Source organism: Amycolatopsis viridis (assembly GCF_011758765.1).
In the GTDB taxonomy this organism is placed as follows: Bacteria; Actinomycetota; Actinomycetes; order Mycobacteriales; family Pseudonocardiaceae; genus Amycolatopsis_E; species Amycolatopsis_E viridis.
In genome coordinates, this window is the sequence record NZ_JAANOU010000001.1 from 3305081 (window position 1) to 3361060 (window position 55980).

General features: G+C 71.1%; 54 protein-coding genes and 3 pseudogenes (1 of these 57 running past the window's edge). 22 read left to right on the forward strand and 35 right to left on the reverse strand.

Translation table 11 applies throughout. From position 1 onward, the window contains the following. Positions 1-224 precede the first annotated feature (224 nt). Positions 225-742: pseudogene (locus FHX46_RS16435) on the forward strand (SDR family oxidoreductase); the annotation flags it as partial. 318 nt (positions 743-1060) lie between these two features. Here the strand turns inward: FHX46_RS16435 and FHX46_RS16440 are convergent. From FHX46_RS16440 to FHX46_RS16450, 3 genes are all read right to left on the reverse strand, one after another. Further along, a complete protein-coding gene (locus tag FHX46_RS16440; protein ID WP_167115499.1) occupies positions 1061-1636 on the reverse strand; it encodes a hypothetical protein in 576 nt (191 codons plus the stop codon). Between the two features lie 16 nt (positions 1637-1652). Further along, on the reverse strand, positions 1653-2789 hold the full coding sequence (locus FHX46_RS16445; protein ID WP_208400169.1) for a zinc-dependent alcohol dehydrogenase: 1137 nt from the start codon (positions 2787-2789) through the stop codon (positions 1653-1655). Between the two features lie 131 nt (positions 2790-2920). Then, the gene (locus tag FHX46_RS16450) at positions 2921-3775 is read right to left on the reverse strand and encodes a formate/nitrite transporter family protein (RefSeq protein WP_167115504.1); all 855 of its coding nucleotides are present in this window, start codon (positions 3773-3775) and stop codon (positions 2921-2923) included. Between the two features lie 223 nt (positions 3776-3998). Here FHX46_RS16450 and FHX46_RS16455 point away from each other — a divergent pair. Together FHX46_RS16455 and FHX46_RS28525 are read left to right on the forward strand one after the other, a co-directional pair. Then, positions 3999-4190: pseudogene (locus FHX46_RS16455) on the forward strand (ArsR/SmtB family transcription factor); the annotation flags it as partial. A 134-nt stretch (positions 4191-4324) separates the two neighbouring features. Beyond that, positions 4325-4629, forward strand: a pseudogene (locus tag FHX46_RS28525) (arsenic resistance protein); the annotation flags it as partial. Positions 4630-4916: 287 nt separating this feature from the next. Here FHX46_RS28525 and FHX46_RS16465 read toward each other — a convergent pair. Next, positions 4917-5903: a quinone oxidoreductase family protein gene (locus FHX46_RS16465; RefSeq protein ID WP_208400170.1), complete on the reverse strand. Its 987-nt coding sequence runs from the start codon at positions 5901-5903 to the stop codon at positions 4917-4919. Positions 5904-5977: 74 nt separating this feature from the next. Here FHX46_RS16465 and FHX46_RS16470 point away from each other — a divergent pair, with 74 nt between their 5' ends. Continuing rightward, the gene (locus tag FHX46_RS16470; protein ID WP_167115510.1) at positions 5978-6322 is read left to right on the forward strand and encodes an ArsR/SmtB family transcription factor; all 345 of its coding nucleotides are present in this window, start codon (positions 5978-5980) and stop codon (positions 6320-6322) included. Positions 6323-6905: 583 nt separating this feature from the next. On the opposite strand, the gene manD is transcribed toward FHX46_RS16470, so the two are convergent. The 3 genes from manD to uidA are packed head-to-tail and all read right to left on the reverse strand — an operon-like array spanning position 6906 to position 11274. Next, the gene (gene manD, locus FHX46_RS16475; protein ID WP_167115513.1) at positions 6906-8144 is read right to left on the reverse strand and encodes a D-mannonate dehydratase ManD; all 1239 of its coding nucleotides are present in this window, start codon (positions 8142-8144) and stop codon (positions 6906-6908) included. An 11-nt stretch (positions 8145-8155) separates the two neighbouring features. Beyond that, on the reverse strand, positions 8156-9484 hold the full coding sequence (locus tag FHX46_RS16480; RefSeq protein WP_167115516.1) for a glycoside-pentoside-hexuronide (GPH):cation symporter: 1329 nt from the start codon (positions 9482-9484) through the stop codon (positions 8156-8158). Positions 9485-9492: 8 nt separating this feature from the next. After that, positions 9493-11274, reverse strand: a complete 1782-nt coding sequence (gene uidA, locus FHX46_RS16485) for a beta-glucuronidase (protein ID WP_167115519.1) — start codon at positions 11272-11274, stop codon at positions 9493-9495. 105 nt (positions 11275-11379) lie between these two features. Between uidA and FHX46_RS16490 the strand changes: the two genes are divergently transcribed. Genes FHX46_RS16490 through FHX46_RS16500 form a run of 3 tightly spaced genes read left to right on the forward strand, consistent with a single transcriptional unit; the run spans position 11380 to position 15110 of the window. Continuing rightward, complete coding sequence (locus FHX46_RS16490) at positions 11380-12387, forward strand: LacI family DNA-binding transcriptional regulator (protein ID WP_167115522.1); 1008 nt, start codon at positions 11380-11382, stop codon at positions 12385-12387. A 36-nt stretch (positions 12388-12423) separates the two neighbouring features. Continuing rightward, positions 12424-13851: a glucuronate isomerase gene (gene uxaC / locus FHX46_RS16495; RefSeq protein WP_167115525.1), complete on the forward strand. Its 1428-nt coding sequence runs from the start codon at positions 12424-12426 to the stop codon at positions 13849-13851. 50 nt (positions 13852-13901) lie between these two features. Next, positions 13902-15110 carry a mannitol dehydrogenase family protein gene (locus FHX46_RS16500; RefSeq protein ID WP_208400172.1) on the forward strand — a complete coding sequence of 403 codons (1209 nt, stop codon included), beginning with the start codon at positions 13902-13904 and terminating at the stop codon, positions 15108-15110. Positions 15111-15597: 487 nt separating this feature from the next. Here FHX46_RS16500 and FHX46_RS16505 read toward each other — a convergent pair whose 3' ends face one another. From FHX46_RS16505 to FHX46_RS16520, 4 genes are all read right to left on the reverse strand, one after another. Beyond that, positions 15598-15999, reverse strand: coding sequence for a hypothetical protein (locus FHX46_RS16505; protein WP_167115532.1), 402 nt, complete (start codon positions 15997-15999; stop codon positions 15598-15600). A gap of 49 nt (positions 16000-16048) precedes the next feature. Next, complete coding sequence (locus tag FHX46_RS16510; RefSeq protein ID WP_167115535.1) at positions 16049-16516, reverse strand: hypothetical protein; 468 nt, start codon at positions 16514-16516, stop codon at positions 16049-16051. Between the two features lie 715 nt (positions 16517-17231). Next, on the reverse strand, positions 17232-18668 hold the full coding sequence (locus FHX46_RS16515; RefSeq protein ID WP_167115539.1) for an MFS transporter: 1437 nt from the start codon (positions 18666-18668) through the stop codon (positions 17232-17234). A gap of 93 nt (positions 18669-18761) precedes the next feature. Beyond that, on the reverse strand, positions 18762-19211 hold the full coding sequence (locus tag FHX46_RS16520) for an Rrf2 family transcriptional regulator (protein WP_167115542.1): 450 nt from the start codon (positions 19209-19211) through the stop codon (positions 18762-18764). 286 nt (positions 19212-19497) lie between these two features. Between FHX46_RS16520 and FHX46_RS16525 the strand changes: the two genes are divergently transcribed. Beyond that, a complete protein-coding gene (locus tag FHX46_RS16525) occupies positions 19498-20118 on the forward strand; it encodes a TetR/AcrR family transcriptional regulator (RefSeq protein WP_167115544.1) in 621 nt (206 codons plus the stop codon). Positions 20119-20176: 58 nt separating this feature from the next. Here FHX46_RS16525 and FHX46_RS16530 read toward each other — a convergent pair whose 3' ends face one another. From FHX46_RS16530 to FHX46_RS16560, 7 genes are all read right to left on the reverse strand, one after another. Next, positions 20177-21865 carry a 3-ketosteroid-delta-1-dehydrogenase gene (locus FHX46_RS16530; protein WP_167115547.1) on the reverse strand — a complete coding sequence of 563 codons (1689 nt, stop codon included), beginning with the start codon at positions 21863-21865 and terminating at the stop codon, positions 20177-20179. Positions 21866-21943: 78 nt separating this feature from the next. Continuing rightward, positions 21944-22810, reverse strand: coding sequence for an alpha/beta fold hydrolase (locus FHX46_RS16535; RefSeq protein WP_167115550.1), 867 nt, complete (start codon positions 22808-22810; stop codon positions 21944-21946). Positions 22811-22883: 73 nt separating this feature from the next. Beyond that, on the reverse strand, positions 22884-23423 hold the full coding sequence (locus FHX46_RS16540; protein ID WP_167115553.1) for a flavin reductase family protein: 540 nt from the start codon (positions 23421-23423) through the stop codon (positions 22884-22886). 16 nt (positions 23424-23439) lie between these two features. Continuing rightward, positions 23440-24912, reverse strand: a complete 1473-nt coding sequence (locus FHX46_RS16545; RefSeq protein WP_167115556.1) for an FAD-dependent oxidoreductase — start codon at positions 24910-24912, stop codon at positions 23440-23442. Between the two features lie 133 nt (positions 24913-25045). After that, the gene (locus tag FHX46_RS16550) at positions 25046-25999 is read right to left on the reverse strand and encodes a VOC family protein (protein WP_167115560.1); all 954 of its coding nucleotides are present in this window, start codon (positions 25997-25999) and stop codon (positions 25046-25048) included. 25 nt (positions 26000-26024) lie between these two features. Beyond that, positions 26025-27209 carry an acyl-CoA dehydrogenase family protein gene (locus FHX46_RS16555; RefSeq protein WP_167115562.1) on the reverse strand — a complete coding sequence of 395 codons (1185 nt, stop codon included), beginning with the start codon at positions 27207-27209 and terminating at the stop codon, positions 26025-26027. An 89-nt stretch (positions 27210-27298) separates the two neighbouring features. Next, positions 27299-28390 carry a ferredoxin--NADP reductase gene (locus FHX46_RS16560; RefSeq protein WP_167115565.1) on the reverse strand — a complete coding sequence of 364 codons (1092 nt, stop codon included), beginning with the start codon at positions 28388-28390 and terminating at the stop codon, positions 27299-27301. A 260-nt stretch (positions 28391-28650) separates the two neighbouring features. On the opposite strand from FHX46_RS16560, the gene FHX46_RS16565 reads away from it, so the two are divergent. The 4 genes from FHX46_RS16565 to FHX46_RS16580 all read left to right on the forward strand — a co-directional run bounded on the left by FHX46_RS16565 (position 28651) and on the right by FHX46_RS16580 (position 31632). After that, the gene (locus FHX46_RS16565) at positions 28651-29037 is read left to right on the forward strand and encodes a nuclear transport factor 2 family protein (protein WP_167115568.1); all 387 of its coding nucleotides are present in this window, start codon (positions 28651-28653) and stop codon (positions 29035-29037) included. A 160-nt stretch (positions 29038-29197) separates the two neighbouring features. Beyond that, positions 29198-30346, forward strand: a complete 1149-nt coding sequence (locus FHX46_RS16570; protein ID WP_167115571.1) for a Rieske 2Fe-2S domain-containing protein — start codon at positions 29198-29200, stop codon at positions 30344-30346. Further along, positions 30343-30612, forward strand: coding sequence for a ferredoxin (locus FHX46_RS16575; RefSeq protein WP_313886160.1), 270 nt, complete (start codon positions 30343-30345; stop codon positions 30610-30612). The genes FHX46_RS16570 and FHX46_RS16575 overlap by 4 nt, the downstream gene beginning before the upstream one ends. Before the next feature lie 165 nt (positions 30613-30777). Beyond that, complete coding sequence (locus FHX46_RS16580) at positions 30778-31632, forward strand: IclR family transcriptional regulator (protein WP_167115574.1); 855 nt, start codon at positions 30778-30780, stop codon at positions 31630-31632. A gap of 25 nt (positions 31633-31657) precedes the next feature. Here FHX46_RS16580 and FHX46_RS16585 read toward each other — a convergent pair whose 3' ends face one another. From FHX46_RS16585 to FHX46_RS16595, 3 genes are read right to left on the reverse strand one after another with little or no spacing between them, the layout of a single operon-like run. After that, entirely contained in the window at positions 31658-32716 is a 1059-nt protein-coding gene (locus tag FHX46_RS16585) for an acyl-CoA dehydrogenase family protein (protein WP_167115576.1), read from the reverse strand. Positions 32717-32730: 14 nt separating this feature from the next. Next, positions 32731-33888, reverse strand: a complete 1158-nt coding sequence (locus tag FHX46_RS16590) for an acyl-CoA dehydrogenase family protein (protein WP_167115579.1) — start codon at positions 33886-33888, stop codon at positions 32731-32733. 2 nt (positions 33889-33890) lie between these two features. Continuing rightward, positions 33891-34781: an SDR family oxidoreductase gene (locus FHX46_RS16595; RefSeq protein WP_167115582.1), complete on the reverse strand. Its 891-nt coding sequence runs from the start codon at positions 34779-34781 to the stop codon at positions 33891-33893. Positions 34782-34898: 117 nt separating this feature from the next. Between FHX46_RS16595 and FHX46_RS16600 the strand changes: the two genes are divergently transcribed. Beyond that, the gene (locus FHX46_RS16600) at positions 34899-35645 is read left to right on the forward strand and encodes an enoyl-CoA hydratase family protein (RefSeq protein WP_167115585.1); all 747 of its coding nucleotides are present in this window, start codon (positions 34899-34901) and stop codon (positions 35643-35645) included. A 46-nt stretch (positions 35646-35691) separates the two neighbouring features. Here FHX46_RS16600 and FHX46_RS16605 read toward each other — a convergent pair whose 3' ends face one another. Together FHX46_RS16605 and FHX46_RS16610 are read right to left on the reverse strand one after the other, a co-directional pair. Continuing rightward, positions 35692-36843, reverse strand: a complete 1152-nt coding sequence (locus FHX46_RS16605) for an acetyl-CoA C-acetyltransferase (protein WP_167115589.1) — start codon at positions 36841-36843, stop codon at positions 35692-35694. 27 nt (positions 36844-36870) lie between these two features. Next, on the reverse strand, positions 36871-37674 hold the full coding sequence (locus FHX46_RS16610; RefSeq protein WP_313886161.1) for an SDR family oxidoreductase: 804 nt from the start codon (positions 37672-37674) through the stop codon (positions 36871-36873). A gap of 115 nt (positions 37675-37789) precedes the next feature. On the opposite strand from FHX46_RS16610, the gene FHX46_RS16615 reads away from it, so the two are divergent. Genes FHX46_RS16615 through FHX46_RS16625 form a run of 3 tightly spaced genes read left to right on the forward strand, consistent with a single transcriptional unit; the run spans position 37790 to position 40775 of the window. Further along, positions 37790-38659, forward strand: a complete 870-nt coding sequence (locus tag FHX46_RS16615) for an enoyl-CoA hydratase (RefSeq protein WP_167115595.1) — start codon at positions 37790-37792, stop codon at positions 38657-38659. Continuing rightward, the gene (locus FHX46_RS16620) at positions 38656-39807 is read left to right on the forward strand and encodes an acyl-CoA dehydrogenase family protein (protein WP_167115598.1); all 1152 of its coding nucleotides are present in this window, start codon (positions 38656-38658) and stop codon (positions 39805-39807) included. The genes FHX46_RS16615 and FHX46_RS16620 overlap by 4 nt, the downstream gene beginning before the upstream one ends. Then, complete coding sequence (locus tag FHX46_RS16625; RefSeq protein WP_167115601.1) at positions 39804-40775, forward strand: acyl-CoA dehydrogenase family protein; 972 nt, start codon at positions 39804-39806, stop codon at positions 40773-40775. The genes FHX46_RS16620 and FHX46_RS16625 overlap by 4 nt, the downstream gene beginning before the upstream one ends. Positions 40776-40828: 53 nt before the next feature. Here the strand turns inward: FHX46_RS16625 and FHX46_RS29040 are convergent, their stop codons facing one another. The 9 genes from FHX46_RS29040 to FHX46_RS16670 all read right to left on the reverse strand — a co-directional run bounded on the left by FHX46_RS29040 (position 40829) and on the right by FHX46_RS16670 (position 48418). Next, a complete protein-coding gene (locus tag FHX46_RS29040) occupies positions 40829-41425 on the reverse strand; it encodes a TetR/AcrR family transcriptional regulator (protein ID WP_167115604.1) in 597 nt (198 codons plus the stop codon). Then, positions 41422-41826, reverse strand: coding sequence for a MaoC/PaaZ C-terminal domain-containing protein (locus FHX46_RS16635; protein ID WP_167115608.1), 405 nt, complete (start codon positions 41824-41826; stop codon positions 41422-41424). Before FHX46_RS16635 ends, FHX46_RS29040 begins: the two co-directional genes overlap by 4 nt. Beyond that, positions 41823-42272, reverse strand: coding sequence for an FAS1-like dehydratase domain-containing protein (locus tag FHX46_RS16640; protein WP_167096661.1), 450 nt, complete (start codon positions 42270-42272; stop codon positions 41823-41825). Before FHX46_RS16640 ends, FHX46_RS16635 begins: the two co-directional genes overlap by 4 nt. Positions 42273-42280: 8 nt before the next feature. Further along, positions 42281-43342 carry an NAD(P)H-dependent flavin oxidoreductase gene (locus FHX46_RS16645; protein ID WP_208401339.1) on the reverse strand — a complete coding sequence of 354 codons (1062 nt, stop codon included), beginning with the start codon at positions 43340-43342 and terminating at the stop codon, positions 42281-42283. Positions 43343-43350: 8 nt separating this feature from the next. Next, positions 43351-44109, reverse strand: coding sequence for a CoA-transferase subunit beta (locus tag FHX46_RS16650; RefSeq protein ID WP_167115614.1), 759 nt, complete (start codon positions 44107-44109; stop codon positions 43351-43353). Next, a complete protein-coding gene (locus FHX46_RS16655) occupies positions 44106-44957 on the reverse strand; it encodes a CoA transferase subunit A (protein WP_167115617.1) in 852 nt (283 codons plus the stop codon). The genes FHX46_RS16650 and FHX46_RS16655 overlap by 4 nt, the downstream gene beginning before the upstream one ends. 141 nt (positions 44958-45098) lie before the next feature. Beyond that, positions 45099-46712, reverse strand: coding sequence for a flavin-containing monooxygenase (locus FHX46_RS16660; protein ID WP_167115620.1), 1614 nt, complete (start codon positions 46710-46712; stop codon positions 45099-45101). Beyond that, the gene (locus FHX46_RS16665; protein WP_313886162.1) at positions 46709-47665 is read right to left on the reverse strand and encodes an alpha/beta hydrolase; all 957 of its coding nucleotides are present in this window, start codon (positions 47663-47665) and stop codon (positions 46709-46711) included. Before FHX46_RS16665 ends, FHX46_RS16660 begins: the two co-directional genes overlap by 4 nt. Before the next feature lie 12 nt (positions 47666-47677). Next, the gene (locus tag FHX46_RS16670; RefSeq protein ID WP_313886163.1) at positions 47678-48418 is read right to left on the reverse strand and encodes an SDR family NAD(P)-dependent oxidoreductase; all 741 of its coding nucleotides are present in this window, start codon (positions 48416-48418) and stop codon (positions 47678-47680) included. A gap of 173 nt (positions 48419-48591) precedes the next feature. Between FHX46_RS16670 and FHX46_RS16675 the strand changes: the two genes are divergently transcribed. Both FHX46_RS16675 and FHX46_RS16680 read left to right on the forward strand, forming a co-directional pair. Further along, a complete protein-coding gene (locus FHX46_RS16675; RefSeq protein WP_167115626.1) occupies positions 48592-49473 on the forward strand; it encodes a CoA transferase subunit A in 882 nt (293 codons plus the stop codon). Next, complete coding sequence (locus FHX46_RS16680; RefSeq protein WP_167115629.1) at positions 49470-50225, forward strand: CoA-transferase subunit beta; 756 nt, start codon at positions 49470-49472, stop codon at positions 50223-50225. Before FHX46_RS16675 ends, FHX46_RS16680 begins: the two co-directional genes overlap by 4 nt. Here FHX46_RS16680 and FHX46_RS16685 read toward each other — a convergent pair. Beyond that, positions 50215-50853, reverse strand: a complete 639-nt coding sequence (locus FHX46_RS16685; RefSeq protein WP_167115633.1) for a TetR/AcrR family transcriptional regulator — start codon at positions 50851-50853, stop codon at positions 50215-50217. The genes FHX46_RS16680 and FHX46_RS16685 overlap by 11 nt on opposite strands. A 186-nt stretch (positions 50854-51039) precedes the next feature. Between FHX46_RS16685 and FHX46_RS16690 the strand changes: the two genes are divergently transcribed. Continuing rightward, positions 51040-52656, forward strand: a complete 1617-nt coding sequence (locus tag FHX46_RS16690) for an AMP-binding protein (RefSeq protein WP_313886164.1) — start codon at positions 51040-51042, stop codon at positions 52654-52656. Between the two features lie 19 nt (positions 52657-52675). Here the strand turns inward: FHX46_RS16690 and FHX46_RS16695 are convergent, their stop codons facing one another. Beyond that, positions 52676-53200: a nuclear transport factor 2 family protein gene (locus tag FHX46_RS16695; protein ID WP_167115639.1), complete on the reverse strand. Its 525-nt coding sequence runs from the start codon at positions 53198-53200 to the stop codon at positions 52676-52678. A gap of 13 nt (positions 53201-53213) precedes the next feature. Further along, a complete protein-coding gene (locus FHX46_RS16700; protein ID WP_313886165.1) occupies positions 53214-53963 on the reverse strand; it encodes an SDR family oxidoreductase in 750 nt (249 codons plus the stop codon). 87 nt (positions 53964-54050) lie between these two features. Here FHX46_RS16700 and FHX46_RS16705 point away from each other — a divergent pair, with 87 nt between their 5' ends. The 3 genes in view from FHX46_RS16705 to FHX46_RS16715 are tightly spaced (each overlapping or abutting the next) and all read left to right on the forward strand, a layout consistent with a single transcriptional unit that may run on beyond the window. After that, complete coding sequence (locus FHX46_RS16705) at positions 54051-54956, forward strand: LLM class F420-dependent oxidoreductase (protein ID WP_243871288.1); 906 nt, start codon at positions 54051-54053, stop codon at positions 54954-54956. Next, positions 54953-55429 (forward strand): nuclear transport factor 2 family protein, encoded by a 477-nt coding sequence (locus tag FHX46_RS16710; protein ID WP_167115645.1) that lies wholly within the window; start codon positions 54953-54955, stop codon positions 55427-55429. Before FHX46_RS16705 ends, FHX46_RS16710 begins: the two co-directional genes overlap by 4 nt. Further along, positions 55422-55980 carry the 5' portion of an SDR family NAD(P)-dependent oxidoreductase gene (locus FHX46_RS16715; protein ID WP_167115646.1) on the forward strand. It continues 260 nt past the right edge of the window, so only the first 559 of its 819 coding nucleotides appear in the window; its start codon is at positions 55422-55424; the stop codon falls past the right edge of the window. The genes FHX46_RS16710 and FHX46_RS16715 overlap by 8 nt, the downstream gene beginning before the upstream one ends.

Consider the following 55980-nt stretch of genomic DNA (forward strand, 5'->3'; position numbering starts at 1 on the left):
GGTGGTAACGGGTACCGACCGGGGCGAGGCGAAGAACCGACGACAGGAGTTCCCGTGTCCCAGCCTCCGCAGCAGCATATCCCGCCAGGCACCACCGGCGACATGGATCCCGCGCCCGACCACGGGGAGCACAGCTACCGCGGCTCCGGGCGGCTGGCGCGGAAAGCGGCCGTCATCACCGGGGCCGACAGCGGCATCGGCCGTGCCGTGGCGATCGCGTTCTCATCTCCTACTTCTACGAGCACGAGGACGCGCAGGAGACCCAGCGGTGGGTCGAGGAGGCCGGACGCAAGGTTGCGCTGCTGCCCGGCGACCTGGCCGGACCCGCGCACTGCCGGTCGGCGATCGCCACCGCGGTGGCCGAGTTCGGCCGTATCGACGTGCCGGTCAGCAACGCAGCGTTCCAGATGACCCACGAGTGGATCGAAGACATCCCCGGCGAGGAATGGGACCACACGCCGGCCATCGCTCCTCCATCATCGCCAGCAGCTCGGTCATCTCCGACAACCCGCCGCCCCAGCCGCGGCCCTGTGACGTGACCAAGGCGGGGATCGCCAACATGACCCCGGCGCTGGCCCAGATGCTCGGTCCGAAGGGAATCCGGGCGAACAGCGTGGCCCCGGGGCCGATCTGGACGCCGCTGATTCCCTCGACCATGCCCGAGGAACAGGTGAAGAGCTTCGGTGCCCAGGGGCCCTTGGGCCGCACCGGCCAGCTGGCCGAGCTCGCCCCGGTGTACGTGCTGCTCGCCTCGGACGCGGCCAGCTACGTTTCCGGGGCGCGAATCGCGGTCACCGGCGGCACGCCGGTCCTGTCACCCGCGGCCGCGGTCCGGTCCGGTGCGGTGGTGCCCGGCGGGGCGTGCCGCAGCACAACCAGGGCAGCTCGCTCCTCCCCCACCGCATGGGCCGGAAGAAAGCATCTATGTGTCCACAGTGGACTGACAACCGAACCCGGCTCCGGTGCCCGCGCCGGTCAGGGCGTGTCCCTTGCGCTTCCTCCCGTGGCCGGAAGGCGAGCGCCACAGGGCGGGTCCCGGCCGTTCGGCCGCCGGAAGGGATCACCGGCCCCCGCGCCGCAGCATCCTCCTGATGGCCGCGAAGACCAGCCCGCCCACCAGGACCCACGGCCCGGTGACGATGACCGGGTCCAGCATCTGGTGCTTGACGTCCGCGCGCTTCTTCCCGAACCGCGAGGACACGCCGTGCCGGGAGAACTCGCTGAGCACCCCGGTCTGCGTGATCGGGTTGTCGGGACGCAGAGTCAGCAGCGAACGGATGTGGCTCTCCCACGCGTCCACCCGGTCCGCGGCCAGCAGGAGCAGCCAGTGCGCCGCGCGGCCCTCGCTGTACTTCCGGTAGGACAGTTTCCGCAGCATCCCCGAAAAACCCGCCGGCGGGCACGAAGTGCCAAAGACCGGGGTTAGGAACTCATGCTCGATCGACCGTTCCCGGGGCCACTTCTCCGGCTGCCGCTCCGGGAACTCCCAGTGCGCGCCGGTGCGGTCCTCCTGCCACTGCAGCTTGGGCACCGACGGGCGGTCCTTCGGATCGAGGTCCGCGCCCCAGCCCGGAATCCGGGCGCGCAGCTGCTCACTCGTCTCGGGCAGCGGCGGTCGTTCCGAGGTGTAGGTCATGGCACCTTTCCTTCCTTCAGCTGCCCGCCACGATGAGGGGCTTGATGCAGCCGTCCAGCTTCGCCGAGAACATGTGGTAGCCCTCGGCGATGTGCTCGAGCGGGATGCGGTGGGTGACGATGTCGCTCGGTTTCAGGTAACCGTTGCGGATGTGCTCGAACAGCCGCGGCCATTGCCGCTTCACGGGACACTGGTTCATCCGCAGCGTCAGGCCCTTGTTGAGGGCGTCCCCGAACTTCACGGCGCTGAACATCGGCCCGTAGGCGCCCATCACCGAGATGGTACCGCCCTTGCGCACCGAGTCGATCGCCCAGTTGAGGGCCACCGGTGAACCGCCTTGGAGCTTCAGCTTCGCCGACGTCACGTGCTGCACGAAGTTGCCGTCGGCCTCGGCGCCCGCGGCGTCGATCGCGACATCGGCGCCGAGGTAGCCGGTGATCTTCTTCAGGTGCATGACGATGTCGTCGTACTCGCAGAAGTTGTACGTCTCGGCGTGGGCGAACGTGCGGGCCTTCGCCAACCGGTACTCCAGGTGGTCGATGACGATCACCCGGCCCGCCCCCATCAACCAGGCGGACTTCGCGGCGTACAGGCCCACCGGCCCGGCCCCGAAGACCACCACCACGTCACCCTCCACGATGTCGCCGAGCTGCGCACCGAAGTACCCGGTCGCGAGCGCGTCGGTGAGCAGGACCGCGTCCTCGTCGTCCATCCAGCCGGGAATGACGGCGGGCCCCACGTCGGCGAACGGCACCCGCACGTACTCGGCCTGCCCCCCGTCGTACCCGCCGCAGGTGTGCGAGTAGCCGTAGATGCCGCCGACAGCCGTGGCGTTGGGATTGACGTTGTGGCAGTTGGAATACAAACCTCGAGCGCAGTACCAGCACGTCCCGCAGAAGATGTTGAACGGCACCATCACGCGGTCCCCCCTTGCGAGATTCCGCACGCTGGAGCCCACCTCCTCCACCACGCCGACGAACTCGTGCCCGAACGTCATGCCGACCCGCGTGTCCGGCATCATCCCGTGGTACAGGTGCAGGTCGGAGCCGCAGATCGCGGCCCGGGTGACGCGGACGACGGCGTCGTTCGGGTGCTCGATGGCCGGAACGTCCTTCTCCTCGACACGGACCTTGTATGGCCCGCGATAGACCATCGCACGCACGGTTCTCCTCCGCCCTGTCGTCGAACGGCCTCTCGGGCCCCTCCCGGCACATACCCGTCCCGTGTCCGCGTAATCCTCCCGGGTGTTCCTCCGATGACGCTCGGCTGACCGGGCGGCCCGGGTCAGGTCGGTTGGCGGCCGGTTCCTCCACGGGACTCCTGCTGGGCCTCCTCGACGCGGTGGAACACCCGGAGCAGCCGGATCGAGGTGACCAGGCCGATGCCGCCGACTACGTTGCCCAGCGAGGACCAGGCCAGCGCGAGCGCCCAGTCGGCCCACGAGTAGTGCGCCATGCCTCCGAGCAGGCCGGCGAACATGAGGATCGAGTCGAGTACCGAATGGAACAGCTGCCCCCCGACGAGCAGGAACGGCATCGCCACCGCCGCGACGACCTTGACTCCCATGTCGTTGGTCGCGTGCTGCATCCTGGTCATGAGAGTGATCACCGCGCCCGCGAGCACGGCCAGGAACAGCGAGGCCCAGGACACGCCCAGCGTCGCGTAGTGGTCGCCGGTCGTGGCGGCGGTGTCCCGAAGGCCGGGCAGCGCGACCACGATCATGCCGGCCATCACGAAACCCCCGGCGAGGTTCGCGGCGAGAGTGACCAGCCACAACCGGAGCAACCGTGGCCAGGAACCACTTCCGGACGCCAAAGCGGTCACCGGCACCAGGAAGTTTTCGGTGAACAGCTCGCTGCGCGCGAGAAGCAGCGCGATGAACCCGATCGTGAACGCGGCGGCGGCCAGCCGCGGCTGGCCGGTCTCGTGCTTGACGACCAGGTAAGCCAGCACTCCCACGGCGACGTCGACACCGCCGAGCACGCCGGTGGCCACCAACGGCAGCAACGGACGTCCCAGCCGGTCCCGCCCTTCGGCGATGATCCGGTCAAACGCCTCCTCGAGTTCCGGCTCGTCCCGGCTGCCGGCCTGGGACCGCAGGGGCAGAGTTGCGTGTTCGTCGTTCGAATCGTCTGACATCGTGTCTCCAACCGTGGCGGAACCCGGCGACCGGCCGCATACCCGGACGGGAGCGGACCTATTCGCCGGCCAGGCGCCGCGGTGGGGGTGCCACCGCGCCACGGCTGATCAGCCCGTTGGGGGACAACAATTTCTTCAGTGGGAGGCGAAGCACGGGAGCTGTATTCGGAACGGGCGGAGGGGACAGTTCGGTCATTCCGTAGCTGTGTGCTGCTCCCCGCTCATGCGCCAACCGCTGACCGAGGACCACTCCGCCGAGCTGGCCAAGGCGTTCAAGGCGCTCGGAGACCCGGTGCGCCTGCGACTGCTGTCGCTGATCGCCTCCCACGCCGGCGGCGAGGCGTGCGTGTGCGACCTGACCGACGCCTTCGACCTGACCGGGCCGACCATCTCGCATCACCTCAAGGTGCTCCGGTGCTGCCGACGACGTTGCAGATGCTGTCGTCGGTATTGGTGACCTCCGACGACGCCGCGTCGGTGACCGCGTGACCACGGTCGCCGACCGCGGCGCGGTCGCCGGTCTGTCCACAGTGGCCTGTCCCCGCCGGTGTGGACACCCTGCAGGTGGACGCGATCTCGCTGCCGATCGCGCTCGGTCTGCTGATCATGATGTATCCGGTGGTGGCCAAGGTTCGCTATGACCGGTTGGACACCGTCACCCGCGACCGCCGGTTCATGGTCGTCTCACTGCTGCATTGAATCATCGGCCGGCGCTGGTGTTCACGGTCGCGTGGCTGCTGCAGCACGACCCGCCGGAGCATCGCACCGGGCTCGCCATCGCCGGGTCGGCCCGCTGCATCGCGGTGGTCATCATCTGGAACGGCCTCGCCGGCGGGAACCCGTCGCCCGCCGCGTCTTGGCGCCCTTCAACCCCTGACCACCCATCCCGGACGGAGCACCAACCTCCTGCTGCTCCGGTGCCCGCACATCCCGGCGCGGTCGGGCGAACGGCGGATCGCGGTGGTCGACGGGGCGGCTCGAGGACCGACCCGGTCGATCACGCCGCACCGTCGGCGGCCGGGATCACCCGCTCGTCGGCCATCACCCCGTCACCGACGCCGCGGCGCTGGACGTCCCGCGGGCTGACCCCCGCCACCTCGATCCGGTTCCGGCCACTCCCCCACGACCAGCACGTCCCGCCTCAGTCTCCGACCTTCACCACGTACTTGCCGCGCCCGAGCCCCTCGGCGAGGAGGTCGTGAGTCGCCGCGACGTTGCCGAGTGACTCGACGACGGTGACGTCGGGGCGGACGCTGCCCTGGGCGATCAGTTCGAGCCCCTTGGTCAGCGCCTCGGCCGCCGCCCCGGGGTCGGTCGCGATGAGCTGGCTCATGCTGAACCCGATGACCCCCGCGTTGCCCCCGATCAGGCGGCCGGCCGGTGGAAGCGGCGCCGGGGTGCCACCGCCGGCGTTGCCGAACAGGACGACACGTCCGCCGGGTGCGAGGAGGCTCAGGTCGAGCTCGAGCAGCGCGGTGCCAGTGGGATCGAGCACGACGTCGACACCGTCGGGGACGATCTTGGGGACGGCCTCCGCCAGGTCTTCGTCACGGGCGAACACGTCGTCCCAGCCCGCCGCCAGACCATCGGCGATCTTGTCCGGCCTGCCGACGGTACCGATCCGGCGGGCAGTGCCGAGAGCGGCCGCCACCTGGCTCACGACCGAGCCGAGCCCGCCGCTGGCGGAGTGCATGAGCACGGTCTCGCCGGGCCGGACGCGCGCCCGCTCGGTGAGCAGGAGCAGGGCGGTGGCCACCACGAGCGGGGCGGACGCCGCGGTCTCGAGCGGAACGCCGTCGGGCACCGGCGCGGTGACCTCCGCGCTGGCGAGGGCGACCTGTGCGAGGCCGCCGCCGGGGGTGAAGGCAGCCACCCGTTGCCCGATCTGCTTGCCGGTCACGCCGTCACCGACCGCGCGGATGGTCCCGGCGACCTCGAGCCCGGGGACGTACGGCCACGCCGACGCGTAGCCGGGATCCCCGCGACGGGCCATGACGTCGATGAAGTTGATCCCCGCGTAGGCGACGTCGATGGCAACCTGACCCGGGCCGGGCTCCGGTACGGCCACCTCCGCCACGTTCGTCGTACTGCCGTCCGCGGCCGGTCCGGACATGAGCAACGCCTTCACTGCGGCTCCCTATTCGATGTTCGTCGTACTACGAATTCAAGGTACACTGGATCACGGAGGAAGGAGACGGTGACGTGGCACGCCCCAGCCGTACGAGAGGAGAGCTGCCGCATCCCGCGACGGCGCAGATCAATCTGTTCGAAGTCCTGCACGCACTCGCCGACCCCACGCGGATGACGATCGTGCGGACATTGCGGGACACGGCGGAACAGCGGTGCGGAACCTTCCCCGTCGACGTCGCGCCGTCGACGTTGACCCACCACTTCCGGGTGCTCCGCGAAGCCGGGGTGATCCGGCAACGCAACGACGGGAACCGCCGGTGGACATCCCTCCGTCATGAGGACCTCGACTCGCGGTTCCCGGGACTGTTGGACCACATCGTGGACAGCTACCTGGTCAGTCACGGCGCGGCCACCTGACGGAGTGGTCGCCGGCCCGCGGCCGCGAGGAGGTCGTGGCCACGCTGCCCAACTGGGCGCAGCCGCCGGTTCGGAGGCGCCGGTCGGGACCTCGAGTTGAGCGAGTTCGGCGCGGCGGGCGGCGACGGCGAACCCGGTGAGCAGCAGCGCCCGGGCTCGCTGGGCGAGCAGGCCGTCGCGGAACTCGTCGCACAGCGCCCGGATCTGCTAGATGGTGATCGCGGGGCCTACCCGCGGCGGCGGCACTCGTCGAGGCCGTCCGCACCCGCAACCCCTACGGCGAGCGAGTCCCCGACGACTTGTACACGCAGGCATCCGCCCACTACGACGACGACACCAGCCATCCTCGCCGTGGCGATCGGCCAGGTCGGCTTCCTCATCTCCTCGCTCTCATCGGCAGGCGACTCCCCGGCGTGTCGCCCGCGGAGCAGAGGAGAGACCGACACCGGGCACGAGCAGCGGTCCCCGCACGAGCGGCCGGATGCTGGAGCGCCCGGGACGGCTACGCGGGTTCCGCCGCACTGGTCACCACCGGGTGAGCGACGAGCGCGGGCCAGGATCCGTCCCGGCCCGCGCAGGTCGTTCACCAGTCGTGCACGGTCCCGTCGCGCAGCCGGTTCGTGGGCAGGTACGCCGGCTCGTAGGGGTACTTCGCCGCCAGTTCCTCGTCGAAGTGGATGCCCAGCCCGGGTTCCTCACCGGGCCGCAGCCCGCCGTCGGCGAAGGTGAACGTCGGCCCGAAGACCGCCGTCGTCTCCGCGCTGTGCACCATGTACTCCTGGATACCGAAGTTGTGCACCGCGAGTCCGATGTGGACAGCGGCGGCGAGGCCGACCGGTGACACGTCCGTCGGGCCGTGCATGCCGGACTTCACCTGGTACATCGCGGCGTAGTCGAGGATACGGCGCACGCCGGTGATGCCGCCCGCGTGGGTGACCGGGGAACGGACGTAGTCGATGAGCTGCTCCCGGATCAGGGTCTGGTAGTCCCAGACCGTGTTGAACACCTCACCGATCGCCAACGGGGTCGTGGTGTGCTGGCGGACCAGGCGCAGGCTTTCCGGGTTCTCCGCCGGGGTCACGTCCTCCAGCCAGAACAGGTCGTAGGGTTCCAGCGACTTGCCGAGCCTGGCCGCCTGGATGGGCGTGAGGCGGTGGTGCGCGTCGTGCAGCAGGATCAGCTCGGGACCGAACTCGTGCCGGACGGCTTCGAACACCGAGGGCACGTGACGCAGGTACGCGCGCGTGTCCCAGGTCTCCTCCGCGGGCAGGGCGGCACGCCGGGCCGGTTCGTAGTCGTACCGGCCGGATCCGCCGACGGAGGCAGCCGAGCTGGTGGCCACGCCGTACACCGAGTCGAGCCCGGGCACGCCGGTCTGGACGCGAATCGCGCGGAACCCGAGGTCGAGGTGCTCGCGGATCGAGTCGGACAGTTCGGGGATCCCGCGCCCGCTGGCGTGTCCGTAGACCAGGCAGCGGTCGCGGCTCGCGCCACCGAGGAGCTGGTACAGGGGCAGCCCCGCGACCTTGGCCTTGATGTCCCACAGCGCCGTGTCGACGGCGGCGATCGCGGCCATCGTGACCGGGCCCCGCCGCCAGTAGCCGCCCCGGTAGAGGTACTGCCAGGTGTCCTCGATGCGGTGCGCGTCCCGCCCGATCAGCAGGGGGACGACGTGGTCGCGCAGGTAGCTGGCGACCGAGAGTTCCCGCCCGTTGAGGGTGGCGTCGCCGTAGCCGACCACCCCGTCCCCGGTCGTGATCTTGAGTGTGACGAAGTTCCGCCCCGGGCTGGTGACGATGACGTCGGCACGATCGATCCGCACTGGTACTCCGTTCATGATTCGACCAACTGGTTCCGGTGGCGCGCGGCCTCGGCGGTGATCTCGCGGAGGCGCTTCTCCGTCAACGGGTACCTGATCATGATGGCGATCGCGATCACCGTGCAGACGGCGGGCACCACCCCGGCGGCCGCGCGGATGCCCCACAACGCCCCATCGCTTTGCACCTTGGCGCCGCCGACGTATCCGGCGAGGGCGATGGTGTACGCGGCCGCGGCGCCACCGAGCGCCTGACCGATCTTGCGGACGAAGGAGAACACCGCGTAGGTCGTGCCCTCGGTGCGGGCACCGGTCTTCCACTCGCCGTAGTCCACGGTGTCGGCCTCCAGCGACCACATGAGGGTGTTGACGATCCCGAGGCCGATGCCGATCAGCAGGAAGAACCCCAGCGACACGAACGGGACCGTGGCCGGCGCGAGCAGCACCCCGATCCCGCCGACCACCATCACCACCCCACCGGCGACGTAACTGGTGACCTTGCCGAAGCGGCGGGCGAGCTTCGGCACGAGCGGCGCGAGCACGAACATCAGGACCAGCTGCGGCGCGGAGATCGCGATGTAGAAACTCGGGTCGCCGAGCACGTTCCGGGCGTAGTACACGCCGACCGTCTGGATCGAGGCCATCGCGGTCAGGAAGAACAGGGAGCTGACGGACAGCATCACCAGTGGCTTGTTCTGCCGCAGCGTCCGCAGGCTGTCCTTGAGGCCGACCTTCGCCACGGCGCGCGGCACGGTCTCCCTGGCCGTGGCGAACGTGAACAGGTACAGGGCGGCACCCACGACCACGAAGGCCAGTGTGGTGAGCAGCAGGGATCGCTGCAGATTGTCGGAGTTCTTGATCTGCGGGGACACCACGAAGATCAGCATCAGCATCGTCGCCGACGCTCCCATGGAGCGTGCGCCGGCCAGCTTGGTGCGTTCGACGGGATCCTGCGTCATCGCCGCGGCGAGCGAACCGTAGGGGATGTTGACGAGGCTGTAGGCCGTGCCCATCGCCGCGTAGGTCAGGTAGGCGTAGGCGATCTTGGCCGGCATCGGCCAGTCCGGCACGGCGAAGGCGGCCACGCTCAGCAGGAGCAGTGGGATGGCGGCGTACAGCAACCAGGGGCGGAACTTGCCGAACCGCGAGCTGGTCTTGTCCACGAGCCGGCCGGCGGCCAGATCGGCAAAGCCGTCCCAGATCCGCACGACGAGGAAGATCGTGCCGGCCGCGGCGGCCGGGATTCCGGCCACGTCGGTGTAGTACACCAGCAGGAACATCGACGACATCGAGAAGGCCAGGTTGTTGGCCGCGTCCCCGGCCGCGTAGCCGAAGAGCTGTCTCATGCGCAGTTTCACGGCCGGCTCCAGCGACGTCGCAGGATGAACGCGCCCGCCTTGGGTTTGCGGTCGCGGGTGAACACGCCCTTCTTGTTGCCCTCCACCCGGAAGACACCGGCCGAGGTGGCGAAGTCGGCGAAGTTCCACACGTGTTCGCCCACCACGGCGTCGACGCGGTCGAAGACCCGGTGGTACATCTCCAGGAACTCCGCCTGGTACTCCTCGGTCCACGGCTGCGGAACGACCGAGTGCAGGCCCGCCATGGTGTCGGCGCCGTACTCGGTGACGATGATCGGTTTGCGGTGCCGGCGCGCCCACGCCGTCAGGTCGGCTTCCAGTTCGCGCTCGGCCGCGGTCAGGTCGCCGGTCTGGGTGTACCAGCCGAAGTACCGGTTGATCATCACGACATCGGCCAGGTCGGTCACCAGGCACTCGTCCGCCGGCGACAACATCACGTTCACGAAGCCGACCGGGCGGGTGGGATCGAGCCGCCGCGTCTCGGTGAACAGCGGTTCGAAGTACTTCTTGGACTCCTCGGTGTGCGACTCGGGTTCGTTGGCGATGCTCCACAGCACGACACTGGGGTGGTTCTTGTCCCGGGCGACCAGCTCCCGGATCGCCTGCAGGTGCGTGCGCTGGGTGGCGTCGGAGACCGTCTCCGCGGAGAAGGTCGGCCGCTTCGCGCCGTGCAGGATGCCGCCGCCGAGCCCGAGGTTGAGCCCCACCGCGGCGGTCTCGTCGATGACGACGATGCCCTTGCGATCGGCGTAGTCGAGGATCTCCTCCGCGTACGGGTAGTGCGAAGTGCGGAACGAGTTGGCGCCGATCCAGTCCAGCAGCGCGAAATCGTGGACCATCGACACATCGTCATGGCCCTTGCCGCGGACGGCGTGGTCCTCGTGCATGCCGAAACCGGTGAAGTAGAACGGTTCTCCGTTGATCAGGAACCGGGTGCCGTCGACGGCGACCGTCCGGATGCCGACGTTCAGCGAGTAACGGTCGGCGGGTGATCCGCCGTCCCACAGCTCGACGTCCAGTGTGTACAGATAGCCCTCGCCGGGACGCCAGGGGTGCGCGTCCTCGACGGTGAGCGTGCCGGACGTACCGGCGGCGCGCGCGACCTCGGTGCCCGACGCGTCGCGCAGAACGACGTGCGTCTCCACGTCCGCATCGCCGCCGGTGATCGCCACGTCGTAGTCCACCGTGCCCGTCGTGCCGGCCAGCCCGGTCCGGACGGTCACGTCGCTGACGTGCGTGACCGGTGTGGTGTACAGCCACACCGGCCGGTGCAGGCCGGCGTAGTTGAAGAAGTCGTGGTGGTACCGCTGCCGCGGCCCCTCCGGGGTCTGCTCGACGTATCCGGGCGGGATCGAGTCCCAGCCGAGGCGGTTGTCGACGACCACCGTGACCCGGCTGGTCCGCCCCGGCTGCACGGCACCGGTCACGTCCGCTTCGAACGGTGTGTACCCGCCTTCGTGCACGGCGACCTGTTCATCGTCCACCCACACGACCGCGCGGTGGGTCGCGGCGTCGAACCGCAGGACGATGCGCTCCCCCGCCCAGCTCGCGGGCACCACCACGTCGGTCTGGTACCAGACGTCGCCCACGTGCTCGCGGATCGCGGGGTCCGGGATGACGTCGTTGTAGCTGGCCGGCACCGGCATCTCGACGCGGCCGGGAAGCGGCGCCTGCCACCACTTCTGGTCCCGGCCCGCTCCGCCGGAATCGGTGGCGAAGCGCCAGAGCCCGTTGAGGGTGCGGCGATCTCGCCAGGTGTTGAGAATCGGTCGAAGCATCGTTGCTTCCCTTCTGGGCAACAAGAGGTACCGCCCGAAAGTATGAGGCCGCCAGTAGCATGACAATCTGTTGCCAGCTGTTGCCACGAGGACCGGAGGCGGGGCGTGGGCCAGGGACGGGTCACCATCTACGACGTGGCGCGGCACTGCGGGGTGGCCGCGTCCACCGTCTCGCGGACGTTCAGCGACCCGGCGCGGGTCAACGCAGCCACCCGCGAGCGGGTGCGGGCCGCCGCGCGCGAGGTCGGGTACGAGCCGAGGCCGCTGGCCAGGGTCGAGTCGCCCGGCCGCAGCCGCACGCTGATGCTGGTGGTCACCGACATCGCCAACCCCTACTACGCGCCGCTGATCAAGGCGGCCCAGGCACGGGCCATCGAACGGAACTTCACCCTGGCGCTGACCGACAGCGACGAATCGCCCGAGGTCGAGGCGCGGAACCTGCGGCAGCTGCTCGCCGCCACCAGCGGCGGGATCCTGGCGACCTCGCGGCTGTCCGACGAGGTGGTGCGCCAGCTCGCCCAGCACCGGGCGCTGGTCATGGTCAACCGGGACATCGACGGCCTGCCGAGCCTGTTCGTGGACACCGCGGCCGGCATGCGCAAGGCGGTGCGCCACCTCGCCGCACTCGGCCACCGCCGCATCGCCTACCTGTCCGGGCCGCGCAGCTCCTGGGTCAACAGCCAACGCTGGCGCGCCGCCCAGGAGGAAGCGGGCTCGCTCGGCATCCGGGCCGCCTTCCTCGGTCCGTTCGCCCCCAACCAGCAGGGCGGCCACGAGGCGGCCGACGCCCTGATCCTCGACGGCGCGACCGCGGCGATCGCCTACAACGACCTGATCGCGCTCGGCACACTCCACCGCCTGCACGCGGCCGGGGTCCGGCTGCCGGACGACATCAGCCTCATCGGCTGCGACGACATCTTCGGAGCGGACCTGACGGTACCCGCGCTGACCACGATCGCGGGCCCCACCGCCAAGCTGGGCAGATGCGCGGTGGACGCGTTGTGCGCGGAGCTCTCCGGGCGCGGCGGGCAGCAGGCGGCGCAGAGCTTCGACGCCCACCTGGTCGTCCGCGGCTCGACCGGTCCCGCCCCCGCGGCAACTGGTGGCAACTAGTTGCCACGGCGCCGGTCCCGGCGGGAGCCTGCGAGAATGCACCGTGGCTCGACAGGGATCGCCCTCGAACCCCATCCGGACCGGCTCCTGCCCAGCGACCCCACCGAGCGGTCGATCGCCCGCAGGTTGTACGAGAGCGTGCGCGACCTGCCGTTGATCAGCCCGCACGGGCACGTCGACCCCGCGCTGCTGGCCCGGGACACGCCGTTCGGCGACCCCGCCGAACTCCTGGTCACTCCCGACCACTACGTGACCAGGCTGCTGCACGCACACGGCGTCCCGCTGCGCGACCTGGGCCTGCGCGACGAGGATGGGCACACCGCCGCGCCTCGCGAGGTGTGGCGCGCCTTCTGCTCGCATTGGCGGTTCTTCCTCGGCACGGCGTCGCGCCAGTGGCTGGAGGCGGAACTGCACGACGTCCTCGGCGTGACGGTCCACCCCTCCGCGGCGACCGCCGACGCGTTGTTCGACGAGATCAGCGAGCGGCTCGCCAAACCCGGTTTCCGGCCCCGCGAGCTGTACGAGTCGTTCAACATCGCCGTGCTCGCCACCACCGACGACCCCGCCGACGACCTGCGGCACCACCGGGCGCTGGCCGACGATCCGTCCTGGCGGGGCCGGGTGGTGCCGACCTTCCGGCCCGACCGTTACCTCGACGCCACGAACCCGGGCTGGCCCGCCGCGCTGGAGCGCCTCGCCGAGGCGAGCGGCATCGACACCGGCAGCTACCGCGGCACGATCGCCGCGCTGGAACAGCGCCGGGAGTTCTTCCGCCGGCACGGCGCCACCACCACCGACCACAGTGCCCCGGACGCCCGCATGGAGTTCCTGCCGGAGGCGCAGGCATCGCGGTTGTTCGACGCGGTCCGCGCCGGAAACGCCGCACCCGGCGAGGCGCGGCTCCTGTCCCGGCACCTGCTCGGCGAAATGGCCCGCATGTCCAGCGAGGACGGCATGGTGCTCGCCCTGCACACCGGCGTCGAACGCAACCACCACGAACCGACCTTCGCCCGGTACGGGGCCGACACCGGCCACGACATCCCGTTGCACGCCGAGTTCACGCAGGCGCTCAAGCCCATGCTGCGACGGTTCGGGACGCATCCGGCGTTCCAGACCGTGCTGTTCACGCTCGACGAGACGGTGTTCTCACGCGAGCTCGCGCCGCTCGCCGGCTTCTACCCCACCGTGTACCTCGGTGCCCCGTGGTGGTTCCTCGACGCCCCCCGGGCCATGCGCCGCTTCCGGGACGCCGTCACCGAAACAGCCGGATTCCACCGCACCGCCGGGTTCATCGACGACACCCGCAGCTTCTGCTCGATCCCGGCGCGCCACGACACGGCCCGCAGGGTCGACGCCGCGCACCTCGCGAGCCTGGTTGCCGAGCACGTCCTCAGCGAGGACGACGCGCACGAGGTGCTCCACGACCTCAACGACCGCCAGCCGCGGAAGGCGTTCCGGCTGTGACCCCGCGACTCACCCGCGACGGCGCACCACCGCCCGTTCGCGCTGTCCACTTGGGACTCGGCGCGTTCCACCGCGCCCACCAGGCCTGGTACACCGCGGCCGACCCCGCCTGGGGCATCGCCGCCTACACCTTCCGCAACACCGAACTGCCGCAGCTGCTCACCCGGCAAGGTGGGCTGTTCTCCCTGCTCGTCCGTGACGAAACGGGTGACCGGGTGGAAACAGTCGGCTCGATCGCGCGTGCACACCCCGGCGCGGACACCCGGCAGTGGCTGGCGGACGTGGCCTCTCCCGAGGTCGCGCTGATCACCCTCACGGTCACCGAGGCCGGGTACACCGTCCCCGAGCCGGGCGCCGACTCGGCGGTGTCCCGGCTGGTGGCCGGGTTGCTCGAACGCTTCCACGCCAACGCAGCTCCGATCACGCTCGTGCCGTGTGACAACCTCGCCGACAACGGGGAAGTCCTGCGCGCGGTCCTGCGCAAGGTGTGCCAGCAGCCCGCGTTCGCCGAGTGGGTGGAACACGAGGTCGCGATCGCCGGCACCGTGGTCGACCGGATCACCCCGGCCACCACCGAACGCGACGTGCGGACCGTTCAGGACCTCACCGGGCGGTGGGATCTGACGACGGTGGTCACCGAACCGTTCACCGAGTGGCAGATCGCCGGCACCTTCCCCCGCGGCCGCCCCGAGTGGGAGCGGGCAGGCGCGCAGGTCGTCGAGGACATCGGGACCTACCAGCAGCGCAAACTGTGGATCCTCAACGCCGCGCACTCACTGCTCGCCTACACCGGACTCGCCCGCGGGCACACCACCGTCGCCGAGGCCGCCGACGATCCGGTGCTCGGCGAGCTGACCGAGTCCTGGTGGGACACCGCCGCGGCGTACCTGCCCGTCTCCCCCGCCGAGATCACCGACTACCGGCGACGACTGCGGGACCGGTTCGCCGCACCCGGCATCCGGCACCTGCTGAGCCAGATCGCCGCGGACGGCTCGCACAAGATCCCCGTGCGGATCCTCCCCGTGCTGCACCGCGAACGGGCCCGGGGCCGGCTGCCGCACAGCGCGGTCGCCGGCCTGGCCGCCTGGCTGGCCTACCTGCGCGGGAGCGAGGTGCGGGACACGCGCGCCGCCGAGCTGACCCCCTTGGCGCACACCGCGAACCCCGCACAACGCGTGCTCGCCACGATCGACCCCGCGCTGGGCGACGACCGGGAACTCCTCACCGCGATCGACGCCGAGCTGCGCGTTCTGACGTGAGCATCGCGCTGACCGGAGCCGGTCGCGCTACCCGCGGGCACCGCGCCCATCACTGTTCGGCGGCGCCGGCCTCCGATGGGCCACCGGACTCTCGTGATCGGCGCGGCTGGACGAGCCTCCCGGCCGGCACGCGCCTGGCCCGGCAACCGCACGCGGGTCACCCCATCCAGCGGCGGGTGCGGTTCGGGGAGCGGATCAGGCAGCACCAGCTCGCCAGCGAGCGGCGTGGATCCGTGCAGCGGCAAGATCCGCGCACGTCGACACGCCGGCCAGGAAGCGACCCCGAACGACGCGGACAGAGGAACCGTGCAGAGGAAAGACGACCACGAACCTCGAGCCGTCGTTGCCACGCAGAACAGCTCTAGCCCGCAGGTTGCTCAGGAGGTGGCACGCTCGCGAAAGAAACCAAGGAACCGGGCACCCACTCCGGATGTCACGTACTCACCACGTCCTTGTCATCACCCTTGCGCGAACCACCTGAGTTCAGTCAGCACTCAGACGCGGGTACCGGATGAGCTCTCAATTCTGTCGCGTACAGCTCCACACAAAGAGCCGTAGTTTCGAACGAAAAACCCTCTCGACCATTCTCCACATTGCGCCAGCAAGCAATACCCATCAAATGGGCGAAGCCATAGACCGGGTCGATTCCACCGGGCAGATATGCTTCAATCTTCAGCACCTCGGCATCTACGAACTCGAATGAGACACCTCGGTCCGGATCCGCATCGAGACGCAAATCGATAAACACGGACATACTCGATTTGTTCGGCACGAATCGTACAGCCGACACGTGAGCCTGATTTCTCAGGTCGACATCGCCGAGGTCGTCGACGTCGAAGTCAATCAATGATGGCCCGCGCTCAAACTCCGTGAGCCCGGTGAACTTCACCAGCCACAACTCCTCTCGTCGCCGAGTGTTTCGACACCGGCCGAGGCAACTAAATCAATTCGACGGACCAATCGAGCACGAACCCGATTTCCTGGATGGCGGGCTGAACGTGGAGGGCGAGCACGTCCCGCGAAGCGGCGATGTGCAGGAAAGCGCCGTCGCTCCCAGGCATCCAGACCATCGTCAGATGGTCCGGTGAATAACACAGCAAGACGATCTCCCCCAGCCACCAACAAAGCCCATCGACTGCTCCAAGAAAACCGGCTGAGCCTTCGCTGACCACGGCTTGTCCTCGCTTGCCCGCCATCAGTGTTCGATGGCGGCAATCCCGCGCTGCCGTCGTCATGATGAACTGCATCACCCGCCGCTTCTCGTCCGGATGCGCAGTCTTCGGCCACTGCACGGTGATGGAATCGAACCCGGATCCGCGGAGAGCTTCCTCCGCAAAAGTCGGCACCAGCCCGGCGAACTCGCCAGGATCGTCGTGGAAAACAATCAGTGGCATCTCGTCGCGCATATCTTCTCCCGACCGCAAGACGTTCCTGGGTATTCCGCTGGACCCGGCGTGAATATCCTACCGGCTGCCCATAACGCCCGGTCTCACCCTCTGGGGGCTGCCTGTTGTCGGTCGCTTCAGCACTCATCCGGACGCCGGATCGCCACGAACCCGAACCCCCGGCCCGCCGGCACCAGCAGGAAGAACACCGTCTCCGCCGGCAGGGATCGTGCGGCGGAGACGAGGTCGCGAGAGCCCGGCGCGGCGACGCCGCGGACTCGCGGACCGCCGTGGTGATGCCTCACCGCGCCCTGATCCTGCCCCACCGGGTGTTCCCCGGGCCGCGGATCGCAGGACCACGCGGTGCGATCGGAACGCACCCGGCCGGACCACAGGGCGGTGGGGAGCGCCCGAACAACCGTGCTCGAGCCGGCACTTGCCATGCTGTCGATGTCAGCCCCACCTGGACCGGGACGTTCACCGGGGTTGACGGTTCAGGCTCCCGGTCGAGGCGGCGGCGTTCCGGCGACCTCGGCCGGGAGCCCCACCGGGCCCGCACGTGCCCGCGCGGTGCTGCGCCTTGCCGTCCGCCCCCGGGTCCGGCCGTCTCAGTGCGCGGGTGCGCCGGACCGCCGTCGCCGGGTTGCGGATCAGCCGAGCCGGTACAGCGGAGACCGTCGAGGCGGAAATGCGGAGGTAGGACGGCCCGCAGTGGGACAACGGTGGGAACCGGACACTAGTGGACATCGTCCGCGTCGCGGGGCGACGTGGTTGCGGGGCGCATCCGGAACGCGACAATCACCGCGAGGACGACGACCACGGCCATGACCAGGAAGGCGTCGGAGTAGGCCGCGCCGTCCGGACCGGAGTGCAGGGGGTTGATGGCGCCGCTGCCGCTGTGCTGCCGTGCGGTGATCAGCACGCCGAACAGGGCCGGGCCGGTGCCCGCGCCGAGGAACTGGGCCCCCTGGAGGATGCCGAGGCCGACGCCGACCTGGTCGGCCGGTAGCGCGCTCGCCGCCGCGCTGATGATGGGGGTGATGACGATGATGAAGCCGACGCTGAGCCCGAGGATCCCGATGCCTGCGGGGATCACCGAGGCGCCGGCCGCGAAGGTCGAGAGGAACAGGGCGAACAGTGTCATCGCCACGAGGCCCGTCAGTACCAGGGGCCGGGTGCCGATGCGGTCGGCGAGGCGACCGATCACCGGCGAAAGGAGGGCGACGGCGGCCCCGGCGGGGATCATGACCAAGGCGCCGGCCCCGGGGGTGAGACCGTTGACGTCCACGACCAGCTGCGGAACGAACACCAGGCCGCCGAGATTGACGAGCATGGCCAGGAACAGAGCGACGACCGCGGCCCGGTAGACGCGGTTGGTGAACAGCGCAGGCGGGACGAACGGCTGCGCAGCGCGGACGGTGCGCCACCCGAAGAGCGCGAGCGCCACGACCGCGACGACGAGGGTGGCCCAGGACGAGACTGCGGTGAAGCCAGCGACCTGCGCCTGGGTCATGCCGAACAGAACCAGCCCGGCGCCGAGGCCCAGGAAGATGCCGCCGGGAAGGTCGAACCGAGCCACGCCCGCCGGGGACTCGCCCGGGAGCACGCGCAACGCCGCGGGAAGCAGGACCAGCGCGACCACGAACATGAACCAGAACAGCGCGGGCCAGCCGAGGAACTGACCGATCCCACCGCCGAGCGCCGGCCCGGCGGCAGTGCCGATACCCGCGGCCGAGGAGACGACACCGATCCCCATCCCCCGCTTGTCCGCAGGCATCAACCTGGTGACCGCGATGATCGAGAGCACCGGTAGCCCGGCCGCGCCCATCCCCATCACGACCCGCCCGAGCACGAGCACGAGCAGCTCCGGGGCAAGAGCGCAGATCACGCTCCCGATGGCGTAGGTCAGCAGGGCGAAGCCGAACAGCCGCCGCAGGCTCACCCGGTCCGAGATGCGGCCGTAGACGGGGATTCCGACGGAGAACATCAGCAGGAAACCGGTGACGACCCAGGCGAGCTCGGCCGCGGAAGCCCCGAACTGCTCCCCGATCGACGGGAGCATGAGGTTGACCATGTCGCTCGCGATGACCGTGACGAGCACCGCCGGCAGGAGCACGGCCAACAGGGCCGGTGTCGAGCCGGTTCGTTCGGTTGTGGCCGGCGTGCGTGTCATGTCGGGGCATCCCTTCGCGGCATAAACTGCCACTATCATGGTTACAGTCAGGGTGGGAAAAATGGCGGAGGACCGGCCTCCGCCATGACTGGGTCAGCGATTCGCTGACGCGAGTTCGTGCTCGATGGCCAGCATCCGCCGCAGCAGGTCGGCGATCGTGGTGCGGCCGAGCCGTTCTTCCATGGCCCGTTCCGCGTCCCGGAACTCCACCTCGAGCACAGCGCTGATGTTGCGCCCGACCTCGCACGCGTCGCTCGGCGGATGGGCGTGCCGTGACAGGATCCGGCCCTCCTCGACAGCGGCGTACGCGTCGTGGAGCGTGATCTCCCGTGGGGTACGGGCCAGGGACCAGCCACCGCCGCGACCTTCGGTGGACCACACCAGGCCGGCGTTGCGCAGGCTGCCGAGAATGCGCCGCACGAGAACCGGGTTGCTCGCCAGGCTGTCCGCGATCTCCGCGGACGTCAGCGAGCGGTCGTTCCAGCGCGCCAACATGGTGAGCGCGTGAATCGCGACCGCACTCCTGCTGCTGACAGCCACCATTCTCCTTTCGCGGCCCGGCCGGCGCCGATCCAGCTGCAACGAACGTAGTTACAGTTAGATCGGCTGTCAACCGGCACTGGTGGGCTGACTGTCTCCGCGATCAGCCTGACCTGGGTAAACACCGGTCGGCGCGGTTCGTTCGGACCAACGGGGCGAAGGTGTCATATTCTGACAGGTGTGGTGGCCGGGCCAGTGCCGCGACCGAGGGTCCGGACAGTGGTCAGTGGGCAGCACCCACGCACCTGTCCCGGCTACCTTGATCGAACGACTGCAGGACGGAGCCCTGGTGACGAACTCGAAGCGGCCCACCCTCACCGAGCGCCGGGCCGAGGAGCTGCGGATGAGCATCGCACTCACCGCACGAGATCTGTTCGTCGCGGAAGGCGACACCTCGGCGACGGTGGAACGGATCTGCGAGATCGTCGGAATCGCACCACGGACCTTCCACCGCCACTTCCCGGTCAAGGAAGACGTCCTGATGCCGCTCCTGCGCCGCAGCGAACGGGTCATCGTGCAGGCGCTCGACGAAGCGCCGGACGACGCGGACCCGGCGGAGGTGCTCGCCTCGGCGCTCACCACAGAGCTCGCCCGCAGGCAGGTGCCCGAGTACGACCACCAGATCATGACGCTGATCATCACCACCCCGCAGTACCGCCTCCGCTTCGTGGAGTGGTGCGAGTCGCTCAGCGAGCCGATCACCCGGTTCCTGGCGCGCTACTACGAACTCGATGCGGACCCGTTCCTCCGAGAGCTCCCCGCGCGGCTGGTCATCCAGACCCTGAGGCAGGCGCTGATCCACTGGGTCGAGAGCGGCCGTTCCGGGGACTTCGACGAGCTCGCCACCTGGGAGTCGCGCGGTCTGCGCCTGGCGCTGAGCGGATTGACCCCGCGGACGGCGAGCGAGTGACGTGGCGCCACGGCGGGGGGCCCGGCCGGCGGCCGGGCCCCCCGCGAGTGGCACCGGACTAGGAAGCGGCCGCGTGGCAGGCCGCGATGTAGCCGTACACGATGCCCTGGCCGATCGTCGCCCCCGCGCCGGGATAGGACGTGCCGAAGGCGTTGGCCGCCGTGTTCCCGATCGCGTAGAGACCCTCGATGACCGTCCCGTCCTCGCGCCGGACACGGGCGTGCTCGTCGGCAACCACCCCGCCACACGTGCCGAGGTCGCTCAGAACCATCTTCACCGCGTAGTACGGGGCCTTCCGCAGCGGCGCGAGGTTGGGGTTCGGCGCAACCGTCGGATCGCCGTAGTAGCGGTCGTAGGCGCTGTCACCGCGGCGGAAGTCCGGATCGTGTCCCGACCCGGCGTGGGCGTTGAAGCGCTCGAAGGTGTCGCGGAAGGCCGCGGCCGGCACGCCCATCGCCCGAGCGAGCACGTCCAGGTCGTCCGACCGGTGCGCGACACCCGCCCGGTACCACGCTTCGGGAATCGGCTGCCGCGGGAACACCCCGCCCGCCAGGATGTAGTTGTTCCGGTAGCGCTGGTCGAAGACCATCCACATCTGCTCCACCGGCGTGCCGGCGCGTTCCCGCGCGAGCACGGCCTGCCCGAACGACATGTAGTCGATGGACTCGTTGATGAACCGTTTCCCGGTCTGGTCCACGATGAACGAGCCGGGCAGCGACCGCTCGGCGAGCATGATCGCCGGTGCCGAGCCCGGCAGTGGGGCGAACGCCGGGAACCACCACGCCTGGTCCATCAACGCGAGGCCGGCGCCGACCTCCTGCGCGGCACGGATGCCGTCGCCGGTGTTCCCGTCCGCGCCCAGGCTGGCGTGCTCGCCCAGGCGCGGCGACTGGAGCTCGTGCCGGGCCGCCATGTCGTGGTCGAACCCGCCCGCCGCGAGGACGACACCGCGGCGCGCGGTCACGGTGACCTCCGTGCCCGCCTGGCGGAGCACGGCACCGGACACCCGGCCACCGCTGCCGGTCAGGCGGACGAGGCTCGTCTCCGTCCACACCGGAATGCCCGCGCGCAGCACACCCGCGTACAGGCCCGCGGCGAGCGCCTGCCCGCCGGCCACGTAGTCGCGGCCGATCAGTTTACCGCCGACACCGAGGACGAGTCGCTGGATGATCCGTGGAATCGCCTTGCCCGGTTTGCGGGCCACCAGGTTCATCCACTTGTAGTCCGCACCGGTCACCGGCATCGGCACCGGTGCCGCCATCACGCCCGGGCGGAGCCTCGGGCGCTCGTCACGCAGGACGGCGGCGTCGAACGGGCGGCATTCGCAGGTCCGTCCCGCCGGACGGCCCCCCGGTTGCTCCGGATGGTAATCGGAGTAGCCCTCGGCCCAGAAGAACCGCATCGGCGTGGTCCGCGCGAGCATGTCGACGGCGGCCGCACCGTGCTCGAGGTACGCCCGGCTGCGCTCCGCGGGCGCCGACTCACCGACGACCGCCTGCAGGTACTTCCCGGCGTCCGGAACGGCCTGCGAACCCTTCTCGGGCAGGAGGGAGTTGCCCGGGATCCAGAACGCGCCACCGGAGCGCGCGGTCGATCCGCCGACGTAGGCCGTCTTCTCGACGACCAGAGTGGACAGTCCGAGCTCGTGTGCGGCCAGTGCCGCGGCCAGCCCGGTTCCCGATCCGATCACGAGCAGGTCGACGGTCGTGTCGCGGGCAGGCACGAGCGGAGGCAGCTTCTTCGTCATGGGTCTCCAGCTCCACTTCGTTCTCGCAGTAACAGTTCGGCTCACGGTTCGTCCCCCGGCATGCCCGCGAGGTGGTCGTCAGCGCCGCAGGAACGCCAGCACCACGGCTTCCCACGCGTCCTTCTGCTCGATCATGACCCAGTGCCCGCAGTCCGGGAAGATGTGCACCTCGCCGCGCGGCAGGACGCGCATCGGCAGCAAGGCCATGTCCACCGGGCTGACGCGGTCGTCCCGGCCCCACGTGACGAGCGTCGGGACGTCCAGCCGTCCCAGGGCGGCCCAGCTCGGCGTGACGGTGGCGTCGCGAGCTGCTTCGGCCATGCGCGCCAGCGCCGCCGCGCTGTACATGCGGCGCGAGTTCTCCAGCGTCGCGGGATCGGTGGCCTGGCGCCAGCGGTCCTCGATCAGTTCCTCCGTGACCAGCTTCTGGTCGAACACCATCGACCGCAACCAGGCGATCAGGGCAGCACGCGTCGGGTTCTCGACGAACTCGCTGAGCCGGACGATGCCCTCCCCCGGCTGCGTGCTGAACAACGGGGTGCCGATGCCGCCGACGGTCACCAGGCGCGAGACCCGCTCCGGGGCGGCGAGTGCGAACTCCGTCGCGACGAAGCCACCCATGGAGTTCCCCACCAGACGCACCCGCCCGAGCCCGAGACCGTCGAGCAGCGCACGCACCGCGGTCACGGCGGACTGCATGGGGTGGACGGCGCCGAAATCGTCGCTGACCCCGAAACCGGGGAACTCCAGGACGATCGTCCGGTAGTCACCGGCGAACGCCGGCACGTTGGCACCGAAGTTGCGCCATCCGGTCACCCCCGGTCCGGACCCGTGCAGCATCACCAGTGGCGGACCGTCCCCGCTCTCCCGGTAACGGAGCACACCGTGCTCTGTGGACAGCTCGCGAAGTTCGGGTACGGCACGGGAACCGGTGGAAGCGCTCATGAGCCCGACCCTGCCACCGGCGGGGCGCCGTCGCCGTGCGGGCTCCCGGTGAGCGGACACCTGGACCGGCCGGTCACAACGCCACGCTGAGACGGCTGTAACGGCCCCGGAAGAACACCAGCGGCGCCAGGTCCGAGGACGACAGGTGGCGCACCCGCGACACCACGATGGTGTGGTCACCGGCGAGGTGCTCGGCCTGGGGCTCGGCCTCGATCCACGCCAGGCACCCGGTGACCACCGGCGCCCCGGACGGGGACGGCGTCCACTCGATCCCGTCGAACTTGTCCGCACCGGGCCGCGCCAGCTGACGGGACACCGCCTCCTGCGCATCGGAGAGGATGCTGACCGCGTAGCGGCCCGCCGACCGGACCCGCGGCCACGACGTGCTGGCCGCACCCACGCAGAACGCGACCAGCGGCGGGTCCAGCGACACCGAGGTGAAGGAATTGGCGGCCAGCCCGACCGGCTTGCCGGTCCCGGGGTCGATCGCCGTGATGGCCACGACGCCGGTGGCGAAGTGCCCCAGCACGGTGCGCATCCGGACCGGGTCCAGCTCCGCAGAGCTCCGGACAGCCGGTTCGCCCACCGGGACATCGGAACCGTCGGGTGTCATCGCGTGCTCCTCTCGCTCAGTTCTCCGCCGCGGCCCGGCCGGCCCGGCGGCCGTAGAAGCTGCCGTCGCCCAGGGACGCGCCACTGACGTAGCCGCCGGTGCAGATGCCCGCCGTGCAGCGGCCGGCCGCGAACAGACCCGGGATCGCCGTTCCGGAAACGTGCAGCACCCGGCCGTCGAGATCGGTGCGCAGGCCACCCAGCGGAAAGCCGGCCGTCCGGTGGCGGAGGTCGAACCCGGCGACCGGACCGGTGATCGGGCGCAACCACCGGGGTTGCTTGCCCCACAGCGGGTCGCGGTGCTGCGCGGCGTAGTCGTTGTAGATCCGCACCGTGGACTGGAGTGTCCACTCGGGAAGTCCCATGTCGGCCTCCAGCTCGGCCACGGTCTCCGCCGCCCACGTCGGTGGAGTCCGCAGGGCGGGCGTGGCGGTCTCGGTGCCGAGGGCCTCCTCGTACGCCTGTTCGTCCATGACCAGGAACGCCTGGTCCTGCTGGTGGAACAGGGTCATCTGGCCGATCCGGCCCGGGTAGGTGTCCTCGGGGACGTAACGCTGCCCCTGGGCGTTGACCAGGATGCCGCGCGCCATCAGCTGCGGGTCGCAGAAGAAGGCGACCTCGGTCGCGTCCATGTGCGCGGTCGCCGCCCCGAGTGCCGTGGCCACCAGGATGCCGGTGCCGTCGTGCTCCTCGATCGCGGCACCGGGACGGCCGATCAGCTGCGGCGCGTGGTCGGCGACCATGCGCTCGGCGTAGGCGAAGCCGCCGGTTGCCAGCACGACCCCGCGGTCGGCCCGGATCGCGACGCGCTCGCCGTAATGCTGCGCCAGCACCCCGGCCACCCGGTCACCGTCCACGACGAGCCCCGTCAGCCGGACGTCGTACCGGACCCGCACGCCGAGGGCCTCGGCGGTCTCGGCCAGCGGCTTCATCAGCATGTAGCCGCCGCCGCGTTCCCCGGTGCGCTTGTTCTGCATCCGCGGCACGTGGCCCCGTGGTGCGGGCGTGGCGATGGCGTGGAACGGTGCTGCGTTCTCCCCGCCGGAGTAGGCGAGACCTTCGTCGTGCGGTGGTTCCCAGCCTGGTTCGTCCCACAGCGCCTCGCGGAACGGCACACCGTTGGCGACCAGCCAGTCGTAGTGCTCGGGGCTGCCCGCGCAGTAGTCGGTGATCTTCGCTTCGTCGGCGCCCGGGCCGACCGCGGCGAGCAGGAACTCCCTCATGTTCTCCGGCGTGTCCGCGAACCCGAGGGCGCGTTGCAGCGGGGTACCACCACCGAGGTACACGAAACCGCCCGCCAGGGCCGCCGCACCACCCCAGCCGCTCGTGCGCTCCAGGATCAGCACGTTCGCGCCGGCCCGCGCGGCCTCGATGGCGGCGCACACGCCGGCGATGCCGTACCCGGCTATGACCACATCGGCCGACTCGGTCCAGTCGCCGATCGACGCCGCCGAAACCGGGCTGATCCCGTTCTCCGGATCGGTTCGCATGGTGGGTCTGTGTCCTTCCTGCCGGATGTCGCGGAACTGGATGTCGCGGAATGGGGACCCGGTGCACCGCGTGAGCCGGACTCACGCGGTGCACCGGATGAAAGGTGGCGATGTTCGCGCAGCCCCCGGGGCTTCAGGAACCGGCCGGTGCCGCCGGAGCGGCTTCCCGCTCCGCTGCTTCCCGCGCTTCCTTCATCTCACGCATCCACAACCATTCGTGACCCCAGTAGCTGTCCGCCGTGATCTCCTCGGCCGTGTAGTAGCTTTCGTCGACGAGCTGGCCACCCGTGCCGTACTCGATGTCCCAGCCACCCGGCACCCGCACGTAGAAGGAAATCATCTTGTCGTTGGTGTGCCGCCCCAGCGTCGAGGAGACCGGGAAGTCCCGCGCCATCACCTCGTCGTAGGCCCGCCCGACGGCGTCCAGGGAGTCCACCTCGACCATCACGTGGATCAGCCCGGGGTCGCGGCCCTCCAGGCTGGGCATGATCGCCAGGCTGTGGTGCCGCTGGTTGACGCCCAGGAACCGGATGCGCAGCGGACCGGCCTCCGGCGGCCCCGGCATCCGGAACGCGCCACGGGACAGGAAGCCGAGGGTCTCGGTGTAGAAGGCGAAGGACTCGTCGAAGCTGGTGGTCGGCATGACCACGTGCCCGAGCCCCTGCCCTCCGGTGACGAACTTCTGCGCGTACTTGGTCAGCACCGGGCTGTGCTCGAGCACCGGGCCGTGGAAGAACTCGAGCGGGGTGCCGCCCGGATCCTTGAGGCAGATGCCGGCTTCCACCTTCCGCCGGTCCGCGAGCTCCTGCGTCATGGGGGTGTAGGCCACGCCCGCCGCGTCGAGGGTCGCGGCGAGCCGGCGCAGCGCCGGCGCGTCCCTGACCTCCCAGCCGACGGCCGTCACCCGGTCGGCGTCGCCGCGCTCGACGGTGATGCGGGACGGGCGCTCGTCCATGCGGAAGTGCAGCGCGTCGTCCTCGTCCCCGAAGCCGGGTGCGAACCCCAGCACGTCGAAGCCGAGTTCCCGCCAGCGCTCCAGGTCGGTGGCGATGACACGGACGTATCCCAGTCCCTTGATCTCGGTCATGGTTGTTTCCTTTCCGGACGGACGATCAGATCATCACGCGCAGGGGGCCCTGCGGTACCTCGACATCCAGCGAGGCCATGGCCGAGGCGTGGTAGGTGGTGCTCGAGACGTGAATCGCGTGGTGCAGGCCGGCGTGTGCGTCGCGCCAGAAGCGCTGCAGCGGGTTGTCCATGCGCAGTGCATTACCCCCGGCGCGGTCGAAGATCTCGTCCGCCGCGCGCACGGCACGCCACGCCGCGCGAACCTGGTCGCGGCGGACGCGGGCACGCGTGGCGAAGTCGATGTCCCGTCCACTGTCGACCAGGTCCCACACGCGGTCCACATTGGCCAGCAGATGCTGGCGGGCGGCGTCGATCTCCGACGCCGATTCACCGAGCGCGTGCAGCACGTAGGGGTCGTCCTTGATGACGTTGCCGCTGGCGCCGACCCGGTTGCGCTGGTAGTCGATACCCGCGGCGAGGACACCCTCGCAGATGCCGATCGTGGCCGCCGTGATCCCCAGGGGGAAGATGGTGGACCACGGCATCTTGTAGAGCGTCTCGGTGACCCCGTACTCCTTCGCCGCGGTTCCGTCGATGACCTTGTCCGCCTCCATCACGCGGTAATCCGGGACGAAGGCGTTCTGCACCACGATGTCCTTGCTCCCGGTACCACGGAGACCCACGACGTTCCACGAGCCGTCGATGATCTGGTAGTCCGACCGGGGCAGGATCACGTGCAGGCTCCGCGGCGGCATCAGCGGTTTCCCGTCGGCACCACCGACCATCGCGCCGAGGAAGATCCAGTCACAGTGGTCGGTTCCGGAGGAGAACTGCCAGCGGCCGTTCAGCACGTAGCCGCCGTCGCCCGGCACGGCGATGCCCGCCGGCATGTAGGGCGAGGCCTGCCAGGTGTCGCTGTCCGCCGCGAGGATCTCGTCCTGCACCTTGGGATCGGCGAACGCCAGTTGCCAGGGGTGCACCCCGACGATGCCGCCCACCCAGCCCGCCGACCCGTAGATGCTCGCGGTCTTCATCACCGCTTCGGCGAACTCCCGCGGGTGGGCCTCGTAGCCGTGGTACTTCGTGCGCTGCAACAGGCGGATGAGGCCCGCCTGGCGGAGGCGTTTGGCCATGTCGTCGGGCAGACGGCCCAACGTCTCGCCGTCGTCCGCGCCCGCGCGGAGCTCGTCGGCCATCGCCACGATGTTGTCGAGTACTGGATTGGACATGGATAGCTCCTGGTCGGTGTCACTGGACGGTGTCACTGGGTGTGGGATCAGCCGGCGCGCGCGGCGCCGGCGGGAGCGGGTGGCACGGATCAGTACGCGATCGACACCTCGTCGCTGACCGGTTCGGCCTGGCAGGCGAGGATGTATCCCTCGGCGAGGTCGGCCTCGGCGAGGATCGCGTTGCGCGCCAGGTTCACCTTCCCCGAGGTCAGTGAGCAGACGCAGGCGCTGCACGCGCCTTCCCGGCACGAGTACGGTGCGTCGATGCCGGCCGCCAGCAGGGCGTCGAGGAGTTTCCGCCCCGCCGTCCACGGCACGACGTGGTCGGCTCCGTCGATCGACACCCGCACGGTGCAGGCAACCTCCGCGGTGCCGGGTTCCGTTGCGTCGAGGGCAGCTCCGGTGGTGAACGGATCCTGCTGGAGCGACCGGAAGCGTTCCGCGTGCACGCGGCCGCCGGGAATCCCGGCGTCGCTGCACGCGGCGCCGGCGAGGTCCATCAGGGGGGCCGGCCCGCAGAGGTAGACCTCCCGGTCGGCGAGCGGGCGCAACAGCAGAGCCAGCGTGCGGCGCGTGGGATGGCCCTGCAGCGACTCGAGGTGGTGGATCACGGTGAAGCGCTCGGGGAAGCGGTGTTCGAGCGCCCGGAGCTCACCGGCGAAGATCACCGACGCCTCGTCCCGGTTGGCGTAGACCAGCACGACGTCCCCGGTGCCGCCGAACAGGATCGACTTCGCGATCGCGATCACCGGTGTGATCCCGCTGCCGCCCGCGATCAGCACGACCGGGCGGTCGAGCGCCGCCGGGGTGAACGTCCCGGCGGGCGGCAGCACCTCGATCTCGTCACCGGCCTCGACGGTGTCACACAACCAGTTCGAGCCGTGCCCGCCGGAAACGCGCTTCACGGTGAACTTCAGGGCCGGGTCGCAGTGCGGGGAGCTGGACAGGGAATAGCAACGCGCGGATCCGGACCCCGCATCCGGGACCCGGACGGTCAGGAACTGCCCCGGCCGGTAGTCGAAGAGGTGCGCGGCCTCCGCCGCGGGCTCCACGACGAACGAACGTGCGTCGGCGGTCTCGTCGATCACGGCCCGCACCCGGACGATCGTCCCGCGCGAGGCCGGCGCCGTGGCGCCGGCGTCGCCGCGTAGCTCGTGGCCGGCACTCGCCTCGGTGAACATCCACCCTCCTGGTTGCTCGTCGCCGCCCGCGTTTCCCGGTGCGGTGTCGGGACTCGGGGAACCGTAGAGCCGCGGCCGGCGGCGCGGTCCGGATCGTCTCGCTGACTGGGAGACCGATCGCGGGCCGCCCGGCGCGGCGGAGTAACCGGACCTGGCTTCCCACTGGGCGGGTCACCGGCCGGTCGCCGGCGCTCTGCTGTGCTGGCATCGACCCCGACCCGGCGCGGACCCGCGCCACCATCGCCGTGAAAGGAAGACCGATGCTGACCGTGGACCAGCTCACCGACGCCGTGGCGGAGTACGTTCGCCGACTGGAAGCCGGCACGGCGTCCGACATCGCAGCGCTCTACGCCGACAACGCCACACTGGAGGACCCGGCCGGCAGCGAGGTGCGAACGGGACGAGCGGCCATCACGGCGTTCTACCGCGAACTCGACGGTCTCGACGTCACCGCCGAGCTGCTCACCGTCCGGGCGTCCGGGGACACCGCGGCGTTCCACATGCGAGTCGTCACCACCGCAGGCGGGTTCATCACGTCGATCGAACCGATCGACGTGATGACGTTCGGCGCGGACGGCCTGATCACCAGCATGCGGGCCATCTGGAGCCCGGGCGACATCGTCCACCGCCGGAGCACCCCGGCCTGATGGGCGGTCCCGGCCCGGGCCGCGCGACGTTCCCGCTCAGTGAGCGGTCCGCGGCCGCACCGCGCCGGGCCTTGTTAGAACCGGTGGGTCGCCTTCGCGACGCAGCGGCGGCCCACCGGCCCGGCGCCGCCCCCCGGCACCACTTTCCAGGAGAGTGCACATGACCTCACCGCAGCAGGACCAGGAAATCCGCCGGATCGAGGCGGACGCGGCACCGGCCCGCTTCGCCCGCGGCTGGCACTGCCTCGGCTTGATCCGCGATTTCGCGGACGGCAAACCACACACCGTCCACGCCTTCGGCACCAAGCTCGTCGTGTTCCGCGGCGCCGGCGGCTCGATCAACATCCTCGATTCCTACTGCCGTCACCTCGGCGGCGACCTCTCCCAGGGTCAGGTCAAGGGCGACGAGATCGCCTGCCCGTTCCACGACTGGCGGTGGGGCGGCGACGGCCGGTGCAAGCAGATCCCGTACAGCCGCCGTGTCCCGCGGCTCGCCCGCACCCGGGCGTGGACCACGCTGGAACAGGACGGGATGCTGTTCGTCTGGCACGACCCGGAGGGCAATGGTCCCACCGACGAGGTCGCCATCCCCCGCATCGAGGGCGCGGGGAGCGACGAGTGGACGGACTGGCACTGGTACACGACGGTCGTGAACACCAACTGCCGGGAGATCATCGACAACGTCGTCGACATGGCGCACTTCTTCTACGTGCACGGGTCGTTGCCGACCTACTTCAAGAACGTCTTCGAAGGCCACGTCGCCACCCAGTACATGAACGGGGAGGCCCGCGACGACTACCCGGCGCCCGAAGGGCAGCCGAAGATGCTCGGGACCACGTCGGTCGCCTCCTACTACGGCCCGTCCTTCATGATCGACGACCTGACCTACCACTACGAGCACGGTGACCACCACACGGTCCTGCTCAACTGCCACTACCCGGTCACGGCCGACTCCTTCGTCCTCCAGTACGGCATCATCGTGAAGAAGTCGGCCACGCTCGGCGAAGAGGCGGCGATGCAGTCGGCCATCGCGCTCGGCGACCACATCAAGCTCGGCTTCGAGCAGGACGTGGAGATCTGGAAGAACAAGGCCCGCATCGACAATCCGCTGCTGTGCGAGGAAGACGGCCCGGTGTACCAGCTGCGCCGCTGGTACGAGCAGTTCTACGTCGACGTCGCCGACATCCGTCCGGAGATGGTGGACCGGTTCGAGTACGAGCTGGACACCACCCGGCCGCAGCAGGCCTGGCACGCGGAGGTCGCCGCCAACATCGCGCGCCGGGCCGAGGCGACGGGAACCCCGGCGTGAGCGAACCCAGGACCGACGCCCGGCTCGACGAGGTACCCATGCAGCCGCTGCGGTGCCACCACTGCGCGGCCCGGCTGATGGTGCGCAAGAGCAGCGTCGAGCAAACCAGTCTCCAGTGGAACGCCGAAGCCCGCGCGGCCTGTCCGGAACTCCGGTCCGCACCGGCTGCCGGGCCGGCGATCGCAGGCTGCTCGCGGCTCAGGGCCTCCGTCGAGGCGGAAGTAGCCGCCGGACGACTGCGGATCGTCGGGGCACCGGCGGTGTGATCGCGGGCTCGTCCGCCGGGCGAGCCCGCACTGCAGTGCGTTCCGCCGAAAGGCCCGGCACGTGGTTTACAACGCCGCGGGGATGTGCCTACACTCACTCCTGTCAGTTTCTGACATCTAGTCAGAGTATGACACTCTGACGGTGTTCTCGGAGGTGGTGTGGCAATGGCGCACATCCAGGAAGCCCCGGCCGCGATGATCGACCGCGTCGCTTCGCTGCTGGAGTCCTTCGCGGGCGAGCGGCCACTGACCCTGGCCGAACTCGCGCGCCGCTCACACGTCCCGCGGTCCTCGGCCCATCGCATCCTGCAGCGCCTGGTCGAGCTGGGCTGGGTGGAACGCAAGGAGTTCCGGTACGCGCTGGGTGTGCGCATGTTCGAACTCGGCGCCCAGTTCACCCGGCGGCATACCGTCCCCCGGACCGCCGTGCCCGTGATGGCCGAGCTTCACCGGCGCAGCGGCCTGACCGTGCATCTGAGCATGCTGGCCGGCGCCGACATCGTGCACCTCGAGCGGGTCGGGTCGTGGCCGTACACCACCGGGCCGTGGAGCGTGGGCGCCCGGCAGCCGGTGACGATCAGCGCCGCCGGCCGGGCGTTGCTCGCCGCCCTGTCCCCCGGACACTGGCCCGAGTTGCGGTTCGAGAAGGCCCCGACCCGGTATTCCATCCAGTCGCGCACGCAACTCCTGCGCGACCTCGACCGCATCCGCGACCGGGGCGGCGTCGCGGTGGACACCCAGGGGGCGCACTGGGGTGTGACGGCCGTGGCCGCCCCGATCACGACCGGCGACGACGAAGCGCAGTTCGCGCTGTCGATCTGCGGCCCGAGCCGGACACTGGATCTCGGGTCGGCGATCACCGAGGTGCGCCACGCCGCCGGAACCGTCTGGCGCGCCGCCAGCGGGCTGCCCCCGCTGCGGTCCCGCCCGGACCCGGCCCGCCACGCCACCCGGGCACGGGCCCAGGTGCCGCCGTCCTCCGGCGCCCCGCTCCAGCTGGTCGACATCGAGCCCGCCTGACCCGGGCCGGTGAGCCCGGTCGGGGTCAGAGCTTCGCCGCGAACGTTGCCCGCAGCTGCGCATTCCGCCCCGCCAGCACCTGGTTGGCCTTGCCGCGTTTCAAGTACAGGTGCAGATCGTGCTCGAAGGTGAACCCGACACCGCCGTGCAGCTGGAGGCAATCGGCTGCGACGCTCATCAGGGTGTCCGTGCACACCGTCTTCGCGACGGCCGCCACCGTCGCCACGTCGTCACCCGAACTGTCGGTCGCCGCACCGCTCGCCGCGCAGCGCACCGCGTACCGCGCCGTCGCCAGCGCACCGTGCACCGCCACCGCCATGTCCGCGCACCGGTGCTTCAGCGCCTGGAACGAACCGATCGGCCGGCCGAACTGCTCACGCACCTTCAGGTACGCGACCGTCTGTTCGAGACAGGCACTCGCCGCCGCCGCCGATTCCACCGCGATCGCGATCCGCACCAGATCCACCAGCCGGCGCGCGAGGTCGCCGCCCCGCGCCAGCCGCTGCGCCGGCACGTGCGAAAACTCCACGTCCGCCAGACGCCGCGTGTGGTCCAGGGCCCAGCGGGCGGTCCGGGTCACCCCCGGATCCGCCGGCGAGACCAGGTACACCCCGCCGTCCGCGCCCAGCACCAGCACCAGGTCCGCACGTGCGCCGTGGGGCACCGCCCGCGCCGTGCCGTGCAACCGGCCGCCGTCCACACCCACCGGACCCGCGACACCCGCCACCGCGATCGCCACCGGATCGGTCGCCAGCCGGTGCAGCACTTCCTGCGCCGGCTCGCCCGCCTCCGCGAGCACCGTCGCGGCGACCAGCGTGTCCGGCACCGGCGAGGGCACCACGGCGCGGCCGAACTCCTCGATCACGACGGCCGCCTCCGCGAACCCCAGCCCGAGGCCGCCGCAGGCTTCCGGCACGGTCAGCCCACCCAGCCCCAGCTCCGTCACACCGCGCTCGAACAGGGACCGGTCGTAGCCGTCGTCGCTGTCCATCGCCGTCCGCCGGCGCGCCGGATCCGCCTCCGCGCGCAGGAAGTCCGCGACCGCCTTGCGCATCTCCTCGAGCAGGCCTTCGTCCTCGTTCACCCGGGTACTCCGTTTCATCCCCGCGGAAGCCCGAGCAAGCGCTCGGCCACGATGTTGCGCTGCACCTCGTTCGACCCGCCGTAGATCGTGTCCGCCCGGCTGAACAGGAACAACGTCTGCTCCGGTGACAAGCCGTAGGATTCGCCGACGGTCAGCGCGTCCTCCCCCAGCACGTCCACGGCCAGCTCACCCAGGTCCCGGCGCCAGGTCGACCATTGCAGCTTCGACAGCGACGCCTCCAGGCCCGACACCGAACTGCCGGCCGAGCGCAGCGTCGACACCGCCGTGTACCGCAGGACGCGCAGGCCGACCCACGCGCGCACGAGCCGGTCACGCAGCTCGGGCTCGTCGAACGCGCCGTTGCGCCGCGCCAGCGCGACGACGTGGTCGAGCTCGCGGCGGAACCCGATCTGCTGCCCCAGTGTCGCGACCCCGCGCTCGAAGCCGAGCGTCCCCATCGCGACCCGCCAGCCGTCGCCCTCGTCGCCCACGCGATTGGCGACCGGGGTGCGGGCGCCGTCGAAGAACACCTCGTTGAACTCGCTGGTGCCGGTGATCTGCCTGATCGGCCGCACCTCGACCCCCGGCTGGTCCAGTGGCACGAGCAGGTACGACAGCCCGGCGTGCCGGGCCGACGCCGGATCCGTGCGCGCCAGCACGAAACACCAGTCGGCGACGTGCGCCAGCGAGGTCCACACCTTCTGGCCCGTCAGGACGTACTCGTCGCCCTCCCGCACGGCGCGCGTGCGCACCCCGGCGAGGTCCGAGCCCGCCCCGGGCTCCGAATACCCCTGGCACCACAACGTCTCCCCCGCGGTGATGCCGGGCAGGAAGCGCCGTTTCTGTTCCGCGGACCCGAATGCCAGGATCGTCGGGCCGACCAGCTGCTCGCTCATGTGCAGCAGCCGTCCCGGCCCGTTCGCGCGGGCGTACTCCTCGTGGAAGATCACCTGCTGCGCCAGCGACGCGCCGCGGCCACCGTGCTCGACCGGCCAGCCGAGGCCGATCCAGCCGCCGGCACCGAGCCGCCGTTCCCACTCGCGCCTGCGGTCGAGCGCCTCGTCCTCGCGGCCTTCGCCGCCGAGCCCGGCCACGTCGGCGAACTCCCCGGTGAGCTGTTCGGTGAGCCACGCCCGGACTTCGGCCCGGAATTCCTCGTCATCGGCCGTCATCGTCAGGCCCCGTACACCGGTGCGGGCGGCTCGGCCTTCGCGACCAGGTCCGCGACGACGGCGCCGAGCTGCTCCGGTTCCCACCGGCGGTCCTGGACCGCCGGTGGTCCGTGCCGCCAGCCGTCGGCGAGGGACACCTCCCCGCCGGCGATCTCGAACACCCGCCCGGTCACGTTCGCGGCGTCGCTGCCGAGCCACGCGACCAGGCCGGACACGTTGGCCGGGTCCATCGCGTCGAACCCCGTGGCGGGTTTGGTCATCTTTTCCGCGAAGACCGCCTCCGTCATCGGTGTGCGGGCCGAGGGGGCGATCGCGTTCACGAGCACGCCGTAGCGGGCGAACTCCACGGCCGCGACCTGGGTCAGCGCGGCGATCCCGGCCTTGCTCGCCGCGTAGTTGCCCTGCCCGACGCTGCCCAGGAGCCCGGCGCCGGACGAGGTGTTGACGATCCGTGCGGCCACCGGTTCGCCGGCCTTGGCCCGGTCGCGCCACCACGCCGCGGCGTGCCGCAGGGGGACGAAGTGGCCCTTGAGGTTGACGGCCATCACCAGGTCCCACTCGGCCTCGCTCATGTTGACGAGCATCCGGTCCCGGTTGACCCCGGCGTTGTTCACAAGCGTGTCGAGCCGCCCGAAGGTGTGCACGGCGAGTTCGACGACGTGCCGTCCCGCCTCCCAGTCGGCGATGTCGGCCACCACCGCGACCGCCTCGCCGCCCGCGGCACGCACCTCGGCGGCGACCGCCTCGACGGAGGCGGACATGTCGTTGAGGACAACCTTGGCGCCCTGGCGCGCGAACTCCAGGGCGTGCGCGCGGCCGAGACCCTGGCCCGCGCCCGTGATGATGGCGACCCGCCCCGCACAGAAGCCGGCCGTCCGCGTGTGCTCCGTCATGCGCCCAGGAAACCACAGCTCGCCTGCACGAGCAAGCGCTTGGTAGAAACAGCACCCGGAACCAACCAAGCAAATGCTAGGCTGGCTGCCAACCGTCACCCCCAGCGAAGGAGCCCCATGCCCATCATCCCGGCGACCCGGGACGACGGCATCCACGTCGTCACCGTGGACTACCCGCCCGTCAACGCACTGCCCGTGGCCGCGTGGCACGACCTCGCCGAGGCGATCACCGAGGCCGGCCGCGACGAGCGCACCCACGTCGTCGTGCTGCGCGCCGAAGGACGCGGTTTCAACGCCGGCGTGGACATCAAGGAAATGCAGCACACCTCCGGGTTCCACGCGCTGCTCGGCGCCAACCGCGGCTGCTACCAGGCCTTCAAGGCGGTCTACGAGTGCCCGGTCCCGGTCGTCGCCGCCGTACAGGGGTTCTGCCTCGGCGGCGGGGTCGGGCTGGTCGGCAACGCGGACACGATCATCGCCAGTGACGACGCCTACTTCGGGGTGCCCGAGGTCGACCGCGGCGCGCTCGGTGCGGCCACCCACCTCGCGCGCCTCGTGCCGCCGCACCTCATGCGCACGCTCTACTACACGAGCCGCACGATCACGGCCGAGCAGCTGCTCACGCACGGTTCGGTGCTCGAGGTCGTGCCGCGAGCGGATCTGGACGAGGCCGCGCTGCGCGTCGCCGCGGAGATCGCGGCGAAGGACCCCCGCGTGATCCGCGCGGCGAAGGAGGCGCTGAACGGCATCGACCCGGTCGACGTCAACCACAGCTACCGCTTCGAGCAGGGCTTCACCTTCGAGCTGAACCTCGCCGGCGTGGCCGACGAGCACCGCGACCGGTTCGTGGAGCAGGGTCGGTGACCCCGGCGGTGCCGGGCCAGCCGCGAGCGGCCCGGCACCAGGGTGGTCAGAGGCGTTCGACGATGGTGACGTTGGCCTGACCGCCGCCCTCACACATCACCTGCAGGCCATAACGGCCACCACGGCGTTCCAGTTCGGCGATCATCGTGGTCATCAGCCGCGCGCCGGTGGCGCCGATCGGGTGGCCGAGCGCGATCCCGCCGCCGTTGACGTTGGTCCGCTCCAGGTCGGCACCGGTCTCCTTGGCCCACGCCAGCACGACCGACGCGAACGCCTCGTTGACCTCGAACAGGTCGATGTCGTCGACCGTCAGGCCGGTGCGCGCCAGCGCGTGCCGGGTCGCCGGGATGGGGCCGGTCAGCATCCACACCGGGTCCGCGCCCCGCACCGAGAGATGGTGGATGCGGGCGCGCGGCGTGAGACCGTGCTGCTCGACCGCCCGCGGCGACGCGATGAGCAGGGCGGCGGCCGCGTCGCTGATCTGCGAGGCCACCGCCGCGGTGATGCGCTTGCCGCCGGCGACCGGCGGCAGCGCGGCCATCTTCGCCAGGCTGGTGTCGCGCCGTGGCCCCTCGTCGGTACCGAACCCGTCGACCGGCGCGATCTCGCCGGTGAACCGGCCGGCGTCGATCGCCGCGATCGCCCGCCGGTGGCTCTCCAGCGCGTAGACCTCCATGTCCTCCCGGGAGATGTCCCAGTGCTCGGCGATCATCTCGGCGGCGCGGAACTGGGAGACCTCCTGATCGCCGTAGCGCTTCAGCCAGCCCGGCGATTCGGCGAACGGCGTGCTGAACCCGTACTGCTGCCCGACGAGCATCGCCGCCGAGATGGGGATCGCGGACATGTTCTGCACACCGCCCGCCACGATCAGGTCGGCGGTGCCGGAGAGCACCCCCTGCGCGGCGAAGTGCACCGCCTGCTGGCCCGACCCGCACTGCCGGTCGACGGTCACACCCGGCACGTGGTCGGGCAGCCCGGCCACCAGCCACGCTGTCCGCGCCACGTCCCCGGCCTGCGAGCCGATCGTGTCGCAGCAGCCGAAGATGACGTCGTCGACCGCTGCCGGGTCGATCCCGGTGCGGTCGACGAGCGCGCGGATCGCGTGCCCGCCCAGGTCGGCGGAGTGCTTCCCGGCCAGCGCGCCACCGCGCCGCCCGACGGGCGTGCGGACGGCGTCGACGATGTAGGCCTCGGACACGGTGTTCTCCTCAGGGGGACGATGGGATCACGGGTGCTGACTGCTGGCGGAGAGGACCTCGCCGGTCAGGTAGGAGGCGTAGTCGCTCGCGAGGAAGACCATCAGGTTCGCGATCTCCCACGGTTCGGCCGCGCGGCCGAACGCCTCACGGCTCTTGAGCTCGGCGAGCAGTTCCTCGCTGGTGACCTTGGCGAGGAACGGATGCATCGCGAGGCTGGGTGAGACCGCGTTGACGCGGACGCCGTGCGGCGCCAGGTCCATCGCGGCGCAGCGGGTCAGCGCCATCACACCGGCCTTGGCCGCGGCGTAGTGCGCCTGCCCCTCCTGTGCGCGCCAGCCCGCGATGGAAGCGTTGTTGACGATGACGCCCCCGCGGCCCGCGGCCACCATGCGCCGGCCCGCGGCCCGCACGCAGCGGAACGTGCCGGTGAGGGTCACGTCGAGGACCTGGTGCCACTGCTGGTCGGTCATCTCCAGGACCGAGGCGGTGCCGCCGAGACCGGCGTTGTTGATGACGACGTCCGCGCCGCCGAACCGCTCCGCCACGTCGAAGAGCGCCTCGACCTGCGCCTCGTCGGTCACGTCACACCGGATCGAGGCCACCCGGTCACCGCCGAACTCCCCGGCCAGCGCCTTTTCCGCCTCGGCGAGGCGGCGTTCGTGCGTGTCACTGACGACCACGGCCGCCGCCCCCTCCTCCAGGCAGCGGCGGGCGGCGGCCGCGCCGATGCCCGCGCCCGCGGCCGCGGTGATCACGACCGTGCGGCCGTCGAGCAGTCGGTGCGCGGGCGGGTAGTCCGGCGCGCGCTGTTCCTTCTTCGGTGTCGTCACGACAACTCCCTCGGGCTCCTCGGCGGGCCGGCTGGCCGCGGGTCCTGGCCAAGCATCGGCGGGCTCCCGTACAGTACCAAACCAAGCATTTGTTAGGGAGAGGATGTGGAGAGGCATGCCGAGCACACCGGATGAGCCGGTGGTCACCTACGAGCGCCGGGATGCGGTCGCCCTCGTGACCCTCAACCGCCCGGAGTACCGCAACGCGCAGAACTCGAAGATGACCTACGCCCTCGACGCGGCGTTCACGCGAGCGGTCGACGACGACGAGGTCAAGGTGATCGTGCTGGCCGGCAGCGGACGGCACTTCTGCGCCGGGCACGACATCGGTACCCCGGACCGGGACGCCGACGAGAGCTTCGAGCGCAAGGCCGTGATCTGGTGGGACCACACCGGCCGGGCGGGCGTGGACCGGCGGTTCGCCCGCGAGTCCGAGGTCTACCTGGGCATGTGCCGGCGGTGGCGGGAGATCCCGAAGCCGATGATCGCGATGGTGCAGGGCGCGTGCATCGCGGGCGGGCTCATGCTCGCGTGGTCGTGCGACTTCATCGTGGCCTCCGACGACGCGTTCTTCGCCGACCCCGTCGTGAAGATGGGCATCCCGGGCGTGGAGTTCTTCGCGCACCCGTGGGCGCTCAACCCCCGCGCGGCCAAGGAATTCCTCTACACCGGCGACCGGATGCCCGCCCGCCGCGCGTACGAGCTGGGCATGGTCAACCACGTCGTGGAGCGCGCCGAGCTGGAACCGCACACCCTGGCCCTGGCGGCGCGCATCAGCGCGATGCCCGCCTTCGGGCTCGCGCTGACCAAGCGAGCGGTCAACCAGGCCGAGGACCTGCAGGGCATGCGCGCCGGCATGGACTCCGTGTTCGGGTTGCACCACGCCGCCCACGCGCACAACGCGGAGGTCGGCGGCGACTCGCTGGCCGGCATGGACGCCCGCGCGATGCGGTCGGGCACGCGGCCCGGAGGCGGGTCGGCGTGAACCTCGACTTCACCGAACGCGAACTGGCGTTTCGCGACGAGGCACGGGACTGGCTCCGCGAGCACGTCCCGGCCGGGCCGATGCCACCGCTCGACACCGCCGAGGGGTTCGCCGCCCGCCGCGAGTGGGAGGCCACGCTCGCCGCGGCACGCTGGTCGGTCGTGGCCTGGCCGGAGAAGTACCACGGCCGGGACGCCTCGATGGTCGAGTGGGTGCTGTTCGAGGAGGAGTACTACCGCAGTGGCGCGCCCGTGCGGGCCGCCCAGAACGGCATCTCGCTGCTCGCGCCCATCATCTTCGAACACGGCACACCCGAGCAGCAGGACCGGTACCTGCCCGCGATGGCGGACGGCACCGAGATCTGGGCGCAGGCGTGGTCGGAGCCGGAGGCGGGCAGCGACCTCGCGTCGATCCGCAGCACCGCCACCCGGGACGAGGCCCGCGGCGGCTGGCTGCTCAACGGGCAGAAGACGTGGAGCTCGCGCGCCGCGTTCGCCGACCGGGCGTTCGGGCTGTTCCGGTCCGATCCCACGGCCGAACGGCACCGCGGGCTGACGTACTTCCTGTTCCCGCTCGACGCCGAGGGCCTGAGCATCCGGCCCATCCCCCAGCTCGACGGGCACCCCGGGTTCGCGGAGCTGTTCTTCGACGACGTGTTCGTGCCCGACGCGGACGTGCTCGGCGCGCCCGGAGACGGCTGGCGGGTCGCGATGAGCACCGCGGGCAACGAACGCGGGCTGTCGCTGCGCTCGCCCGGCCGGTTCTGCGCCGCCGCCGACCGGCTGCTGGCGCTGTGGCGCGAGCGCGGTGCCGAGCACCCGCACCTGCGCGACCGCGTGGTCGATGCCTGGCTCGCGGCGCAGGCCTACCGGCTGTACACGTGGGGCACCGTGACCCGGCTGACGGCCGGTGGCGACGTCGGCGCGCACGGCAGCGTCAACAAGCTGTTCTGGTCGCAGCTCGACGTGGGGTTGCACGAGGTGGCGCTCGACCTGCTCGGCCCCGAGTCGGAGTTGCGGGACGAGCCGTGGCTGGACGGGTACCTGTTCTCGCTGTCCGGCCCGATCTACGCGGGCACCAACGAGATCCAGCGCAACATCGTGGCCGAGCGCCTGCTCGGCCTGCCGAAGGGAGGCCGGGGCCGGTGAAGTTCGCCCTGAACGACGAGCAGCGCGACTTCGCGAAGTCGCTGGACGACCTCCTCGGCGCGGCCGACGTGCCCGCGGCGGCCCGCGCGTGGGGCGAGGGCGACCACGCGGCCGGCCGGAAGCTGTGGACGCGGCTGGCGGACCTGGGGGTGCACGGGCTGTGCGTGCCGGAGGACGCGGGCGGGCTCGGCGCGACCCCGGCGGACGTGGTGGTGGCGTTCGAGCAGCTGGGCCGCCACCTCGTGCCCGGCCCGCACGTCGAGTCGATCGTCGTGGCCCCCGTGGTGCTGGCCGCGGCCGACCCGGGCGCGCTCGAGCGGCTGGCTTCCGGCGAGCTGGTCGTGACGCTCGCCGCGCCGCCGCACACGCCCTACGCCCTGGACGCCGACATCGCCGATCTCGTGTTCCTCCTCGACGGGAGCACGCTGTGCACCGGGACCGCCGGGGCACTGCGCCGCTCGGTCGACACGGCACGCCGCCTGTTCCCGGTCAGCGCCGGCGAGCGCCTGGCCGCCCTGCCGGCGGACACCGTCGCTGCCGCGTTCGACGCGGCGGCGCTCGCGTGCTCCGCGCAGCTGCTGGGCGCGGGGGAACGCCTGCTGGCCGAGGCGGTGGAGTACGCGAAGGCGCGCCGGCAGTTCGGCCGGGCGATCGGCGAGTTCCAGGCGCTCAAGCACGCACTGGCCGACGTCCGCGTGGGCCTCGACTTCGCGCGGCCGCTGCTGTACGGCGCCGCGCTGTCGCTGGGCTCGGCCGATTCCGCGCGGGACACCTCGGCGGCGAAGGTCGCCGCGGCGGATGCCGCCTACCGAGCGGCGCGCACCGCCCTCCAGGTCCACGGCGCGATCGGCTACACGCTCGAACACGACCTCGGCCTGTGGATCACGAAGGTGCGCGCGCTCGTCTCCGCGTGGGGTACGACGTCCGTGCACCGCAAGCGGGTGCTGGCGGCGCTGAGCACGGCCTGACACCGGCGGACCGGCGCCCGCCTGCGCGGTGGGCGCCGGTCACCGGCCGGGCATCAGGGCGCGGTGAACCCGTCCAGGAACACGCGCGCGGTGTCGGCGGCGAGCTGCTCGATCCCGTACGCCTCGGACGGGTGGAACCAGCGGGGCGAGAGGAACACCGCGTCGCGGAGGAACCGGTGGAAGACGCGCGGGTTCACGTCCCGCCGGAACGCGCCCTCCTCGACGCCGAGCGTGATGGCCTCCTGCCACGTCTCGAAGATCCGCGTCGCGAGTTCCCGGGTCGGTGAGCACTGCTCGTGCGCGGCGAAATAGCCGCGGTTGCCCTGGTAGATCTCGCTCGCGTGGGGATGGTCCCGCGACGCCTCGAGCGAGTCCAGGATCAGCGCGTGCAACCGCGCCCGGCCGTCCACGGCGGAAGCCATCGTGATCTCGTACCGCTCGACGAGCGAGCGCAGGTACGCGGACACGATCTCGGACACCATGGTGTCCTTGGAGTCGAAGTAGTGGTACAGGCTCCCGGACAGGATCCCGGCGACCTCCGCGATGTCGCGCACGGTGCAGCCGCTGATCCCCTTCTGCGCGAACAGCGGCGCCGCCCGCCGGAGGATCTCGGTCCGGCGCTCCTGCCCGGCCACGGTCGGGCCCCTCACCGCGGCAGGACGAACGTCGCCCACGCCTGGACCGCGACGCCACCGGTCTGCCGGGTGCACACCAGGTCCAGGTCGACGTGCCACACGCCGTCCACCTCGTAGGTGCGGGCCACGCTGCCCGAGCAGGTGAGCGTGTCCCCGGCCCACACCTGTTCCCGGAAGCGGACACGGTAGCGGCGCACGTTCTCCGCGCCGAGCCAGTCGGTCGCCCAGGTGGCGAGCAGCCCGGCCTGGAACATGCCGACCGCGAACGGCTCGGTGAACCCGGCCGCGCGGGCGAAGCCCTCGTCGTGGTGGATCGGGTTCATGTCCCCGGAAGCGCCCTGGTAACGCACGAAGTCGGTGCGGGTCAGCGGTCCGTGGACCAGCGGTTCCGGCACCGTGAGGACGGGCTGGGTCACGACGTCTCCCCCGGGGTGCGGCCGGTCTCGACGCCGGTCATCTTCGCCTCCGCGACGAGCCGCCCGGTCTCGTCGCGGAACTCGGTGACCATGACGACGAACGTCATCACGCCGCCGCGCCTGCCCCGCTTCTCGTACATTTCGGTGATCTTCGACCGGCACCGCAACGACGTGCCGGCCACGGGCGGCTGCCCGTGGAACACGTACTCCTGCTCGGCGTGCATGCCGCGCTGCTGGTTGAGCTCGACCCGCTGCCACGCGTCGGCTCCGCCGTCCTGCCAGAAGAACTGGGTGGTGAGGAACGTCGGCGGGACCGGTGGCCGCTCGGCGTCGAGGTAGGCCGGGTTCGAGCTCCCGGTGGCGCGAGCGAACTCGCGGATCTTGCCGCGTTCGACGTCGAGCCGGAACGGCTCGCCCTCGTGTCCCACGGCTGCTGGATTGGCCATGTGTCTCCTCACGCCTCGCCGGTGTGCGTGTCCGGCAGGTTCCGCAGCACCTCGGTGGCCTGCGTCATGATCCGGTCGATCAGCTCGGCGCTGGAGGGCAGATCGTCGATCAGGCCGACGACCTGGCCGGTGGCCATCACACCGACGTCGTGCCTGCCCTCCAGCAGCGCGGTCCGGTAGAGCATCGGCGCGTTGGCCGCCATCACCACCTGGCTCCAGGACAGTCCGTGCGCCTTCCGCATCGCCAGGCCCTCGCGGACCATGTCGAGGTAGGGCGTGCCGGACATCTTCCGGAACGCGACGGCGTTGCGGGCCGCGCGCAGCAGGCGGCCGGGCCCGCTGGTGCGTTCGAGCGCCTCGATGGTCCGGCCGCGCAGAACCCGTTGCGGCACACCGTCGATCTGGGTGGTGAGCACCGTGTCGTCGACGGTCTTGCCGAGGTAGACCTCCTTGACCGCCTGCGCGACCGGCGAGTCCTTCGTCAGCAGGAAGCGCGTGCCCATGGCGATGCCGTCCGCGCCGTAGGCCAGCGCCGAGACCAGCCCGCGGCCGTCGAAGAAGCCGCCCGCGCCGATCACCACGATGTCCACCGCGTCGCACACCTGCGGCAGCAGCAGGCTCGTCGGTACCCCGCCGGTGTGCCCGCCGCCCTCGCCGCCCTGCACGATCACCGCGTCGGCGCCCCACGCGGCGACCTTTTCGGCGTGCCGCCGCGCCCCGATCGACGGGACCACGACCAGCCCGGCGTCCTTGCACCGGGCGATCAGCTCCGGTTTGGGCGCGAGTGCGAACGAGGCGACCTTGACGCCCTTGCGTGCCATCAAGTCGATGCGCTGCACGACGTCCGGCTGGTCGGCCCGGACGTTGACGCCGAAGGGCCGGTCGGTGCGTTCCCGCACGGCGTCGATCGCGGCGGACAGCTCCGCGTAGGACAGCAGCCCGGCCGAGAGGATGCCGAGCCCGCCCGCGGCGGCGGTGGCGGCCGTCAGGCGCGCGTCGGAGACGTACCCCATGCCGGTCTGCACGATCGGGTGCTCGACGCCGAACAGCTCCGTCGCGCGGGTGCGCAGCTTCGGGGTCACGCCGGCACCTCCTCGTCGCGCAGGCCGCGGGGGTCGAGCACGTCACGGATCAGCCGCAGTTCCTCCTCGGTGGGCAACCGCGTCTCGGGCACCTCGCCCTCGATCACGAGCGGGAACCCGGTCGCCGCGCACACCTCGTCCACCGTGACGCCGGGGTGGACCGACCGCAGCCGCATCGCCCCGCCCTCCGGCGCGAAATCGAACACGGCGAGGTTCGTCACCACCCGCCGCAGGTCGTGGTACCGGCGCGCGCCGGTCCCGGCGGCCGCGGCCGAGTCGTGCCCGACGCCCGACACGAGGTCGACCCGGGGCACGAACGCGCGCGGCGCGTGCTTGGGAACCCAGTAGCTCACCGGGTGCGTGACGGTGTTGCCCGGAGCGCCGCGCACCCCGATGAGCTGCACCTTCGGCCGCGCGTGGTCGCCGAGGGCGGAGATGTTCGTGTTGCCGTACCGGTCGATCTGGACGGGGATCATCATCGCGTGCCGCTTCCCGTGCCACACCAGGTCGAAGATCCGCCGGAACGGCGACCAGCCCTCGACGACACCGTCGGCCGGGGCGCCGACCGCCCACGTGCCGCGCACGAGCTGCGCCTCGCCGTCGGTGAGCAGCAGGTCCGGCGCGAAGGTGGCGCGCGCGAGCCGCACCCCGATCGCCGGGATCGTGCCGAAGGCGCTCGCCAGGATCTCCCCGTCGCCCCGGAACGCCTCCGCGCACGCGATGACGCACACCTCCGCTCTCGTCGCGTCCGTCATGCCGTCCTCGCTTCCGCGTCGCGGGCGTGCTCTGCGCCGCCCGAGAGGTACTCCCGCCGGAACTCCGCCCAGGCCTCGGGTGAGGCGGCGGAGGCGGCGTAGTCGTGCAGCGCCTGCGTGTCCACGTCGTAGTCGGGGACGCACGAGGTGAAGTGCGCGCCGCCCGGCGCCTCGACCACGCCGTCCACCACCAGCCGCTTGAGCACGAGCGTCGCCGGGTGGGCCTGCGCGGTCAGCTCCGCGGTGGGCACGATCCGCTCGCAGGAGACGAACGCCTGCTCGGCGGCGAGGCAGAACAGGTCGTCGAAGTACGGGTCGGGACCGAGGAACTGCGCGTTGCCGTGGACGTCGGCGCGGTTCATGTGGACGAGCGCGGCGTCGAGCGGGATCGCCGGCATCGCGATCAGCTCGTCCCCGCTGCCGTAGGGGTCGGCGACCGTGCGCAGGCCGGGGTTGCCCGACCACACCGACGACCCGAGGCCCGCCCGGGTGGGCAGGAAGGGCAGCCGGAGGCCGGCGGCGTAGAGGCCCCACTGGAGCATGCCCTCGTCGTACTCGGCGACCTCGATCTCGCCACGCTGCCGCGCGGCGCGGAAATGCGGGTCGAGCGGGACCGAGTCCAGCGTCACGAACCCGAAGACCAGCTTGCGGACCTTGCCCGCGGCACACAGCAACCCCACGTCGGGCCCGCCGTAGGACACGATCGTGAGATCGGTGAGGTCGGACCGGAGGATCTCCCGCACCAGTGCCATCGGCTTGCGCCGGGCGGCCCAGCCGCCGATTCCGATGGTCATGCCGGACCGAAGCCGGCCGACCACCTCGCGCGCAGACATTTGTTTGTCCGTCATCCACGAACTCCTGATTCCTCGGCCACCGTGCGAATTTCACCAAGCGCTTGCTTGATTCTAGACGCCGGGCGGTGGCCGTCAACACTTGATCCAAGCGATCGCTTGGTCTGGACAGCGGAGGCCGCCGGGGCGCACCCGGCGTCAGCGGGTGGTGAACACGAACCCCTCGTAGCCGTCCTCGCGGACCTCCTCGCACCGCTGCCGGTAGGCGCCCAGCCCGGCGACGTAGGGCATGAACCGGCGCGGTTTGCCGGGGATGTTCGCACCGAGGTACCACGAGTTCGCGCGCGGGAACAGCGTGGCGTCCGCGGCCTGCTGCACGTGGTCGGTCCACTTCACGGCGGCGTCGTCACGCACCTCGACCTGGGTGGCGCCGGCGCCGTCGGCGTGCTGGAGGAGGCCGACCAGCCAGTCGACCTGCTGCTCGGCCGTGAGCACCATGTTCGACAGCACCGACGGCGCACCCGGGCCGTTGACCGTGAACAGGTTCGGGAACCCGGGGATCTGCACGCCGAGGTAGGTGACCGGGCCGTCCGCCCACGCCTCGGTGATGCTCCTCCCGCGGGCACCGGTGATGTCGATGCGGGTCAGCGCACCGGTCATCGCGTCGAACCCGGTGGCGTAGACGAGCACGTCGAGCTCGTACAGCGCGGCCGTCGTCTCCACGCCCCGCGGGGTGATCCGGGTGATCGGCTCACGCCGCAGGTTGACCAGCGCGACCGTGTCCTTGTTGAACGTCTCGAAGTACCCGGAGTCGGTGCAGATCCGCTTGGTGCCGATCGGGTGGTCGGTCGGGATGAGATCCCGCGCGGTCACCGGGTCCCGCACGATCTCCCGGATCTTGCGCTCGGCGAATTCGCGCGCGTAGTCGTTGGCGGTGATGTCGGTGAACTGGTCGGGGAACGTCTTGCCGAACAGCACACCGCCGTTGCGCCAGCCGGCCTCCAGCGCGGCTTCCCGTTCCTCCGGGGTGCATTCGACGGCCCGCTTCGGGTAGGACTCGTGCGGCGACCCGCCGCCGCTCGCGCGCGCCTTGGCGCGACGAGCCGGGTACTCGGCGCGGATGCGCCGCTGGTCCTCGTCGGTCAGCGGCCGGTTCAGCGCGGGCACGCTGTAGTTCGCGGTGCGCTGGAACACCGTCAGCGAGTCCGCCTCACGCGCGAGGATGGGCACCGACTGGATCGCCGACGAGCCGGTGCCGATGACGCCGACCCGCTTGCCGGCCAGCGACGGGCCGGGTTCCGGCCAGCGTGCGGTGAAGTAGGTGTCACCGGCGAATTCGTCCGCACCGGGGATGTCGGGCCGGTTGGGCGCCGACAGCGAACCGGTCGCGAAGAGCAGGTAGCGCGCGCGGTGCTCCTCCCCGCCCGCCGTGCGCACCGTCCACCGCGATGCGTGCTCGTCGAAGCGGGCGGCGGTGACCCGGCGCTCCAGCAGGACGTGCCGGCGCAGGTCGAACCGGTCGGCGACGTGGTGGATGTAGGCGAGGATCTCCGGCTGGGTGGCGTACCGCTCGCTCCACACCCACTCGTTCTGGAGGTCCTCGTCGAAGGAGTACGAGTAGTCGACGCTCTCCACGTCGCAGCGGGCACCCGGGTAGCGGTTGAAGTACCAGGTGCCGCCGACGTCGGAACCGGCTTCGAGGCACACGACGTCGAGCCCGGCGCGGCGGAAGGCGTGCACCGCGTAGAGGCCGGCGAACCCGGCGCCGACGATCAGGACGTCGCGCACCGGATGGGGGGTGTTGCTGGTCAAGACGCTTCTCCTTGTGCTGTGGGGGCGTGCATCCGGTCCCGCAGGTCGTGCCACAGCAGGGCACGGGCCGACCGGGCGGCCTGGAGGGTCGCGATGGTGAGGAAGCCGTGGAACAGGCCCGGGTAGTGCCGGTGGGTCACCGGCACACCGTCGCGCGCGAGCGCGTCCGCGTACGCCCGGCCCTCGCTGGCGAGCGGGTCGAGGCCCGCGGTGACCACGATCGCGGGCGGGAGGCCGCGCAGGGTGTCCGCGGCGGACGGCACGATCCGGTGCCGCGGCTCCGGGATGCCGTCGCCGGGCAGGTACTGCCGCCAGTACCACTCCATGTGGGCCTTGGTGTTGCCGAAGCCGGTGGCGTAGCGGTGGTAGCTCTCGGTGTCGCAGGACGGGTCGAGCACCGGGTAGATCAGCACCTGCCCGGCCACCGCGGGACCGCCCTCGTCGCGGGCGGTGAGGCACGCGACCGCGGCGAGGTTGCCGCCCGCGCTGTCCCCGGCGACGAACACCCGCGCCGGATCACCGCCCAGCTCGGCGGCGTGCGCAGCGGCCCAGCGAAGCGCCGCGTACGCGTCGTCCGCGGCCGCGGGCGCCTTGTGCTCCGGCGCCAGCCGGTAGTCCACCGACACCACCACGGCCCCGGTGCCGGCGGACATCTCCCGGCAGAACCCGTCGTGCGACTCGATGTCGCAGAACACGAACCCGCCGCCGTGGCAGAACACGACCACCGGCCGCGGCTCGTCACCGGCGCGGTGCGGGAAGTACACGCGCACCGGCAGGTCACCACCCGGCCCGGCGAGCACGCGGTCCTCGGTGCGGGCCACGTCGTCGAGGTTGCGCACCGGCTGGCGCCGCGCGGCGATCGCAGCGCGTGCCTGCGCGCCGGTCATCTCCTCGATGGGCGGGAACCCGGTGTCGAGGGCCTGGATGACCGCGGAGACCTCCGCATCGAACACGTTGCTCCTCCCTCAGGCGGTCTGGCCGCCGTCGATCACGAACTCCTGACCGGTGCAGTAGCTCGACGCGTCGCTGGCGAGGAACGCGACGAGCGCGGCGACCTCCGCGGGCGTGCCGACGCGCGGGATCGGCTGGCCGGCGACGGCGCCGAGGCCGGACCGGGTGCGCTCGGAGATCATCGCCGTGTCGATCGCGCCGGGGCACACGCAGTTGACGCGGATGCCGAACTCGCCGAGCTCCTTGGCGGCCGACCGGCTGGCGCCGCGCAGTCCCCATTTCGACGCGCTGTACCCGAGCCCGCCGCCGAAGCCCATGACGGCCGCGGTGGACGCGATGTTGACGATCGACCCGCCGCGCTCGCGCATGAGCGGCAGGACCGCTTGCATGCCGAGGATGGGGCCGACGAGGTTGACGCCGAGGGTCCGGGTGAGGTACGCCTCGTCCATCGTCGCGAGCGGCGCCTTGCGGTAGTAGCCCGCGTTGTTGACGAGCACGTCGAGGCGGCCGAACTCGGCCCCGGTGCGGCGCACGGCCTCGGCCCACGCGGTCCTGCTGCTCACGTCGAGCGCCAGGGCGAGCGTCTTCGCGCCGAGTTCGGCCGCGACGGCTGCGACGGCGTTCTCGTCGAGGTCGGCCAGGACGACGTGCGCACCCAGGCGCGCCATGGTCCGGGCGTGCTCGGCGCCCTGTCCCTGCGCGGCCCCGGTGACGAACACGACCTTGTCCCGCAGATCCACCAGCTGCTCCGTCACGTTCCACATCCCTCGCGTCGTACCGATTGTCGAGCAAGCGCTTGGTGTGGAGACCATACACGCTCGCGGATCGCGGGGCGAGATTCGTGTCACCGGACGCCGCTTCGCCGCTCCCCGCGGCCGGCACCTGATCTACCTATCAATTGCTTGGTCACCCGGATACGATCCGCGGCATGGCCGGCAAGACGTTGACCCTCGACGAATTCGCCACGCGCGTCACGTCGGGGATGACCATCGGGATCGGCGGCTGGGGGTCGCGGCGCAAGCCGATGGCGCTCGTCCGCGCGCTCCTGCGCAGCCCCGTCACCGACCTGACGGTCGTGACACTCGGCGGACCGGAGGTGGGACTGCTCTGCGCCGCGGGCAAGGTGCGCAAGCTCGTGTACGGGTTCGTGTCGCTGGACAGCATCCCGCTCGACCCGCACTTCCGCGCCGCCCGCGAAAGCGGTGCGGTCGAGACCGCGGAGTACGACGAGGGCATGTTCGTGACCGGCCTGCGCGCGGCGGCGAACCGGCTGTCGTTCCTGCCCATCCGCGCCGGGCTCGGCTCCGACGTGCTGACGATGAACCCCGGGCTGCGGACGGTGGCCTCCCCCTACGCCGACGAGGAGTACGTGGCCATGCCCGCCCTGCCCCTGGACGTCGCGCTCGTGCACGTCAACCGGGCCGATCCCGTCGGCAACGTGCAGTACCTCGGCCCGGACCCCTACTTCGACGACCTGTACGCGATGGCCGCCGGAGCCTGCTACGTCAGCTGCGAGGAGATCGTCCCGACGGGCCGGCTGCTCGACCACGCGCCGGCGCAGACCCTGCTGTTCAGCCGGATGTACACGACCGGGGTCGTCGAGACCCCACGCGGGGCCCACTTCACCTCGTGCGTGCCCGACTACGACCGCGACGAGGCGTTCCAGGCCCACTACGCGGCCGCCGCGAAGGACCCCGAAGCGTGGCAGGGCTTCGCGCGGACGTTCCTCGACGGCGGCGAGCAGGACTACCAGGCGGCCGTGGCGCGCTTCCACGACCACGCGGCACCACGTCAGGAGTCCCGGGCATGACGGTCACCAGGGCGGAGATCTGCGCGGTCGCGTGCGCGGACGCGTGGCGCGACTCGGGCGAGGTGCTGGCCCACGCCGTCGGCGTCGTGCCCACCATCGGCGCACGGCTGGCCCGGCTCACCCACAACCCGGACCTCGTCCTGTCCGACGGCGAGGCGTTCCTCCTGGCCGGCCCGCCGCCGGCCGGTGCGACGGCGGAGGACGGCGGCGTGATCGAGGGCTGGATACCGTTCGGGCGGATCTTCGACATCGTCGCGAGCGGCCGCCGGCACAGCATGATGGGCGCGAGCCAGCTGGACCGGTACGGCAACCAGAACATCTCGCTCATCGGCGACTGGCGGCGGCCGAAGCGCCAGCTGATCGGCGTGCGCGGCGCGCCCGGCAACACGGTGAACCACCGCACGGACTACTGGGTGCCGCGGCACTCGGTGAAGGTCTTCGTCGACCGGGTGGACGTGGTGTGCGGCGTCGGCCACGACCGGGCGCGGGCAGGCGGCGCCGGGCGGTTCCACGACCTCGGAGTGGTGATCACCGACCTGGCGGTGCTGGACTACGACGCGGCGGGGCGGCTGCGGCTGCGCTCGGCGCACCCGGGGGTCGCAGTGGCGGACGTGGTCCGCAACACCGGGTTCGAGCTCGACACCACCGGCGCGACCACGACCCGGCTGCCGACCGCGGAGGAGCTGCGGCTGATCCGCGAGGTTCTCGATCCCGCAGGCAGCCGGGACCAGGAGGTTCGGCCTAGCTCGTGAGGAGACCGCCGTAGAGGACGTCGAGGTACTGCTTGGCCACCGCCTCCGGCTTGTACTTGCCGCGGGGGCGGTACCAGCGCACCGTGGACCACACGGTGTCGCGGATGAACCGGTACATCAGGTTCATGTCGACGTCCTCGCGGAACACCCCGGCCTTCTGACCGGCGAGCAGGACGCGCAGCCACGCCTTTTCGACCTGGCGGCTGCACTCGCCGACGTACTCGAAGCCCGGCTGCCGCAGCAGCGTGTCCACCTGGTTCTGGTAGAGCGCGACGGCGTGCGGGGTGGTCGAGATCGACTGGAACGATGCCGCGATCAGCTCGTCGAGGGCCTGGCGGGGGTCCTCGAACTCCCGCTCGATCCGGTTGAACCGGTCGAGCAGGTCGGTGAGGAACCCGCGCAGGATCTCGTCGAGCATCGCCTCCTTGGAGCTGAAGTGGTGGTAGAGGCTGCCGGAGAGAATGCCGGCCTCGTCCGCGATGTCGCGGACCGTGGTCTCGGCGTACCCGCGGGTGGCGAACAGCGCCGCGGCGATGCCGAGCAGTTCGTCCCGGCGGTCCGAGCCGCTGGTGCCGCCGGCCGGGCCCGCCGCACGTTTGGCGCTGCCCCGACGGGTCCTCGTCGCCATCTCGCTTCCCTCCCGCAGTCGCGAACTCCACACCAAGCGATTGGTTTTCCGAAGTTTGCCACAGTCGGGCCGGCACGGCTGGCACGACCTGCCCCGCGGGAGCGATCCGGGCGGTTTGGGTCTGGCCCCGCCGCACCCCCGCCGTTAGTATACCTAGCAAGCACTTGGTCGTTTTGGAGGAGAGCTGTGGGCACGGTGGACACCCCGATGACCATCCCCGGCCTCGTCGCCGAGGTGGCGCGCAGGCATCCCGACCAGCCGGCGGTCGTCGACGGGAACGTCCGGATCACCTACGCGCAGCTGGCCGAGCAGGTGACCGGCACGGCTCGCGCGTACGCGGAACGCGGGCTGCGCCGGGGCGACCGGGCCGCGGTCTGGGCCCCCAACCGGCTGGAGTTCGTGCTGGCCGTCCTCGGCGCGCAGACCATCGGCGCCGCGGTCGTGCCGCTGAACAGCCGGTACCGGGGTCACGAGGCCGCGACGATCCTCGCCCGGTCCCGCGCTGCCACACTCGTGCTCGCCGGCGGCTTCCTCGGCACCGACTTCCTGGGCATGCTCCGCGCCGCCGCCGCCGAGCTGCCGGGCCCGGCCGGGCACGGCCCGGTACCCGGCCTGCCGCACCTGCACACCGTGGTCGACCTGGGCGCCGCGACCTCCGACGGGGACGTGCTGTCCTGGGCCGGGTTCACCGAGGGCGGACGGGGCGTCGACGAGGACCGGTTCGCGGCCATGGTGGCCGCCGTCACGCCGGACGACATCTGCGACATCATGTTCACCTCGGGCACCACGGGGGTGCCCAAGGGGGTGCTGAGCGCGCAACGGCAGACGATCGACGTCGCCCGGATCTGGGCCGAGCGCGCCGGGCTGGGCACCGGCGACCGCTACGCCGTCGTCAACCCGCTCTTCCACGGTTTCGGCTACAAGGCGGGCATGATCGCCTCGCTCACCGCAGGCACCACGATCTACCCGGTCGCCGCGTTCGACAGCGAGGCACTGCTGGAGCTCATCCAGGCCGAGCGGATCTCCGTGCTGCCGGGCCCGCCGACGCTGTTCACGTCGCTGCTCGACCACCCGCGGCTGCACCAGTACGACACCTCGTCGCTGCGGTACTCGGTGGCCGGCGCGGCGACCGTGCCGCGATCGCTGTTCCGGCGGATGCGCGACGAGCTGGGGTTCGACTCGGTGAGCCAGGCGTACGGCCTGACCGAGGCCGTCGTCGTCACGCAGTCCCGGCCGGGCGAGGACCCGGAACACCTCGCCGAGACCACCGGCCCACCGGTCGAGGGCATGGAGGTGCGGATCGCCGACCCCGACGGCCGCGAGGTGCCGGCCGGCGAGGAGGGCGAGGTCCTGATCCGCGGTCGCAACGTCATGCTCGGCTACTTCGAGGACGAGCGCGCCACGGCTGCGGCGATCGACGCCGGCGGCTGGTTCCACAGCGGCGACATCGGCAGGGTCGACGAGCACGGATGCCTCCAGATCACCGACCGGATCAAGGACATGTTCACCGTCGGCGGGTTCAACGTCTACCCGGCGGAGGTGGAGAACGTGCTCGCGTCCCACCCGGACGTGTCGGAATCGGCCGTCGTCGCGAAACCGGACCCGCGGATGGGATCGGTGGCGCTCGCGTTCGTCGTGCCGCGCCGGAACGCCACCCCGAGCGTGGCGGAGCTGATCGAGTACTGCCGGGCGCGGCTGGCGAACTTCAAGGTGCCGCGCGAGATCGTGGTGCGCGCGGAGCTGCCGAAGAACGCCAGCGGCAAGATCCTCAAAACCGAACTGCGCGCCGCCCAGCGGGCGTGAGGCGGTTCTGGGCCGGCGGTCAGGCGCCGCCGGCCCAGAACTCCTGCCACGACCGCCACTTCTCCGGCAGCGTGGCCGAGTCGACCAGCGGGTTTCCCGGGAAGTGGAACCGGCCCCCGGCCTCGTTCGGGCCGTGCCGCACGTCGGCCGCGTAGAAGGGCTGCACGGTGCGGCTGCGGAACCGCCACCCCTCCGGCGTGCGCTCGTAGCGGTCCCAGTACTGCATCGGCATGACGATCCACTCGTCGCCGACCTCGTGCTCCGGACGGCAGTACACCACACCCGTGGCGTGGTCGGCGTCGGTGAACTCGATGACGTGGTTGCCGATCAGGTGGAACGTGACCCCGTACGGGCGCAGCACCGGGCCGAACCAGGCGGCGAGCGCCTCCCGACCGGTGCCACCGCCGGCGACGCGCACGTCGGGGACGAACAGCGACACGAGGCGATCGACGTCACGGGAGTCCAGCGCGAGCGCGTAGGTGCTCACGAGCCGGCGGATCTCCTCGATCGATTCCAGGCGGTCGAGCCGGTCGGCGACGGACATGCGCGCTCACCCCTCATCTCGGTGCGTGCTGCAGGAAGGCGGGCCACTCGCCCCCGCCGTCGACGTTGAGCACCGCGCCGGTGATGTGCGCGGCGAGGTCGGTGGCGAGCAGGAGGCACGCCTGCCCGACGTCGGCGGGCGTGGCGAAGACTCCGCGCGGGATGGTGGCGGCGATGCGCGCGACCTGCTCGGCGTCGCCGTAGTGATCGGTCGCGCCGGGCGTGGCGACGAGCCCGGCGCTGATCGCGTTGACCCGCACGCGCGGCGCCCACTCGACGGCGAGGCTGCGGGTGAGGCTCTCCAGCGCCGCCTTCGCCGCACCGTAGACCGCGGTGCCGGGACTCGCGCGGCGCGCGCTGATCGAGGTGATGTTGAGGACGACCCCGCCCTCGTCCTGCGCGCACATCACCGGGTGCACGGCGTGCGCGACGTAGGCCGCGCTGAGGAAGTTCAGCTCGACGATCCGGCGGTGGAACCGCGTGGAGGCGCCGGCGAACTCGCTGAACGGCGCTCCGCCGGCGTTGTTGACGACGATGTCGATGTGCCCGTGCCGCTCCGCGACCTCCTCGACCCAGCGGGCGATCTGCTGTTCGTCCCGGACGTCGACCCGGGTGTAGCCGGGCACCCCGTCCCGGTCGCTGCGGCCACACGTCTCGACGGCCGCGCCCGCGGCGCGGAAGGTCTCGACGATGCCGGCGCCCACGCCGCGCGCACCTCCCGTCACCAGAGCGACCTTGCCCGACAGGCCCAGTTCGATCGTCACTTCCCCGTCCCCCTTGCCGCTCGATTCGTCACCAACCTCCATCCTAGCGTGGAAAACCAAACAAATGCTAGGTTCGGTGAGGAGTCGATGACCTGGGAGGTCTTTCTGATGGAGTACGCCGTGATGGCGCCGGTGGCGGCGGGGGTGACCGCCCGTCCGGAGTGGATGGCGGGATTCGCCCGGCACGTCGAGGAATGCGGCTTCGATTCGATCGTCGCGGTCGAGCACACCGTGGTGGTGAACCGGTATTCCAGCGTCTACCCCTACGCCAGCTCGGGGAAGATGGAGCTGGCCGACGACTGTGACATCCCCGACCCGCTGGACCTGCTGATGTTCCTCGCCGCGCACACGAGCCGGGTCGAGCTCGCGACCGGCGTCCTCGTGCTCCCCAACCACCATCCCGTCGTGCTCGCCAAACGCGCCGCGACGCTCGATGCGCTCTCCGGCGGGCGGCTGCGGCTGTCCGTGGGTGTCGGCTGGATGCGGGAGGAGATCGAGGCCTGCGGTGCGGAGTTCGGCACCCGCGGGCGGCGCGCCGACGAGCAGATCGACGTACTGCGCCTGTTGTGGACTGACCGTTCCCCCACCGGAGCCGACCACGATGGGGAGTTCTTCACGTTCCGCGGTGCGATGACCTACCCGAAACCGGCGCGCCCCGGTGGCGTCCCGATCCACATCGGCGGGCACAGCCGGGCCGCCGCGCGGCGTGCCGGACGGCGCGGCGACGGGCTGCAGCCGATCGGGGTCGACGGCGAGCGGCTGCGGGAACTCCTCGACCTCATGCGCCGCGAGGCCGAGCTGGCCGGCCGTGATCCGGACGCCCTGGAAGTGACGCTCGGCCACTCGGTGCGGGCCGTCACCCCGGAGAAGGCCGGGGCGCTGGCAGCGCAGGGGGCGGACCGGCTGGTGCTGCAACCGTCCCCCAGCGACGACCTCTCCGCCGTGCGGGACGAACTGTCCGCGTGCGCGCAGCGACTCGGACTCGCGTCATGACGCTCACCACCGAGGATCGGATGGAACTCGCCGATCTCGTCGCGCGGTACGCCGCAGCCGTGGACGACCGGGACTTCGCCGCGGCCGCCGCGCTGTTCACCGAGGACGCCGTGCTCGCGATCCCGTCCCCGCCGGACGACCTGCGGCCCGTCGTCGTCCGCGACGGACGGGCGGCGATCGCGGAGGCGTTGCACGCCGTCGAGGCGTTCACCCGCACCCAGCACGCGCTGGTCGGCCAGGTCTTCGACGGCGGCCCCGGCGAGGCGAGCGGACGGCTGGCCGCGGTCGCCCACCACCTCGGCCCGGACCCCGCGGGCGATCAGGTGGTCGTCACGTGGTACTTGCGCTACCTCGACCGCTACCGCCGGACCGGCGACGGCTGGCGCTTCACCCGCCGGGAACTGCACCTGGACTGGGTCCAGACCTACACCCCGGACCGGTGGCAGGAACGAGCGCGGAGGGACCATGCCTGACCGGCCACGGGTCTGCGTCGTCACGGGCGGGGCGCTGGGCATCGGCGGTGCCGTCAGCCGCCGGTTCGCCGCGGCCGGCGACCTCGTCGTGCTCAACGACATCGACGCCGGCGCCGCGCGGGCCACGTGCCGCGACATCGAGGCCGCGGGCGGGCGGTGCGTGGTCGTCCCCGGCGACATCACCGAGGACGCGGTCGTGACCGCCACGGCGGAGGCCGCGCTGACCGCGGCAGGCGGCCGGGTCGACGTGCTGGTCAACAACGTCGGGGACTTCCGCCCGGTGGCGTGGACCTTCGACCGGTCCACCCCGGACCAGTGGCGGCGCCTGTACGAGCTGAACCTGCACCACGTGTTCACGATGACCCACGCGCTGCTGCCGGCGATGATCGGCCAGGGGCACGGCGCGATCGTGAACAACGCGACCGTGGAGGCGTTCCGCGGCATCCCGGGCAAGGCCGTCTACTCGGCGTTCAACGCGGGCGTCGTGGCGTTCACCCGCAGCCTCGCCGTCGAGGCCGGGCGGCACGGTGTGCGGGTCAACGCCATCGCCC

Bases quoted from the DNA above. Each gene is read 5' to 3' on its own strand.
- FHX46_RS16640 (WP_167096661.1), bottom strand. From the start codon at position 42,272: ATGGCCAATCCAGCAGCCGTGGGACACGAGGGCGAGCCGTTCCGGCTC.
- FHX46_RS16705 (WP_243871288.1), top strand. From the start codon at position 54,051: ATGACCTGGGAGGTCTTTCTGATGGAGTACGCCGTGATGGCGCCGGTG.
- uidA (WP_167115519.1), bottom strand. From the start codon at position 11,274: ATGCTTCGACCGATTCTCAACACCTGGCGAGATCGCCGCACCCTCAAC.
- FHX46_RS16540 (WP_167115553.1), bottom strand. From the start codon at position 23,423: ATGACACCCGACGGTTCCGATGTCCCGGTGGGCGAACCGGCTGTCCGG.
- FHX46_RS16710 (WP_167115645.1), top strand. From the start codon at position 54,953: ATGACGCTCACCACCGAGGATCGGATGGAACTCGCCGATCTCGTCGCG.
- FHX46_RS16680 (WP_167115629.1), top strand. From the start codon at position 49,470: ATGACGGTCACCAGGGCGGAGATCTGCGCGGTCGCGTGCGCGGACGCG.
- FHX46_RS16445 (WP_208400169.1), bottom strand. From the start codon at position 2,789: ATGGTCTATCGCGGGCCATACAAGGTCCGTGTCGAGGAGAAGGACGTT.
- FHX46_RS16590 (WP_167115579.1), bottom strand. From the start codon at position 33,888: ATGACGGCCGATGACGAGGAATTCCGGGCCGAAGTCCGGGCGTGGCTC.
- FHX46_RS16450 (WP_167115504.1), bottom strand. From the start codon at position 3,775: ATGTCAGACGATTCGAACGACGAACACGCAACTCTGCCCCTGCGGTCC.
- FHX46_RS16535 (WP_167115550.1), bottom strand. From the start codon at position 22,810: ATGAGCGCTTCCACCGGTTCCCGTGCCGTACCCGAACTTCGCGAGCTG.
- FHX46_RS16440 (WP_167115499.1), bottom strand. From the start codon at position 1,636: ATGACCTACACCTCGGAACGACCGCCGCTGCCCGAGACGAGTGAGCAG.
- FHX46_RS16520 (WP_167115542.1), bottom strand. From the start codon at position 19,211: ATGGTGGCTGTCAGCAGCAGGAGTGCGGTCGCGATTCACGCGCTCACC.
- FHX46_RS16515 (WP_167115539.1), bottom strand. From the start codon at position 18,668: ATGACACGCACGCCGGCCACAACCGAACGAACCGGCTCGACACCGGCC.
- FHX46_RS16545 (WP_167115556.1), bottom strand. From the start codon at position 24,912: ATGCGAACCGATCCGGAGAACGGGATCAGCCCGGTTTCGGCGGCGTCG.
- FHX46_RS16675 (WP_167115626.1), top strand. From the start codon at position 48,592: ATGGCCGGCAAGACGTTGACCCTCGACGAATTCGCCACGCGCGTCACG.
- FHX46_RS16565 (WP_167115568.1), top strand. From the start codon at position 28,651: ATGCTGACCGTGGACCAGCTCACCGACGCCGTGGCGGAGTACGTTCGC.
- FHX46_RS16530 (WP_167115547.1), bottom strand. From the start codon at position 21,865: ATGACGAAGAAGCTGCCTCCGCTCGTGCCTGCCCGCGACACGACCGTC.
- FHX46_RS16570 (WP_167115571.1), top strand. From the start codon at position 29,198: ATGACCTCACCGCAGCAGGACCAGGAAATCCGCCGGATCGAGGCGGAC.
- FHX46_RS16650 (WP_167115614.1), bottom strand. From the start codon at position 44,109: ATGACGGACGCGACGAGAGCGGAGGTGTGCGTCATCGCGTGCGCGGAG.
- FHX46_RS16600 (WP_167115585.1), top strand. From the start codon at position 34,899: ATGCCCATCATCCCGGCGACCCGGGACGACGGCATCCACGTCGTCACC.
- FHX46_RS16615 (WP_167115595.1), top strand. From the start codon at position 37,790: ATGCCGAGCACACCGGATGAGCCGGTGGTCACCTACGAGCGCCGGGAT.
- FHX46_RS16510 (WP_167115535.1), bottom strand. From the start codon at position 16,516: ATGCGCGACGAGATGCCACTGATTGTTTTCCACGACGATCCTGGCGAG.
- FHX46_RS16595 (WP_167115582.1), bottom strand. From the start codon at position 34,781: ATGACGGAGCACACGCGGACGGCCGGCTTCTGTGCGGGGCGGGTCGCC.
- FHX46_RS16560 (WP_167115565.1), bottom strand. From the start codon at position 28,390: ATGTTCACCGAGGCGAGTGCCGGCCACGAGCTACGCGGCGACGCCGGC.
- FHX46_RS16480 (WP_167115516.1), bottom strand. From the start codon at position 9,484: ATGAGACAGCTCTTCGGCTACGCGGCCGGGGACGCGGCCAACAACCTG.
- FHX46_RS16580 (WP_167115574.1), top strand. From the start codon at position 30,778: ATGGCGCACATCCAGGAAGCCCCGGCCGCGATGATCGACCGCGTCGCT.
- FHX46_RS16695 (WP_167115639.1), bottom strand. From the start codon at position 53,200: ATGTCCGTCGCCGACCGGCTCGACCGCCTGGAATCGATCGAGGAGATC.
- FHX46_RS16550 (WP_167115560.1), bottom strand. From the start codon at position 25,999: ATGACCGAGATCAAGGGACTGGGATACGTCCGTGTCATCGCCACCGAC.
- uxaC (WP_167115525.1), top strand. From the start codon at position 12,424: ATGCACCGTGGCTCGACAGGGATCGCCCTCGAACCCCATCCGGACCGG.
- FHX46_RS16685 (WP_167115633.1), bottom strand. From the start codon at position 50,853: ATGGCGACGAGGACCCGTCGGGGCAGCGCCAAACGTGCGGCGGGCCCG.
- FHX46_RS16555 (WP_167115562.1), bottom strand. From the start codon at position 27,209: ATGTCCAATCCAGTACTCGACAACATCGTGGCGATGGCCGACGAGCTC.
- FHX46_RS16655 (WP_167115617.1), bottom strand. From the start codon at position 44,957: ATGACGGACAAACAAATGTCTGCGCGCGAGGTGGTCGGCCGGCTTCGG.